The sequence below is a fragment of the Pyxidicoccus caerfyrddinensis genome, from assembly GCF_010894405.1.
Lineage (GTDB): Bacteria > Myxococcota > Myxococcia > Myxococcales > Myxococcaceae > Myxococcus > Myxococcus caerfyrddinensis.
Window position 1 is genome coordinate 454710 of sequence record NZ_JAAIYA010000002.1, and the last position, 57671, is coordinate 512380.

The 57671-nt window shown below is 71.8% G+C and carries 43 protein-coding genes (2 of these 43 cut by a window edge); 21 read left to right on the forward strand and 22 right to left on the reverse strand.

Features of this window, described 5'->3' with window-relative positions; all coding sequences use genetic code 11:
• Positions 1–2231, reverse strand: the 5' portion of a protein-coding gene (locus G4D86_RS05445; RefSeq protein WP_163990185.1) for a serine/threonine-protein kinase. Its footprint begins 1792 nt before the window's first position; only the first 2231 of its 4023 coding nucleotides appear in the window; the start codon lies at positions 2229–2231; the stop codon falls past the left edge of the window.
• Positions 2232–2380: 149 nt separating this feature from the next.
• The gene (locus G4D86_RS05450) at positions 2381–3892 is read right to left on the reverse strand and encodes a Do family serine endopeptidase (RefSeq protein ID WP_163990187.1); all 1512 of its coding nucleotides are present in this window, start codon (positions 3890–3892) and stop codon (positions 2381–2383) included.
• A 389-nt stretch (positions 3893–4281) separates the two neighbouring features.
• Between G4D86_RS05450 and G4D86_RS05455 the strand changes: the two genes are divergently transcribed.
• The 4 genes from G4D86_RS05455 to G4D86_RS05470 all read left to right on the forward strand — a co-directional run bounded on the left by G4D86_RS05455 (position 4282) and on the right by G4D86_RS05470 (position 9482).
• Positions 4282–4752: a response regulator gene (locus G4D86_RS05455; protein WP_163990838.1), complete on the forward strand. Its 471-nt coding sequence runs from the start codon at positions 4282–4284 to the stop codon at positions 4750–4752.
• A gap of 45 nt (positions 4753–4797) precedes the next feature.
• Positions 4798–5610: a glutaminyl-peptide cyclotransferase gene (locus G4D86_RS05460; protein WP_240360057.1), complete on the forward strand. Its 813-nt coding sequence runs from the start codon at positions 4798–4800 to the stop codon at positions 5608–5610.
• A gap of 84 nt (positions 5611–5694) precedes the next feature.
• Positions 5695–8244 (forward strand): bifunctional lysylphosphatidylglycerol flippase/synthetase MprF, encoded by a 2550-nt coding sequence (gene mprF / locus G4D86_RS05465; RefSeq protein WP_163990189.1) that lies wholly within the window; start codon positions 5695–5697, stop codon positions 8242–8244.
• Positions 8241–9482, forward strand: coding sequence for an AcvB/VirJ family lysyl-phosphatidylglycerol hydrolase (locus G4D86_RS05470; protein WP_163990191.1), 1242 nt, complete (start codon positions 8241–8243; stop codon positions 9480–9482). Before mprF ends, G4D86_RS05470 begins: the two co-directional genes overlap by 4 nt.
• A gap of 1 nt (position 9483) precedes the next feature.
• On the opposite strand, the gene G4D86_RS05475 is transcribed toward G4D86_RS05470, so the two are convergent.
• The 3 genes from G4D86_RS05475 to G4D86_RS05485 all read right to left on the reverse strand — a co-directional run bounded on the left by G4D86_RS05475 (position 9484) and on the right by G4D86_RS05485 (position 12642).
• Positions 9484–10851: a sigma-54-dependent transcriptional regulator gene (locus G4D86_RS05475; RefSeq protein WP_163990193.1), complete on the reverse strand. Its 1368-nt coding sequence runs from the start codon at positions 10849–10851 to the stop codon at positions 9484–9486.
• On the reverse strand, positions 10851–12314 hold the full coding sequence (locus G4D86_RS05480) for a sensor histidine kinase (protein WP_163990195.1): 1464 nt from the start codon (positions 12312–12314) through the stop codon (positions 10851–10853). Before G4D86_RS05480 ends, G4D86_RS05475 begins: the two co-directional genes overlap by 1 nt.
• Positions 12315–12420: 106 nt before the next feature.
• Positions 12421–12642 (reverse strand): hypothetical protein, encoded by a 222-nt coding sequence (locus tag G4D86_RS05485; RefSeq protein ID WP_163990197.1) that lies wholly within the window; start codon positions 12640–12642, stop codon positions 12421–12423.
• Between the two features lie 591 nt (positions 12643–13233).
• Here G4D86_RS05485 and G4D86_RS05490 point away from each other — a divergent pair.
• Positions 13234–14448, forward strand: a complete 1215-nt coding sequence (locus G4D86_RS05490; protein WP_163990199.1) for a hypothetical protein — start codon at positions 13234–13236, stop codon at positions 14446–14448.
• A gap of 14 nt (positions 14449–14462) precedes the next feature.
• On the forward strand, positions 14463–15611 hold the full coding sequence (locus G4D86_RS05495) for a tetratricopeptide repeat protein (RefSeq protein WP_163990201.1): 1149 nt from the start codon (positions 14463–14465) through the stop codon (positions 15609–15611).
• Positions 15612–15621: 10 nt separating this feature from the next.
• Here G4D86_RS05495 and G4D86_RS05500 read toward each other — a convergent pair whose 3' ends face one another.
• On the reverse strand, positions 15622–16173 hold the full coding sequence (locus G4D86_RS05500; protein WP_163990203.1) for a metal-dependent hydrolase: 552 nt from the start codon (positions 16171–16173) through the stop codon (positions 15622–15624).
• Between the two features lie 57 nt (positions 16174–16230).
• Positions 16231–16458 (reverse strand): hypothetical protein, encoded by a 228-nt coding sequence (locus G4D86_RS05505; protein ID WP_163990205.1) that lies wholly within the window; start codon positions 16456–16458, stop codon positions 16231–16233.
• Between the two features lie 253 nt (positions 16459–16711).
• On the opposite strand from G4D86_RS05505, the gene G4D86_RS05510 reads away from it, so the two are divergent.
• The 3 genes from G4D86_RS05510 (at position 16712) to G4D86_RS05520 (ending at position 20070) form a co-directional block, all read left to right on the forward strand.
• Complete coding sequence (locus G4D86_RS05510) at positions 16712–17161, forward strand: MarR family winged helix-turn-helix transcriptional regulator (RefSeq protein ID WP_240360083.1); 450 nt, start codon at positions 16712–16714, stop codon at positions 17159–17161.
• Positions 17162–17269: 108 nt separating this feature from the next.
• Positions 17270–18526 (forward strand): HlyD family secretion protein, encoded by a 1257-nt coding sequence (locus G4D86_RS05515; RefSeq protein ID WP_163990209.1) that lies wholly within the window; start codon positions 17270–17272, stop codon positions 18524–18526.
• A gap of 2 nt (positions 18527–18528) precedes the next feature.
• Positions 18529–20070 carry a DHA2 family efflux MFS transporter permease subunit gene (locus G4D86_RS05520; RefSeq protein ID WP_163990213.1) on the forward strand — a complete coding sequence of 514 codons (1542 nt, stop codon included), beginning with the start codon at positions 18529–18531 and terminating at the stop codon, positions 20068–20070.
• 76 nt (positions 20071–20146) lie between these two features.
• Here G4D86_RS05520 and G4D86_RS05525 read toward each other — a convergent pair whose 3' ends face one another.
• Positions 20147–20557, reverse strand: a complete 411-nt coding sequence (locus G4D86_RS05525; protein ID WP_163990216.1) for a VOC family protein — start codon at positions 20555–20557, stop codon at positions 20147–20149.
• 161 nt (positions 20558–20718) lie between these two features.
• Positions 20719–21798, reverse strand: a complete 1080-nt coding sequence (locus G4D86_RS05530; protein ID WP_163990218.1) for a polysaccharide lyase family 20 protein — start codon at positions 21796–21798, stop codon at positions 20719–20721.
• 500 nt (positions 21799–22298) lie between these two features.
• Here G4D86_RS05530 and G4D86_RS05535 point away from each other — a divergent pair, with 500 nt between their 5' ends.
• A complete protein-coding gene (locus tag G4D86_RS05535; protein WP_163990220.1) occupies positions 22299–25052 on the forward strand; it encodes a CHAT domain-containing protein in 2754 nt (917 codons plus the stop codon).
• Between the two features lie 27 nt (positions 25053–25079).
• Here G4D86_RS05535 and G4D86_RS05540 read toward each other — a convergent pair whose 3' ends face one another.
• Positions 25080–26090 carry a cupin-like domain-containing protein gene (locus G4D86_RS05540; protein WP_163990223.1) on the reverse strand — a complete coding sequence of 337 codons (1011 nt, stop codon included), beginning with the start codon at positions 26088–26090 and terminating at the stop codon, positions 25080–25082.
• A 147-nt stretch (positions 26091–26237) separates the two neighbouring features.
• Here G4D86_RS05540 and G4D86_RS05545 point away from each other — a divergent pair, with 147 nt between their 5' ends.
• The 4 genes from G4D86_RS05545 (at position 26238) to G4D86_RS05560 (ending at position 30358) form a co-directional block, all read left to right on the forward strand.
• Positions 26238–26438 (forward strand): hypothetical protein, encoded by a 201-nt coding sequence (locus tag G4D86_RS05545; RefSeq protein ID WP_163989412.1) that lies wholly within the window; start codon positions 26238–26240, stop codon positions 26436–26438.
• 132 nt (positions 26439–26570) lie between these two features.
• Positions 26571–27131, forward strand: a complete 561-nt coding sequence (locus G4D86_RS05550; protein ID WP_163990225.1) for an RNA polymerase sigma factor — start codon at positions 26571–26573, stop codon at positions 27129–27131.
• Positions 27128–28528: a zf-HC2 domain-containing protein gene (locus G4D86_RS05555; protein ID WP_163990227.1), complete on the forward strand. Its 1401-nt coding sequence runs from the start codon at positions 27128–27130 to the stop codon at positions 28526–28528. The genes G4D86_RS05550 and G4D86_RS05555 overlap by 4 nt, the downstream gene beginning before the upstream one ends.
• Before the next feature lie 183 nt (positions 28529–28711).
• Positions 28712–30358: an acetate--CoA ligase gene (locus tag G4D86_RS05560; protein ID WP_205519472.1), complete on the forward strand. Its 1647-nt coding sequence runs from the start codon at positions 28712–28714 to the stop codon at positions 30356–30358.
• 52 nt (positions 30359–30410) lie between these two features.
• On the opposite strand, the gene gndA is transcribed toward G4D86_RS05560, so the two are convergent.
• The 5 genes from gndA to G4D86_RS05585 form a co-directional block, all read right to left on the reverse strand.
• The gene (gene gndA, locus G4D86_RS05565) at positions 30411–31835 is read right to left on the reverse strand and encodes an NADP-dependent phosphogluconate dehydrogenase (RefSeq protein WP_163990229.1); all 1425 of its coding nucleotides are present in this window, start codon (positions 31833–31835) and stop codon (positions 30411–30413) included.
• 22 nt (positions 31836–31857) lie between these two features.
• Positions 31858–32529, reverse strand: a complete 672-nt coding sequence (gene pgl, locus G4D86_RS05570; protein ID WP_163990231.1) for a 6-phosphogluconolactonase — start codon at positions 32527–32529, stop codon at positions 31858–31860.
• A complete protein-coding gene (gene zwf / locus G4D86_RS05575; RefSeq protein WP_163990233.1) occupies positions 32526–34067 on the reverse strand; it encodes a glucose-6-phosphate dehydrogenase in 1542 nt (513 codons plus the stop codon). The genes pgl and zwf overlap by 4 nt, the downstream gene beginning before the upstream one ends.
• Before the next feature lie 205 nt (positions 34068–34272).
• Positions 34273–35172, reverse strand: a complete 900-nt coding sequence (locus tag G4D86_RS05580; protein WP_163990844.1) for an FkbM family methyltransferase — start codon at positions 35170–35172, stop codon at positions 34273–34275.
• Between the two features lie 61 nt (positions 35173–35233).
• Positions 35234–37051: a hypothetical protein gene (locus G4D86_RS05585; protein ID WP_163990235.1), complete on the reverse strand. Its 1818-nt coding sequence runs from the start codon at positions 37049–37051 to the stop codon at positions 35234–35236.
• 187 nt (positions 37052–37238) lie between these two features.
• On the opposite strand from G4D86_RS05585, the gene G4D86_RS05590 reads away from it, so the two are divergent.
• From G4D86_RS05590 to G4D86_RS05600, 3 genes are all read left to right on the forward strand, one after another.
• Positions 37239–37964 (forward strand): lysophospholipid acyltransferase family protein, encoded by a 726-nt coding sequence (locus tag G4D86_RS05590; protein WP_163990846.1) that lies wholly within the window; start codon positions 37239–37241, stop codon positions 37962–37964.
• Positions 37965–37995: 31 nt separating this feature from the next.
• Positions 37996–38778 (forward strand): PhzF family phenazine biosynthesis protein, encoded by a 783-nt coding sequence (locus G4D86_RS05595; protein WP_163990237.1) that lies wholly within the window; start codon positions 37996–37998, stop codon positions 38776–38778.
• A gap of 111 nt (positions 38779–38889) precedes the next feature.
• Positions 38890–41613: a PQQ-dependent sugar dehydrogenase gene (locus G4D86_RS05600; protein ID WP_163990239.1), complete on the forward strand. Its 2724-nt coding sequence runs from the start codon at positions 38890–38892 to the stop codon at positions 41611–41613.
• Between the two features lie 10 nt (positions 41614–41623).
• Here the strand turns inward: G4D86_RS05600 and G4D86_RS05605 are convergent, their stop codons facing one another.
• Both G4D86_RS05605 and G4D86_RS05610 read right to left on the reverse strand, forming a co-directional pair.
• On the reverse strand, positions 41624–42238 hold the full coding sequence (locus tag G4D86_RS05605) for a hypothetical protein (RefSeq protein ID WP_163990241.1): 615 nt from the start codon (positions 42236–42238) through the stop codon (positions 41624–41626).
• Between the two features lie 38 nt (positions 42239–42276).
• Positions 42277–42591 (reverse strand): hypothetical protein, encoded by a 315-nt coding sequence (locus G4D86_RS05610; RefSeq protein ID WP_163990244.1) that lies wholly within the window; start codon positions 42589–42591, stop codon positions 42277–42279.
• 235 nt (positions 42592–42826) lie between these two features.
• On the opposite strand from G4D86_RS05610, the gene G4D86_RS05615 reads away from it, so the two are divergent.
• Together G4D86_RS05615 and G4D86_RS05620 are read left to right on the forward strand one after the other, a co-directional pair.
• The gene (locus G4D86_RS05615) at positions 42827–44071 is read left to right on the forward strand and encodes an exonuclease SbcCD subunit D C-terminal domain-containing protein (RefSeq protein ID WP_163990246.1); all 1245 of its coding nucleotides are present in this window, start codon (positions 42827–42829) and stop codon (positions 44069–44071) included.
• Entirely contained in the window at positions 44068–47973 is a 3906-nt protein-coding gene (locus tag G4D86_RS05620) for an AAA family ATPase (protein ID WP_163990248.1), read from the forward strand. Before G4D86_RS05615 ends, G4D86_RS05620 begins: the two co-directional genes overlap by 4 nt.
• An 18-nt stretch (positions 47974–47991) precedes the next feature.
• Here the strand turns inward: G4D86_RS05620 and G4D86_RS05625 are convergent, their stop codons facing one another.
• Complete coding sequence (locus G4D86_RS05625) at positions 47992–48921, reverse strand: serine/threonine-protein kinase (RefSeq protein ID WP_163990250.1); 930 nt, start codon at positions 48919–48921, stop codon at positions 47992–47994.
• Between the two features lie 2 nt (positions 48922–48923).
• A complete protein-coding gene (locus G4D86_RS05630; protein WP_163990252.1) occupies positions 48924–49796 on the reverse strand; it encodes a TIGR02266 family protein in 873 nt (290 codons plus the stop codon).
• A 221-nt stretch (positions 49797–50017) separates the two neighbouring features.
• On the opposite strand from G4D86_RS05630, the gene cglD reads away from it, so the two are divergent.
• Positions 50018–53407 carry an adventurous gliding motility lipoprotein CglD gene (gene cglD, locus G4D86_RS05635; protein WP_163990254.1) on the forward strand — a complete coding sequence of 1130 codons (3390 nt, stop codon included), beginning with the start codon at positions 50018–50020 and terminating at the stop codon, positions 53405–53407.
• Positions 53408–53516: 109 nt separating this feature from the next.
• On the opposite strand, the gene G4D86_RS05640 is transcribed toward cglD, so the two are convergent.
• From G4D86_RS05640 to G4D86_RS05650, 3 genes are all read right to left on the reverse strand, one after another.
• On the reverse strand, positions 53517–55277 hold the full coding sequence (locus tag G4D86_RS05640; protein ID WP_163990256.1) for a M14 family zinc carboxypeptidase: 1761 nt from the start codon (positions 55275–55277) through the stop codon (positions 53517–53519).
• A gap of 31 nt (positions 55278–55308) precedes the next feature.
• Positions 55309–56244, reverse strand: a complete 936-nt coding sequence (locus tag G4D86_RS05645; RefSeq protein ID WP_163990259.1) for an MBL fold metallo-hydrolase — start codon at positions 56242–56244, stop codon at positions 55309–55311.
• Positions 56245–56328: 84 nt separating this feature from the next.
• Positions 56329–57213 (reverse strand): hypothetical protein, encoded by an 885-nt coding sequence (locus G4D86_RS05650; RefSeq protein ID WP_163990261.1) that lies wholly within the window; start codon positions 57211–57213, stop codon positions 56329–56331.
• 343 nt (positions 57214–57556) lie between these two features.
• Here G4D86_RS05650 and G4D86_RS05655 point away from each other — a divergent pair, with 343 nt between their 5' ends.
• A protein-coding gene (locus tag G4D86_RS05655) for a sensor histidine kinase (RefSeq protein ID WP_163990263.1) crosses the window boundary here: on the forward strand, positions 57557–57671 show its 5' portion. Its footprint extends 1346 nt past the window's final position; the window shows 115 of its 1461 coding nt (coding positions 1–115); the start codon lies at positions 57557–57559; its stop codon lies beyond the right edge, outside the window.

Sequence of the window (57671 nt, forward strand, 5' to 3'; positions counted from 1 at the left end):
CGCTCCACGATTCGCTCCACCGCCTGCGCGGGCACGTTCTCCACCGGCTTGAGCAGCATGCGGCACAGCTGCTGGGCCTGGTCGGCGCGCAGCGCGGGCAGCGACAGCGTGGCCTGCCGGGCGGCGCGGGTGCCCCACGTGGGGCGGCTCTTCTCGAAGCCCGGGCGCGCCAGCACGCACACCCACAGGGGGACGCTGGCCTCCGCGAGGCAGGCGTACTCCAGCGCGTCCAGCGCCGTCTCCTCGGCGAAGTGCGCGTCGTCGACGATGAGGCACAGCGGACGCTCGCGGGCGTTGGCGGCCAGCAACTCGCCCGCGGCGCGCATGGCCAGCGAGCGCAGCGCGCCGGGGGCCGCGGCCCAGCTCTGCAGCTCCGGCCCGCCCGGCGCGTACCAGCCCAGCGTGGCGGCCACGCCGGGCCACAGCTCCGTGCCCAGCGTGGGACCCAGGCGCTGCTGAATCGCCGCGTAGCCCTGCTCCTCCGAGTCCGTGTCGTCGTGCTCGAAGGCGCTCAGCGTGCCGCGCAGCAGCGTGCGCAGCGTGCCGTCCGGGTCGCCCTGCACCGGCTCGCGTGAGCGCGTGGAGTACACCCGCGTGTGCGGCAGGAGCGCTTGAAGGCGGCGGGCCAGCGTGGCGGCGAGGTGGCTCTTGCCGTGCCCCCGCTCGCTCAGCACGGTGACGAGGGTGGGCGCCGCCTCGCCCACCGCCGAGCGCGCGCTCTCCAGCAGCGAGGCCAACTCCCCCTCGCGGCCCACCAGCACCTCGCTGCCGAGCTGGAGGACGGTGATGTCCGGACGCGGCGCGGCTCCCGGAGGCGCGGGGCGCACCAGGCCGCGCAGGCCCGGCACCTCCATGCAGGGCACCTCCGGCACCGCTTCGGCGGCGGCCGGCGTCAGCAGCAGCCCGTGCGCGTCCGGCCCGGTGGGGTAGTGGTCCTCGCGCGAGAAGATGGCGCCCAGGTAGCGCGGCGCGCCGGTGGGACGGCGCTGCACGGTGACGGCGGACACGTCCACCAGCGCGCCCGGGGCCAGCCCGCGCTCGGCCAGCCCTTCGGCGGCGCGCATGGCCCGGCGCACCGGATTCTCCCCCACGTCCGGGTCGAACACGGCGGCGATGCGCGGCCCGTCCGTGAAGGCCATGTGGCCGCCGTAGGAGCCCAGCGCCTTCTGGAGGGACACCGGGTTGGCGCGCGAGGTGAGAAAGAGGACGGCGACGGAGCGGCGCACCTGGGCGGGGCGCGGCTCGCCGGGCGACACCGGCCGCTGCGAGGACGACTCGGAGGCGCGGTGCGCGTGCTCGAAGGCCCCGCGCAGCAGCGTGCCCAGCGCGGCGGCGTCCTCCGGGCGGCGCGCGCGCTCCTTGGCGAGACAGCGCAGCACCACCTCCTCGAGGGCGGGCGGCACGTGCGCGAAGTCCGACGGCGGCGGCGGCCGCAGGGACAGGTGGGCCTGGAGCACGTCCGGCGTGGCGCCGAAGAAGGGCGGCCGGCCGGTGAGCATCTCGTAGAGCAGCACGCCCAGCGCGTACACGTCCGTGCGCGCGTCCACGTCCAGGTTGCCCGCGCACTGCTCGGGCGCCATGTACTCGGCGGTGCCGGCGAAGCCGGACGTATCGCTCGGCGTGGACCCCACCGGCAGCGCGATGCCTTCCGTGGAGGTGCCGCGCACCAGCCCGAAGTCGAAGACGCGCATGCGGCCGGCCACCTCGTCCAGGAAGAGGTGCTCCGGCTTCAAGTCACAGTGGGCCAGCCCGCGCGCGTGGACGGCGGCCACCGTGTCCACCGCGGCCAGGGCGCGCGAGGCGAGCTCGTCCGCGGGCAGCGGCCCGGAGATATGCGCGAGGCGCTCGGCCAGCGTGGGCAGCGGCACGTACTCCATGGCGAGGAAGCGCGCGCCGCCCGGCAGCGTGCCGAACTCGTAGAGGGCGGGCACGGTGGGTGGGCCCAGCACCTTGAGCGCCTCGGATTCGCGGACGAGCTGCGCGCGGCCCAGCACGTTGCCGCTGCGCGCCACCTTGATGGCCACCTGCTTGCCGTCCGACTCACGCCACGCGCCCAGCAACACGCCGAAGCCCCCGTGCGCCACCACCCGCTCCACCTGGTAGCCCGGGATGACGGGCGGGGTGGCGGGCACGGCGGACGGCGCGGGGCCTCCCCCGGGAGGGGGTGGGCTCGGCGGGCACGGCGCGTGGGAACCCTCCCAGCGGCGACCGCATGTCTGGCAACGCGGCACGGGTGGCACTCTACGTCAGGTGCCATGCCGTTTCAGAATCGGGCGGACGGACGCGGGGTGACCCGGTGGGTCGTCCGCCACCACCACGCCCCCGGGCCTGGAAACCCTTCCCGTTTGTGCGGGGTTTGGCCCGGGGCGCGAAGGGTGCTTCAGCGCTCCGGCACTTCCACCGCGCGCAGCAGGGCGGTGTCGGAGTTGGGGGCACGCACGCGCAACAGCAGCGCCGCGCCGGGCTTCGCGGAGGCGAAGGACTGCACGACCTCCGCCGCGCTGGAGACCTTCTGGTCGCCCACCTGCGCGAGCACCATGCCGGGCACCAGGCCGCCCTTCTCCGCGGGGCTGCCGGGCTCCACCGCCATGATTTGCGGGCCGTTCTCCGTGTCCCGCAGCTGCACGCCGATGCGCTGGCGCTGGGACGCGGTGCCGTTGCGCGGCGCCACCTCCTCCTCGCCCTCCATGGCCGGACGCGTGCCCAGCGTCACCTCCAGCGTCTGCGGCTTGCCCTCACGCAACAGCTCCACCTTCACCTTGCTGTCGGGCTTGAGCTGGGCCACCGCGCGGGTGAGGGCGCCCGCCGAGTCCACCGGCTTGCCCTCCACGGAGGTGATGATGTCCTCCTCGCGCAGGCCGCCGCGGGCGCCCGGGCTGCCGCGGTTGACGCCGGCCACCACCGCGCCCTTCGTCGCCTGCACGCCCAGCGCCTTCGCGATGTCCGGCGTGAGGTCCTGCACGGACAGGCCCAGCCAGCCGCGCCGCACCGCGCCCGTCTCCTGGAGCTGCGACAGGAGGTTGCGGATGAGGTTGCTGGGCACCGCGAAGCCGATGCCGGTGGCGCCGCCGATGATGGCCGTGTTCATGCCCACCACCTCGCCCTTCATGTTGAAGAGCGGCCCGCCGGAGTTGCCGGGGTTGATGGCGGCGTCCGTCTGGAGGAAGTCGTCATACGGCCCCGCGTGGATGTCGCGCGCCCGGGCGGAGAGGATGCCGGCGCTCACGCTGGAGGCGAGGCCGAACGGGTTGCCGATGGCCATCACCGCGTCGCCCACGCGCAGCGCGTCCGAGTCACCCAGCGGCACGGAGGGCAGGTTGCCCGGCGCGCCCTTGAGCTTGATGAGCGCAATGTCGGTGAGCGGGTCCCTCCCGAGCACTTCGGCATCAAAGGCGCGGCCGTCATCCAGCTTCACGCGCACCACGTCCGCGTCCTCCACCACGTGGTTGTTGGTGAGGACGATGCCGCCCGCGTCGATGATGAAGCCGGAGCCCGCGCCCTGGCGCGCCGGCGTCTGGCCCTCGAAGCCACCCATGCCGGGCGGCAGGCCGAAGCGCTCCGCCATGCCCGGCGGCAGGCCCTGCATGCCGGACACGCGGCGGGGCCGCGCCGTCACCTCCACATTGACGACCGCGCCCTTCACCGCGTCTACCAGCGGCGCCAGCGAGGTGAGCGTGCCCGGCGCGCCGGATGCCGCAGGGCTGTAGAGCGCCTGCTGCACAGGCACGTTGGGCGAGGCAGCGGGCGTGGCGGACGCCTTCGCGGAGAGGGCGGCCGTGGGGGCCGCGGCGTTGGCGGTGCCCAGGGCCTGGCCGCAGGCCGCGCCGAACGTCGCGGCGGGAAGCAGGGCCAGGGCACCGAGGAGGCGGCGAGTAGGGAGCGAGCAGGGCATCGTTCGTTCTCCATGTGGGCCGGAGGGAGTCCGGCCGGGAAGGGGTGGAAATCTCGGTCCGGGCGCGGGGTGGACGCGATGACCGCGCGCGCGGCGTCCCCCGACTCCTCGCGCGCAGTCATTGGTGCCTGGGGGCCCATCATGCGAGTCCCCACGCCCGAACCGATGCCGCGAGTCATTGCAGGCCCCGGGCCAATCGCAGACAGGCCGTGTCTTCCTCTAGAGGCGCGGCGGCGAGGACCTCATGGGGCGGAATGGGGCGGGGCAAAGTGCCCCGGTCGGGGCATTTCTCCGCGGGCAACGTGCCCCGCTCCGAGGAAGCGGGCGTGGCATGGCGAATGCTCTGTCTGGCAGGCCCACCACGAATTCCCAAGGAGCTGACATTGATGATGGGGCCGGAAGACAACGTGAATGAGCCGGTGGCGCCGCGACAGCGGCCTGGCGCGACTCGGGAGTGGGCGGACGGACGCGGGGCGCCGCGCATCCTGGTGGCGGAGGACCAGGCGGAGATGCGCGTGCTGCTGCGGCGGGCGCTGACGCGCCGGGGCTATGAGGTGGTGGACGCGCCGGACGGGCCGCACCTGGTGCAGGCCATCGTGGACGGCCTGCTGGCGCCGCAGACGCTGGTGCCGGACCTCATCGTCACCGACGTGCGCATGCCCGGCTACTCCGGCCTGGAGGTGCTCGCCCGGCTGAGGCGCGAGGGGTGGACCACGCCGGTCATCCTCATCACCGCCTTTGGCGACGCGCAGCTCCATGAGGAGGCGAAGCAGCTGGGCGCGGCGTGCGTGCTCAACAAGCCCTTCGCCATGGAGGACCTCTGCGCCGCGGTGGAGGCGCTCGTTCCCCTGGAGCGCTGAGTCACTGGTCAACGCGGCCGGTGCCGCGCGATAAGGTGCGCACCCATGAAGCCCTCCCTGCGGAAGTCCTCCTGGCTGTTGCCGCTGTGCGCGCTGAGCGCGACATGCACGCCCGCCCACCGGCCCGTGTCGGAAGGCACGCAGGCGCAGGTGCCCCAGCGGCGAGTGGCGCGCATTGTCCGCGAGTATCCGCACTCCACGGACGCCTTCACCCAGGGGCTCGTGTTCCACCAGGGCCAGCTCTTCGAGAGCACCGGCCACGAGGGCACGCTGCGCCAGCTCTCCTTCGACTCCGCCGAGCCGGTGTGGATGGAGGAGCTGGGCGACATCTTCACGGAGGGCCTGGCCAGCGACGGCGAGCGCCTCTACCAGCTCACGTGGACGGAGGGGCTCCTCTTCACGTGGAGCGGCATGCCCCCCAGCCGCGAGCGCACCACGCGCTACGAGGGCGACGGCTGGGGCCTGTGCTACTGGGAGGGGAAGCTGGTGCGCAGTGACGGCAGCTCCACGCTGACCTTCCACGCGCTCGACGACTTCCGCCCGCTGGGCACCGTGGAGGTGACGCTGCAGGGCCAGCCCGTGGACCAGCTCAACGAGCTGGAGTGCGCCAACGGCGTCATCTACGCCAATGTCTGGCACACCTCGGACGTGCTCGAAATCGACCCGCACACCGGCAACGTGGTGGCCGTCATCGACGCGTCTGAATTGACGCGCGCGGTGGCGCCACAGCTGCGCAGCAACGAGGCGGTGCTCAATGGCATCGCCGTGGAGCCGGGCACGGGCCGCATGTTCATGACGGGCAAGCTGTGGCCGAAGCTCTTCGAGGTGCGCCTGGAGCCCGCGCCGGGCGAGAACTAGGCGCCGCCGCGAGGAGCCCCTGCCTGGCTGGCAGTGCCCGCCGGGCGTGGCATGCGCATGCTGGTGGGAGGGGAGGGCTTCTGCATGGACAGGCTGCGGCGCGTGGCCCTCGCCCTGCTGCCCCTGGTGCTGCTGGGCGTGGCGGCCTGGGTGCTGCACCGCGAGCTGGCGACGCTGCGTGGCGGGGAGGTGAAGGCGGGCCTGGCGGCCATTCCCCCGGGCCGCGTCCTGCTGGCGCTGCTCGTCACCGGCGCGAACTACCTCGCGCTGACGCTGTATGACGTGCTGTCGCTGCGGCACGTCGGCCGGAAGCTGCCGTACCGGCACGTGGGCTTCACGTCCTTCATCGGCTACGCCTTCGGCCACAACGTGGGCATGTCGTTCTTCAGCGGCGGCTCGGTGCGCTACCGGCTCTACTCCGCCCACGGCCTGTCCGCGCTGGACGTCGCGCAGGTGGCCACCTTCAACGCGCTCACCTTCTGGTCGGGGCTGCTGGCGGTGGCGGGCACGGCGCTGGTGGCTGGCCGCGGGGCGTCGGCGCTGCTGTCCCTCCCACCGGGCGCGGCGCGAGCGCTGGGGCTGGGCATGCTGGGCCTGCTGCTGGTGTACCTCGGGGCCTGCGCGTGGGTGCGCCGCCCGCTGCGGGTGCGCGACGTGGAGGTGACGCTGCCCACGCCCGCGCTGGCGGTGGCCCAGCTCGCGGTGTCGTGCCTGGACTGGGCGCTGGCGGCGCTGGTGCTGTGGGTGCTGCTGCCCGAGGGCGCGGGCGTGTCGCTGCCGGGACTGGTGGCGCTCTTCGCGCTGGCGCAGCTGGCGGGCATCGCCAGCCAGGTGCCCGGAGGCCTGGGCGTGTTCGAGTCCATCATCCTCGCGGCGCTGTCACCCGCCGTGCCGGCGCCCCTCGTGCTGGGCACGCTGCTCGTCTACCGCGTCGTCTACTACCTGCTGCCCTTCACCGTGGCGGTGCTGCTGCTGGCCCTCCACGAGGTGGGGCTGCACCGCGAGCGCCTGGGACGGGCGGCGCGCGTGACGCGGGACACCTTCGCGCCGGTGGTGCCGTGGATGGCGTCCGCGGCGGCCTTCATCGCGGGCGCGGTGCTGCTCTTCTCCGGCGCCACGCCCACGGTGCCCGAGCGACTGTCCTTCCTGAAGGACCTCGTCCCGCTGCCGCTGATGGAGGCGTCGCACCTGCTGGGCAGCCTGGCCGGCCTGGCGCTGCTGGTGCTGGCGCAGGGGCTCCAGCGCCGGCTGGACGGGGCCTACGTGCTGACCCAGGTGGCGCTGGTGGCGGGCGCGGTGTTCTCGCTCGTCAAGGGCGTGGACTACGAGGAGGCGGCGCTGCTCCTGGCGCTGGCCCTGGCGCTGGTGCCCTTCCGCGCGATGTTCTACCGGCGCGCATCGCTGCTCGAGGACGCCTTCAGCCCGGGGTGGCTGCTGGCCACGGGGGTGGTGGTGGCCGCGTCGGTGGGACTGGGGCTGCTCGCGTACCGGCATGTGGCCTACAGCCACGCGCTGTGGTGGCAGTTCACCTTCGGCGGGGACGCGCCGCGCTTCATGCGGGCCACGGTGGGCGTGCTGGGCGCGGGGCTGCTGTTCGGCGTGGCCGCGCTGCTGAGGCCTGCTTCCGCGCGTCCCCGGCCTCCGGACGCGGCGGCGCTGGCGCGCGTGCGGCCACTGGTGTCGCACTCGCCGGAGTCCGCGGCGTACCTGGCGCTGGTGGGGGACAAGTCGCTGCTCTTCAACACCGGGGGCTCGGCCTTCCTCATGTACGGCGTGTCCGGGCGGAGCTGGGTGTCCATGGGGGACCCGGTGGGGCCGGAGGGCGAGGCCACGGAGCTGGCGTGGCACTTCCAGGCGCTGGCGGACCGGCACGAGGGCCGGGCCTGCTTCTACCAGGTGTGCGCGAAGACGCTGCCCCGCTACCTGGACCTGGGACTGTCGCTGCTGAAGCTGGGCGAGGAGGCCACGGTGCCCCTGGCGGACTTCAGCCTGGAGGGCCCGGAGCGCAGGGGACTGCGCCATGCCGTGCACAAGCTGGAGCGCGAGGGCCTCACCTTCGAGGTGCTGCCGCGTGAGGCGGTGCCGGCGCTGCTGCCGGAGTTGAAGGCCATCTCCGACGCGTGGCTGGAGGAGAAGCACACGCGGGAGAAGGGCTTCAGCCTGGGCTACTTCTCGCCGCGCTACCTGGAGGAGGGGCCGGTGGCCGTGGTGCGCCGGGACGGAGTCCCGTGGGGATTCGCCAACGTGTGGGCGCCGGAGGTGAAGGACGAGCTGAGCCTGGACCTGATGCGCTACCGACCGGGCAGTCCGCACGGGGTGATGGACTTCCTCTTCGTGTCGCTGATGCTGTGGGGACGGCGGCAGGGCTATGGCCGCTTCAACCTGGGCATGGCGCCCTTCAGCGGCTTCGAGGCCCGGAGTCTGGCGCCGATGTGGAACCGGATGGGCGCGTTCCTCTTCCGGCACGGCGAGCACTTCTACAACTTCCAGGGGCTGCGCCAGTACAAGGAGAAGTTCAAGCCGGAGTGGGCGCCCCGCTTCCTCGCATCGCCCGGAGGGCTGTCACTGCCCCGGGTGCTGGCCAACGTCTCCGCGCTGGTGTCGCGAGGGCTGGGCGGGGTGGTGGTGCGATGAGACGCAGGGGACTCGTGGCGCTGGGGCTGTGGGTGCTCACGTGCGCCGCGGTGCCGTTGGATGCGGGCGCGGAGACCGCGCGCTTCGGTCGGCTGGGCACGGTGGTGGTGACACGCCCCAGGGCCCCGCCCTCGTCGGTGGCGCTGCTGCTGTCGGACGCGCCGCCAGGGAGCGGGCGCGGCGCGGAGCTGGCGTCGGCGCTGGCGGAGCACGGCGCGCTGGTGCTGGGCGTGGACGCGCGGGCGTACTTGCGCGCGCTGGAGCGCGAGTCCGGCTGTGCATACCCGGCGGGCGACCTGGAGGCACTGAGCCAGGGCTTCCAGCAACACGCGGGCCTGCCCGAGTACCTCCACCCGACGCTCGTAGGCGTGGGAGCCGGCGCGGAGTTGGCGGATGCAACGCTGGCCCAGGCTCCCGCTGGGACGTTCACCGGCGCGGTGGGCATGGACGTGCACCCGGCGAAGTCCCTGCCGGTCACCTTCTGCGCCGGGCCTGGGCGCGAGCACGGGAGCACCTCGGGCCAGCAGTTGGTGCCGGCGCGCACCCTGACTCAATTGCTGTCCGCCTATGACGCGGCCTCCGTGCCCGCGCCTCTGCCTCCCACGGCCTCGGATGCGGTGAAGGACCTGCCGCTGGTGGAGGTGCCCGCAAAGACGCAGGGCAGTGACACGCTGGCGTTCCTCGTCACGGGCGACGGTGGCATGGCGGCGCTGGACCGGGCCCTGGCCACTTCCTTCTCGGACGCGGGCATTCCCGTGGTGGCGCTCGACTCGCTTCGCTACTTCTGGAAGCGGCGCACGCCGGAGGAGACAGCGTCGGACGTGGCGCGCGCGCTGCGGCACTACCTGCCCGAGTGGGGCCGGCAGCGTGTGCTGCTGGTGGGGTACTCGCGCGGCGCGGACCTCGTACCGGCCATCGCGGCCCGCCTGCCGCCGGAGCTGCGCGAGCGGCTGCGACTGGTGGCCCTCATCGCTCCAGGACAAGAGGCGGAGTTCGAGGTGCACGTCACCGACCTCTTCGGCATCGGCAAGCACCCCAGCCTTCCCGTCCTCCCCGACGTGGAGGCGCTCGGCGACACGCCCCTGCTGTGCATCTACGGCGCGAAGGAGGCTTCGGAGAGCCTGTGCCCGAAGCTGGCTCCCATGCCCGGCCGGCGCGTGGTGGCACGAAAGGGCGGCCACCACTTCGACGGGGACTTCGAGGCCCTCGCGCGACTCGTCCTCCAGTCGCTCCCCTGACTCAGGGCTTCTTCGCCTCGTCGTCGCGCTCCAGCTTCCGGTAGAGCGTCTTGCGGTCCACGCCGAGCACGCGCGCGGCCAGCGTGCGGCTGCCACCCACCGCCTCCAGCACGCGGTGGATGTAGCGCCGCTCCAGTTCCTCCAGGGTCACCAGCTCCGACGGGTCCGTGTTCTCAGGCACCGCCTTCGGCTGGCTGTAGTTGCGCACGCGCTCGGGCAAATCATCCACGGTGAGCTGCTCGAAGGAGGTGAGCGCCACCGCGCGCTCGATGCAGTTCTGCAGCTCGCGCACGTTGCCCGGCCAGCCGTAGCCGAGCAGCCGCTGCGCCGCCGCCGGGGACAGGCCCTCCACGCGCTTGCCGGTGCGCGCGGCGAACTGCTCGATGAAGCGCTGGGACAGGGCCAGCACGTCGTTGCCGCGCGCGCGCAGCGGCGGCAGTTCGATGCCGATGACGTTGAGCCGGTAGTAGAGGTCCTCGCGGAAGCGGCCTTCCTCCACCGCCAGCTCGAGGTCCCGGTTGGTGGCCGCGACGATGCGCGCGTCGAAGGGCACCTCCGTGTCTCCGCCCACCGGGCGCACCACGCGCTCTTGAAGCGCGCGCAGCAGCTTGGGCTGGAGCGTGAGGGGCAGCTCGCCCACTTCATCCAGGAAGAGGGTGCCGCCGTGGGCCTGGACGAAGAGGCCGGTGCGCGCGGCCTTGGCGTCGGTGAAGGCGCCCTTGGCGTGGCCGAACAGCTCACTCTCCAGCAGCGCCTCCGGCATGGCCGCGCAGTTGAGGGCCACGAAGGGTCCGTCCTTGCGGCGTCCCCGCGTGTGCACGGCGCGCGCGGCCACCTCCTTGCCGGTGCCGCTCTCGCCGGTAATCAGCACCGTGGAGTCCAGGTCCGCCACGCGGTCGATGAGCGCGTAGGCCTGCTTCATGGCCAGGCTCTCGCCCACCAGCGCGCCGCCGTCGTCGCGCCGGCCCAATTCCTGCCGCAGCCGGCGCACCTCCTCGCGCAGGGCGCGGTGCTGCACCGCGCGCTCCAGCACCAGCACCAGCGCGTCCACGTCGATGGGCTTGGTGACGAAGTCGTAGGCGCCCGCGCGGATGGCGGCCACCGCCGTCTCCAGGCTACCGAAGGCCGTCACCACCACCACCGGGATGTCCGGGCGGTTGAGGGCGATGCGCTCACACAGCGCGAGCCCGTCCATGCCGGGCATGCGCAAATCGGTGAGCACCACGTCGAAGTCCTCGGCGGCCAGCTTCGCCAGCGCCTCGTCCGCGGAGGGCATCGCCACCGGCGTGAAGCCCCGGCGCGTGAGGCCCTTCTCCAACATGGCGCGCATCTCGCGCTCGTCCTCGACGACCAGGACGCGGCCCGGCATCAGTGCTCTCCTCGTGGCAGGTAGATGGAGAAGCAGCTACCGCGTCCGGGCTCGCTGCGCACGCCAATCCAGCCTCCATGGTCTCTCACCAGACCGTAGGAGACGGACAGGCCCAGGCCCGTGCCCTCGCCCACGTCCTTGGTGGTGAAGAAGGGCTCGAAGACGTGGGGCAGCACGTCCGCGGGGATGCCGTCGCCCTGGTCCTCCACGTCCAGCCGCACGTAGTCGGACTCGGCGCCGCCCTCCGCGGCCGGCGGTGTGGCGCGGACCTCCTCGGCGCGCACGTGGACGGTGCCCGGGCGCTTCATGGCCTGCAGCGCGTTCATCACCAGGTTCGTGAGCACCTGCTGCACCTGCCCTCCGTCCACCTCCAGCGCCAGCCCCGAGGGCACCTGGGCCTCCAGCGCCACGCTGCGCTTGGACGCCATGGGCCGCAACAGGCTGAGCGAGCGCTCCACCAGACCGTGCACGTCCTCCGGCGCGCGGTGGGGCGCGCGGCGCCGGGCGAAGTCCAGGAGCTGGCGGATGATGCCCGTCATGTGGTGGGCCTGCTGCGAGATGATTTGCGCGCACTCGGCGACTTCCTCGCCCTCGGCCTCGCCGCTGGAAATCATCTTCGCGCGGCCCATGACGACGTTGAGCGGCGTGCCCAGCTCGTGCGCCACGCCCGAGGCCAGCTTGCCCACGGTGGTGAGCCGGTCCGCGTGCCGCAGGTGCTCCACCGCGGACAGCCGCGCGGCCGTCTCCGAGGCGAGGCGCGCGCGTGTCTCCTCCAGCTGCTCGCCCATGCGATTCATCGCGCTGGCCAGCGCCGTCAATTCGTCGCCGCGCTTCTGGGGGAGCTGCACGCGGGCGGTGAGGTCGCCCTGGCCGATGCGGTGCGCGAGCTTCACCAGCCGGTCCACGGGCTCGCCCACGAGGCGCCGGCCCATGGCCATGGCGGCCACGAAGAAGGCGGCCGTAATCGCGGCGGTGGCGGCGATGGTGCCCACGACGACGGTGCGCACGTGCTGCTGCTGGTCGCCCAGGGACTCGGTGATTTCAATCGCCCCCAGCCGCTGGTTGTTGATGATGACCGGCGTGTACGAGTGCAGCAGGCCCGGCTCCGGGCTCGGGTCCACCATGGAGCCGTCCTGCCCCGCGCGCAGCGTGGCCAGCAGGCGCGGCGGGAAGCCGTCCAGCGGCGGGGTGCCGGGGCCACCGTCGAGCCACACCCAGCGCAGGTGCACCTGCTCCTGGAAGCGGTTGGACTGGTGGAGGAGGGTGAGGGCCTCCCGCTCACCGGCGAGCTGCCACGCCTTGCCAATGGCGCCGGCGAGCGTGTGGCCGAGCAGGCGGTGGTCGTGCTGCATGTCCAGCGCGGAGCGCTCCAGCTCGCGGCGCACCTGGATGTACTGCAGGCCGGAGATGACGGCGACAGCGAGCAGGACGAGGGCCAGGGTGAACTTGCGAGCGAGTCTCACGGGCGGTCTTGAAGAGGCTTCCCCGGTCCGTGGGCGAGGGGGTGGAGCTCACGGACCGGAGGTGGGTACTCACAACGTACCGCGAGTGCTGCAAGGAAAGCGGCGGTTAGTTGCCGCTGCCGGAGCCCTCGGCAGGCGCCGGGGCAGGCTTGGTGGAGGGGGTGGCGGCGTGCGCCTTGGCCTTCTTGCCCTTGGTGGCGGGCTTCGCCGGGGCAGCGGCGGCGGGCTTCTGACCGTCGGTGGTGGCGGCCTTCGGCGGGGCCGCGAAGGCTCCCAGCGACGCAAGGGAAAGTCCGAGGCCAGCAACGAGGGACAGGGTGCGCTTCATGAGGTCTCACTCCGGTGCGCCGCGCGGGGTTTCGCGCGGCTGACCCGGGCAAGAGCATCGGCCGTGCCAGCCTCCTGCGAAGGGCGCATCCCTCGGGAAGCGGCGGCGGCCCGGGGCGGCCGGCCCCGTTCGCGTGGGGCACATCGCCCCATCGGGGGCAGGATGCCCCGGCGTGGCGGGGCAGAATGGTTTCTCTCCCGGCGCCGCGTCGGTGCCGTGAGGCGCTGGCAGCCATGCAGTCCGCTCGGCGCCGCGTCGGTGCCGTGAGGCGCGGGCGCCCATGCAGTCCGCAAGGCGCCGCGCCGGTGCCGTGAGGCGCGGGCGCCCATGCAGTCTGCTTGAGGTGCAACTGTCGCTCCGTTCACCGCGTGGGTGACTCGCGGGGAGGGGCGGCGGGGTGGGGCGCGCTGCCCCCGGGGACGGGCGCAGCGTCGGGCAGTGCGTCGTCTCGCGCGAGCGCGTCCTCTCACGGACATCCGCGACCCGGGAGCGCGCGGCGGCGCGTGACGGCTCACGCAAGATGCGCGCGTCGCTACACGGCCGCGCCCGACGGGATTCACCTCGGACGGCGCGGCGGGGGGTGAAGCGCTCGTGAAAAGGAATCCACGTTGGTGGCTGGCCGCGGGGCTGACCTGCATCGTGCTCGCCACGGGCTGCACGTGTGGAACCGAGGAGGCGAAGGAGGATGCCGGCCCGGCCACGGGCGGCAGCGGTGCGCCTCCTCCTCCCCTGGTCGAGGTCACGAAGGACATTGGAGGCCAGCCGGTGACGCTGGCGCTCACCGAGGTCTTCACCCGGCGCGAGGGCACGACGGCGCGCACGTCCTTCGTCACGCGCGAGGAGACGGTGGCCCACGCGCGGGTGGAGGGCGGCGAGCCGGGACTGGCGGACCGCATCCGCTGGACGGTGAAGCCGGTGGGGGCGCAGTCCGGGCCCGCGCTGCCCGCGGCGGCGACGGGCCCCGAATTGGTCTTCAAGGGCACCTCGGCGCTGCCGAAGACGGGCAGTAGAGACCCCAACCCTCCGCTGGAGTACGAGGTGTCGGCCTCGCTGGTGGTGGACGGTGTGACGCTGGAGGCGAAGCTGCCGGCCACCACCTTCATCCGCCAGGAGGAGGCGGACATCCTCCGGCAGGAGTACGTGGACTACGGCACGAAGTTCCAGCCGACGCTGACGAGCGTGAGCACGCCGGGGCGCACCACGCTCAACCGGGGCAACTACTCCATCATCGTCGAGGAGAAGCCGGGCGAGCTGGAGAAGCTGCTCCGCGACGTGGAGGCGGAGGTCAACCGCCTCCTCAACGACGACGTGCAGGTGGTGCCGGTGGGGACGCGGGCGGCCAGTCCCTCCTCCACCGTGGTGTCGCCGGGACAGGCCGTGCTGATGCTGGGCGCGCTGGGGGACACCGAGCCGAAGGGAGACGACGTGTGCGTGGGCGCGCGCGTCAACGGCGGCTGCGCGGGCGTCATCCGCGCCGGGCCCAACGGCATCGCCGACACGCCCGCGAACAACCGCGCCACCCGGGTGAGCCTGGAGAGCATCATCACCAGCGCGTTCCGCAACCCGCAGCGCAACAAGTTCATCGGCTCGGGGAGCATCGACAGCCGGCACACGCGGGGGCTCGCGTTGGACCTGGACCCGCGCATGCTGTCCATTCCGGGCAAGGACGGGCGGCAGCTCATGTGCGTGGTGGAGCTGGCCGGCATCCGCGTCGCGGGTGAGCCCAACAGCTTCACCGAGAACGGGCCGATAACATTTCTCGACTGCAACGACCCGGCCGCGGACCACGTCCACGTGCAGCGGTGACGAAGGAGCCTTCCATGACTGCGTTCCCCTCATGCGCCGCGCGCGCGTGGCTGGTGCTGCTCGTGCCGCTGCTGTCCCACGCGCAGGTCCTGCCTCCTCCGGAGAAGCCGGCCGTGGCGCCGCCTTCGCCTCCGTCGGCCGCGCCCACGCCATCGGTGGCGGCGCCCGCGGCGCTGTCGTCCGAGGCGACGGAGGGCATCCGCCTGGTGCAGGAGAAATGCGCTTCGGACGGCTTCGACCGGGCGGGCTGCGAGAAGGCCGTGAAGCTGTTGCAGGAGGCGGAGCGCAAGGACCCGGACAACAACGACGTGCAGCTCGCGCTCGCGCAGGCGTACTGGAACACGTCCTACCGCGAGTCCCCGCAGGCGCGCTCGCGCGGCGAGCTGAAGCAGCGCGCGCTCGGCATCTACCAGAAGCTGGTGGACCGGGGCACGAAGGACGCGCGGCCCTACTGGGAGCTGAGCCTGCGCCAGAAGGCCGAGACGGCGCGGGTATCGCTGCTCAAGCGCGTGGTGTCGCTCAATCCGTTCCACCCGCAGGCGAACAAGGACCTCGCGCAGGCGGAGCTGTCCGCGGGGGACGTGGATGCGGCGGAGAAGAGCTACGCGAAGCACCTGGAGGTGAGCCCGTACCGCGACTCGCAGGATGCGGTGGACCACCTGAACTTCGCGAAGCGGCTGCAGCGCGCGGGCCGGCCGGAGGCGGCGTCGCGGCTGACGGAGAAGGTGTCGAAGCTCATCCAGGGCGAGCGTCGCGGCACGCGCTGCGAAATCTGGCGCTCGGTGGACTCGAAGCTGTACCAGTCGAAGAGCGACGTGATGCAGAAGGTGAAGTCGCTGCTTCCGTACTGCACCAAGACGGAAGACCTGGAGCGCGCGTCGGACCTGGAGCGCGAGGGCCGGGTGGACGAGGCGATTGACGCGGCGAAGCGCCAGGTGGCGGAGAACCCGCGGCCGGAGGGCTCGTACGTGCTGCTGGAGCGGCTCTACCAGCGCAAGGGCCAGCCGGCGCAGGCGGCGGACGTGGCCGTGAAGCAATTGGAGCAGGAGCAGGACGTGACGGAGCGCTGCGAGCGCTTCCGCGCCCTGGCGCCCGCCACGGTGCGCGCCATGCCCAAGGACCGCGTGGAGGCGCTGCGCCGCGAGTGCAAGCAGCCGCAGTGAGCGCGCCGGCTCAAGCCGCCGGAGGCGTGGGGCCCGGGGAGTCCACCTCCCCGAGGAACCGGCGCCGCAGCGTGCGCGTCACCTCCGCGTCCCAGCGCGGCGAGAACACCTCCACCACCGTGCGCCGGAAGTGCAGCGCGCACGCCAGGCACGCCAGCGTGGCCGCGAGACCGATGATGCTGTTCTGCCACGAGGCCAGGTCCCACTGCCCGTCCCAGAACCACTCGCGCATGCTGTTCGGCCACCAGTAGTGGATGGGCCACCCGGGCCCGCTGCCCGCGAGGTCGCAGACGATGTGGAGGTGGAAGGCCAGCAGCGACAGGCCCGCCACCCACGCCCGCTGCCGCGCCAACGCGGTGCACACCGCCATGGTGACGAGCGCGCCCACGTACCCGTGGAAGAGGACGTGGTGGTAGCGCTCGTACCAGTCCTTGCCTCCGAGCAGGCTGAGCCCGTCCAGGTCCGGAGCCAGCCCGGCGCAGACGACGAGGATGCGGTCCCTGCGCTCGCGCAGGCCCTGGGCGGCGAGCCACGCGAGCTCGCCATGGACGATGGGATTCATGCCCGCGAGCGTACGCCGCCAGCCGGCACGCGCGCCCCCAGGTCCGGCCCCACCCCGTCAGACGGGCGCGCGCCGCGGCGTGCCCAGCAGCTCCAGCGTGCGCGCCGCCACGTCCGCCAGCGTGGACGCGCACGGCAGGCAGCCTCCACCGCAGCACGCGGGCCACTCGCCCTCCGGGTCCCTGAGGAGCGGGTAGACGCAGCCCCGGAGCGAGTCCGGCAGCCCGGATTCCTCACAGGCGCGCCGCAACGCCGCCTGCACCGTGGGGTCCTTCACATCCATCACAGAGCCTTCCTAACGACACGGGCCCGGCCCATCCCGCATGCCTCCCAGTAGGAAGGCAGCCGGGGGCTCTTCACCCTGCCTGGACGGCCCGGCCGCCCCAGGAGAAGCGCTCTCAACTTCGGGTTGCGAATTTAGTTAGGTCCCTTATTGTATGGCCACTGTGGCTACACGAACCGCCCCCTTCCTGTCGCTCCCTCCGGTGCCCCGCTACGAGCGGCTGAAGCGGCTGGCGGAGCGCTTCCCGCAGCTCGACATGAGCGCCATCCAGACGTGCATCGCGATGCTGCACCTGTCGCACGAGCTGACGGGGGCCTACGACGCGCACCTGGCGCGGCACGGGCTGTCCATGGGTCGCTTCGTCGTGCTGATCCGCCTCTTCTCCACCGAGGAGGTGGAGGACGGGCGGGGCCTCACCCCGGCCGAACTGGCGGAGAGCTCGTGCGTCAGCCGGGCGACCATGACGGGCCTGCTCGACACCCTGGAGAAGGACGACCTCATCTCCCGCCAGGACCACCCCGAGGACCGCCGGATGTACACGGTGAAGCTCACCGCCAAGGCGCGCAAGCTCCTCGACGGCATGCTGCCGGACCACTACCGCCGCATCTCCGCCCTCATGGCCCCTCTCAGCGAGGCCGAGCGGACAACCCTCCAGGAGCTGATGACCAAGGTCAGCTCGGGCATCCCCGCCCTCCGGGACCCCTGAAGCCCCTCCCACACCCCTGATTCCTTCCGTCCGGCCCCGTCGGATGCATCCGTCGAGCTGGATGGTTAGCCACCAAACCATCTGTCACCACAGCACCCGAGCCTTGCCATGAGCACCCAGACCGCGAATCTCGAGAAGGACATCCCCAGCATCGAACCCAAGGCCCCCGCCGCCGTCGCGGCGAAGCCGGCCGCCCCGCGCTCGTCGCGGGCGAAGAAGGTGCTGCCGGCGCTCCTGGCCGTGGCGCTGGTGGGCGGCGGCGCGCGCGCGGCGCTGACGTACGGCCACGAGGCCACCGACGACGCCCAGGTGGAGGGCCGCATCGCCAACGTGGCGCCGCGCATCTCCGGCCAGGTGGCGAAGGTGCTGGTGGGCGACAACCAGCCGGTGAAGGCCGGCGACGTGCTGGTGGAGCTGGACGCCACGGACCTGAACGCGAAGCTGGACGTGGCGCGCGCGGACGTGCTCAGCGCGGAGGCCGGCTTCGCCAGCGCCCAGGCGCAGCTCGCCCTCACCGAGACGAACGCCGGCGCCAACCTGCGCCAGGCGCGCGGCGGCGTGGTGCAGGCTTCCAGCGGCATCAGCTCGTCCAAGGCGGCGCTGGACCAGGCGCGCGGGGACGTGCAGTCCGCCGAGGCCCGCTTCAAGCTGGCCGAGGCGGACTTCAACCGCGTGAAGACGCTCAAGACGGAGGGCGCCGTCACCCAGGCGGACCTGGACGCGCGGCAGGCCGGGTATGACCAGGCGAAGGCCAACCTGGACGTGGCGCGCGCGCGGCTGACGTCCACGGAGGCCGGCGTGCAGGGCTCGTCCGGCGGCCTGGAGGCGGCGCAGGGCAAGCTGGCCGCGGCGGAGACGGTGGCCGTGCAGGTGCAGGCGGCCCAGGCGGCGGTGAAGCTGTCCGAGGCGAAGCTGAAGCAGGCCCAGGCGGCGCTGAAGCTGGCGGAGCTGGCCGTGTCCTATACGCAGGTGCGCGCGCCGGTGGACGGCGTGGTGAGCCGCCGCACGGTGGAGGTGGGCCAGGTGGTGGACCCCGCGCGTCCGCTGATGGCGCTGGTGCCGCAGAACGACGTCTGGGTGGTGGCCAACTTCAAGGAGGACCAGGTCGGGGAGATGAAGCCCGGCCAGGAAGTGGAGCTCACGGTGGACGCCTTCGGCGGCCGCGAGTTCAAGGGCCACGTGGACAGCCTGGCCGGCGCCAGCGGCGCGCGCTTCGCGTTGCTGCCCCCGGACAACGCCTCCGGCAACTTCGTGAAGGTGGTGCAGCGCATCCCCGTGCTCATCCGCTTCGACGGTGAGCTGAAGGACGCGGGGCTGCGGCCGGGCATGAGCGCTGAAGTGACGGTGAATACGAGGGGCCACTAGTCGTGCAGAGCGACGCCATCACCGGCTCCAAGGCCGGTATCACCATCGCCGCCATGGCCGCGGCGCTGATGTCCGTGCTGGACATCTCCATCGTCAACGTGGCGCTCAGTGACATCCGCGCCAGCTTCGGCACGCCGCTGGACCAGATTGCGTGGGTGTCCACCGGCTACATGATGGCGAACGTGGTGGTCATCCCGATGACGGGCTGGCTGCAGCGGCGCTTCGGCTACCGGCGCTACTTCACCGCCTCCATCCTGATGTTCACCGCGGCCAGCGTGCTGTGCGGCCTGTCGTGGAACCTGCCGTCGCTCGTGGTCTTCCGCATCCTCCAGGGCATCGGCGGCGGCGCCATCATCCCCACCTCGCAGGCCATCCTCTTCGCCCGCTACCCGCGCGAGGAGCACGGCATGGCGGGTGCGCTCTTCGGCCTGGGCGCCGTGACGGGGCCGCTGCTCGGGCCCACGGTGGGCGGCATGCTCATCGAGGCGGCGAGCTGGCACTGGATCTTCCTCATCAACCTGCCGGTGGGCCTGTTCGCGGCCTGGATGGCGTGGCGCCACATCGACCAGCCGGCCTTCGCGCCCACCCAGGACAAGGTGGACCGGTATGGCATCGCCCTCCTGGCGGTGGGCATGGCCTCGCTCCAGTTCGTGCTGGAGGAGGGCAACCGCGAGGACTGGTTCGACAGCCGCAAAATCACGCTGCTCGCGGTGGTGGCGGGGGTGGCGCTCATCACCTTCATCGTCCACGAGTTGGAGACACCCCAGCCGGTGGTGGACCTGCGCGTGTTCGCCAACCGCTCGTACACGGCGGCCACGGGCATCAACTTCATCGTCGGCACGGCGCTGTTCGCGGGCTCGTTCCTCTTCAGCCTCTACTGCGGCACGGTGATGCGCTACTCGGCGCTCGACATCGGCCTCATCTTCCTCAAGGGCAGCGTCATCCAGCTGTTCCTGATGCCGCTCATCGGCCGCTTCGGCGGGAAGGTGGATGGGCGGATGCTGGTGGGGCTGGGCATCATCGGCATGTGCCTGTCGCTGTGGACCAACGGCCACCTGTCCAGCACCGCGGACGAGGCCACGCTCATCCTGCCCGTGTTCATCCGCGCCTGCTCATTGGGCATGGTGTTCGTGCCGCTGTCGGTGATGGCGCTCAGTGATTTGCGGCCGGACCAGCGCGGGAACGCGGCGGGCCTCTACAACCTGACGCGTGAGCTGGGCGGCTCTATTGGCACGGCGTGGATGAGCAGCGCGCTCAGCCGGACGACCAAGGTGAACTTCACCGCGCTGACGTCGCACGTGGACGCCTACAGCCAGGTGACGCAGGAGCAGGTCGCCGCCATCCGGGGCGCGGTGGGCTCACGCGTGGCGGACCCGCTGGGCGCCGCCTACAGCATCCTCAGCCAGCGCATCAACGGCCAGGCGCTGGTGCGCGCGTTCAACGCCAACTTCACGGTGCTGACCGCCATCTTCGCCCTGTCGCTGGTGCTGGTGTTCATGCTCAAGAAGCCCGCTGCCGGCGTGAAGGTGGAAGGCGCGCACTGACGCGCGGCTGACACCCGGGTGCCCCTGACGGGCCCGTCCTCTTCCGGGGGACGGGCCCGTTGCTTTTCCGAGCGGGCTACGGCTGCGGCTGGACGTGCTTGGGGTCCATCCAGAAGATTTCCCAGTGGTGGCCGTCGAGGTCCTGGAAGCTGCGCTGGTACATGAAGCCGTAGTCCGTGGGCTCCTTCGTCTTCGTGGCGCCGGCCTTCAGGGCCTTGTCCACGAGCGTGTCCACGGCGGCCCGGTTGTCCGCGGAGAGGGCGATGATGGACCCGACGACCTTGGACGTGTCCGCGATCTCCTTGGTGACGAAGGTCTTGAAGAAGTCCTTCACCAGCAGCATCGCGTAGATGTTCTCGCTGATGACCATGCAGGTGCCGCTCTCGTTGGTGAACTGGGCATTGAACGTGTAGCCGAGCTGCTTGAAGAACTCGACGGAGCGGCTGAGGGACTGCACGGGCAGGTTCACGAAGATGCTGGTCGCCATGGCTTCAAGTCTCCTGTGTGGGTTCCAACCCTGCGACGAACGGCGTCGCGGGAGATCGACATGGCTTTTTGGCTTCTTTTTCCCGGCCCCGGAAAAAAGAAGGCGGACCCATCCTCGAAGGATGGACCCGCCGGGTGCTTCAGGAAGGCTGGCCGCTGCGGTCAGCGCCGCGAGCGGGCGGCCGCGGGGGCGTGCTTCCGCCGGCGGCCGAGCATCGCGAAGGCGGCGAGCAGGCCGGCGGCCGCCACGATGGGGACGCCTCCCGTGCCGGTGGCCGAGGCACCGCAGCCCTGGGGCGCCGTGCCGGGCACGCGCGAGCCGTCCGCGGGCGTGCCGCTGCCCAGGTCATCACCGGGCAGCGCGCCCAGGCCGGGCTGCTGGGTGTCGGGGGTGGGCGTCTGCACCACGGGGGCCTCGGGCTCCTCCTCCGCCGGGGACTCCGGCGCGGGGCTGGGGTCCGGCAGCGTCACCACCGGCGGCGTCTCCGGCGTCGGCTCGGGCGTGGGCTCAGGCGTCGGCGCGGGGGCGGGGGCGGGCGGCATCACGTCCTCCAGCTTGGAGGCCATGGTGAAGCCGTCGTGGTACACGAAGGCCTCCGGGCTGATGGAGTCGTCGCGGTACAGGCCGAGCTTGAGGTAGTTGAACTCGCTGCCGTACTGCGTGGCGGCGAAGGTCTTCGGCACCGCCACCTTGCCGTTGTGCCACATCTGCACGTAGCCGACCTTCTTGTTGGAGGACCACTTCACCTCCAGCACGAAGTCGTGCCACGTGCCGCGGTCCAGCGGCGCCTGCCACAGCACGGTGCCGGTGGCTCCGCCCACGCGCATGTTCATCTGCTCGCCGTTCACGAAGAACTCGAGCGGGGGCGAGCCGCAGCAGCCTTCCTGGTGCCACTGGGCGAAGACCTGCCACGTGTTGGAGCTGGGGTAGCTCTTCGGGAACTGGGTGCTCCACTTGTAGAACCACGTGGAGCCCGTCTTCTCCTGGCTGATGTAGAGCAGCTCGTTGCGGTTGCCGCTCGCGCCGATGGGGTCATCCCCCTGGCGGACGATGGCCTTCAGCGCATAGCGGCCCTCGCGCACGACGTCCGACACGATCTGGAGCCGGCTGTTGGCGACGGCCTGGGAGCGCGTCCACTGTGAAATGTTTCCCGTTTCGAAGTCGCCCTTCCACGCCACGTCCGCGGAAGCGAGCATTGGCAGTAGGGACAACAGGGCGACATGGCGAAGGAGATGCGGCAAGCGAGGTCCTTTCGTCTCGGGTTGGCGCAATGGGACAGCCGGGCCGCCTTCCCGCTTCCCGCCAACGCCCGTCTGCCAACCCCCAGAAAGCCCTCCGCTCGTGCCCCGCCTCGGCGAGCGACCTGCCCGGCAAGCCGACCCATAAGCCTTCCCCTCAACACTGCGGATGCAGTGATTCCAAAGGGATGCGCGCACGGCGTCATTCAAGGATTCCGGCCCACATCGTCTCTAGTGAAGGTTGGTTGGTTTCCGACCTGGCCACGGGGCCCAGCGCGGCCCGTCCGTAGGGGAAGGTGTTTCGCGAGGGCCTCGAAAAGCCCCTGGGAAATGCGGGAACCCGACAGGCTCATGTCCGTGCATACGGGGATTCCGTGGGTTGAGGAACGTCGAGACGCCCCGCGGCATGGGGGGATGCCCGGCGGCGCAGTCGGCGGCAAGGGGATGTTGGTGTAGAACCCGATAGGTGGGCGCTGCTTGGGGGTGGCGCCCGAGGGGGCAGTATGTTGAAGCCGGCGTACGACAAGCTCTTGGTCCTGGCGCTGGCGACGCCCGTGCTCGTATTGACTGTCCTGCTCGCACGGAGCCCCTCCAAGGGAGACGGCGGAGGCGTCACGCCCCAGTTCTGGGCCGAGCGGCGGGCGGCGGCGCGCATCGAGGCCCGGCTCACCCACCCCGAGGCGGACAAGTACCGGCCGCGCGTCTCTTCCGGCGGCTGCCCCGTGCCCCCGGAGCCCATCCCCCTGAAGGAGCTGGCGAAGCTGGAGGAGGTGGGGGACTGGGGCGGTATCGCCGCGGCCTATGCCCTCCAGGGCGAGTGGAACCAGGCGGCCTCCTTCCTGGAGCGCATGCCCGCCTCTCCGAACCGGGACAGCGACCTGGCGGCCGTCCACCTGGCGAGGGGGGCACACGAGCAGGCCCTGCGGCTGCTGGACGCGGTGCTCGCCGCCCAGCCGAAGCACGCGCAGGCGCTGTGGAACCGCGCGCTGGTGCTCCAGGAGATGGGGCTCACCATGAAGGCGGCGGAGACCTACGAGCAGGTGGCCACGCTGAACGAGCAGGGCTGGGGCCGCGAGGCCCATGCCCACGCCCTCTCCCTGCGCGAGGAGACGCTGGAGCGCGCCCGGAAGTGGAAGGGCGCCCGCGACGCCACCCTGGCGTTGATGGAGGACACCGGAGCCCCGCTGCCGCTCGAGGAGGCCCGCCAGCAGCCGGGCGTGGTGCGGCAGAGCTTCTATGACGTGGTCCGCTCGGCTCAGTCGAAGGACCGCGCGCTGGCGCTGCTCCCGCTCGCGCAGGAACTGGACCGGCTGCAGGGGGGCTCCACGCTGGGGGACTACGTGCGGAAGGTGGCGACGCGGGACTTCACCCGCCGCGCCCCGCTGGCGAAGGGCTACGCGGAGCTGGTGCGCACCCAGGGCCCGGTTCCGCAGGCGCTGCTGGAGACGCTGCGCGCCTCCAGCGAGGACGACCTCTTCGCGGGGGCCATGCTGCGCACCCGCGGCGGCGCGATGGGGTACGTGACGGACGCGGTGGAGCGCGGCAAGCGCCAGCAGGACCCCTGGTTCAACTTCTACCTGGAGCGCGAGCAGGCCCGGAAGGAGACGGCGGACGGCGAGTGGTGGAAGGCCGAGCAGCGGCTCTTCAGCGCCCTGCAGCGCTGCCGCGAGGGCGCCTTCAGCGCGGGCTGCGTGGAGCTGGAGCTGCGCCTGGGCATCCTCTACACCGACCTGCGGCGCCTCACCGAGGCCGAGCAGCACGCCCGCACCGGGTGGACGTGGGCGCGCCAGCTGCGGGAGTGGGAGCTGGAGCTGACCGCGCTGGAGAGCCTGACCCACATCGCGAGAGATCGCGGCGACTTCTCGAGCGCCCGGGCCTACGTGGAGGAGTGGTCCTCGCGAGGCGGTCGGAAGAACACCTGCTACTGGCCGCGGGTCAACCTGGCGCACATCCAATTCCTGGACATGAAGTCGGAGGACGCGCGCCGCACGCTGGAGAGCGCTTCCTCGTGTCCCAACGCGCCGCTGGACTTCATGTTCGCCGCCACCTTCTCGGAGCTGTCCCGCGTCCGCCCGACCCCGGGGGACGCGGAGCAGCTGCGCAAGGTGCTCGCCGCCCCCTGGGCCACCAACCCCATCCCGGGCGACGCCATCAACGCGCGCTACATCGAGGGCCGCTTCGCGCTGGACCGCGAGCGCGAGCAGGGACAGGCCCTGCTCAAGCGCGCCATCAATGAGGCGGAGAAGCTCCCGCGCGCGGACACGCAGGCGCGCGATGCGTGGACGCTGAGCTACTCCTCGCTCGTCACCGACGCGGGGCGCACGGGCGACTGGGCCCGGGCGCTGGAGCTGATGGCCGCGCAGCTGGGCACCTCCGTGCCGGCGCGGTGCGCGCTGGCGGTGGCGGTGCACTACGAGCGCGGGGTGGTGGTGGCCCGCGGGCCCCAGGGCGAGGTGGTGGGGCACTATGACGGTGCGCGCCAGGAGCCCTTCTCCCGCAGCCCCACGTCCTCGCTCGTCCCGGAGCAGATGCGGCAGGCGCTGCGGGGCTGCGAGCGGGTGGACGTGCTCGCCTGGGCCCCCGTCTTCGGCCGCACGGACCTGCTGCCGCCGGACATGGCCTGGAGCTTCCGCATGGGGAAGACGGCCCAGCCGCGCACCGCGTCGAGCGGGCGCCGGCTCGTCGTCTCCAGCGTGGAGGCCCCCTCGCTTTTGCAACTGCCCCGGCTGCCCGCGTGGACGCCTTCGCCAGAGCCCGAGCCCACGCCGCTGGAGCTGCTGTCCGGCTCGGAGGCGACGCCCTCGCGCGTGCTGTCGCGCATGTCGGACGCCACCGAAATCGAGATTCACGCGCACGGCATCAGCGACCCCGCCCTGTCGGACGCGTCGCTGGTGGTGCTGTCGCCGGAGGGCAACGGGCGCTACGCGCTCACCGCGGACGTCGTCCGGCAGCAGAAGCTGGCGGGCTCGCCCCTCGTCTTCCTCGCCGCGTGCAGCGCGGGGCGCCTGGCCTCCACCACCACCAACGAGCCCTTCAGCCTGCCGGCCGCCTTCATCGACGCGGGCGCGCGGGCGGTGCTCGCGTCCACCGTGGACATCCCGGACGCCGCGGGCCGCTTCTTCGACGGGGTGCGCCAGCGCATCCGCGCCGGCTCCGCGCCCGCCGTGGCCCTGCGCGACGAGCGGCAGAAGTGGCTGGCCCGCGACTCGCGCAACGCCTGGACGCAGTCCGTGCTGTTGGTGGAGACGTCCGAGTAGCGCGGCGGGCCTCTTTCCGCCGCCGGCTCAGCGGGGCGTGGGCAGGTACGTGTTCCCCTTGGGCACCCGGAAGTGGTGGAACGTCACCGAGGCGCTCACGTCCAGCGCGCGCACCCAGTGCCACCAGCCCACGGGGATGAAGACCAGGTCCCCCGGCTCCAGCACCGCCTCCACCACGTCCGCCTCCGCGTAGAGGGGGAAGCGCTCCGGGTCCGGGCGCTCCGCGTCCACCTGGCTGAAGGTGCCGAAGCGCGGGTACATCAGGTGCCGCTGGAAGGAGGGGATGAGCTTCACGTGCTTGCGCCCCATCACCTGCGCCAGCAGCACGTTCATGTTGTCGTGGTGCAGCGGGGTGACGGTGCCCGCCGGGCCCAGCAGCAGCGTCATCATGTCCGGGCGCAATTCCGGGTCGATGATGCCCCGAGGCGCGCGCACGTCCTCTCGCAGGGCGCCAAAGCCCTCCCGCGCCCAGTTCTCGTTGCGCGGCACCATGTAGTAGTCGTTCGTCTCGCCCCCCGTCTCAATCATCCGCAGGTAGTCCTGGAAGCGCATGCTGGAGCGGTGCTTCTCGTACTCGGGGGCATGGTCCGGGTTGGCGTTGCGCCCCATCATCACCTCCACCTCCACGTCCCCCGCGCGCTCGGCCAGGTACGCCAGCGTCCAGCGCCCCAGGGCGGGCCAGTCCTCCATGAGCCCGCGCAGCACCACCGGGCGGTGCCCGAAGTAGTAGCGCGCGAAGAACTCCTCCGGGGCCAGGCCCTCGCGCCGCTCCAGCGTCCGGTGCCCGCCTGCCTGCCGGTGCAGCGCGCTGTAGGTGTCCATGATGGACTCCAGCCAGCCATGCCGGCGTCCCACACGCAGGGCCGCCTGGTAGTAGGGATGCGCCAGGACCGCGGCCACCTCCTCGCGCGCCACGTCTTCCGCCACGCCCGCACCTGTCAGGGCCTGTACCGCCTCATCGTGACTCACCCCCAGGGCCAGGTTCTCCACCAACCACGACTGCCACTCCGGTGACAGCCGCGAATTTTCCCTGCTCATTTAGAACTCCCTGGAATCCTGGTGTCAGTCCGACCCGGGGCTACTCACGAAATCGCAACCAGCATGGTAAGGAATGCGACCGTTTGCGTTTTACATACATCAGCAACTTGTCCGTGCTGCCTGTAGCCAGCACGAGGAGCGAGCGCCATGACGCCCGGTGCCAATGAAACGAAGAAGAGCCCTTCCCTTGCGGCGATTGCTGGGGAGCCCGAAGTGGAGCCCAACGTGAAGAACAACTACGTGGACTGCGCCACCAACGTGGACGTCCAGCGCCAGCGCCGGCCCCTGCCGCCGCCGGCCACGCCGCCCCTGAAGGACTCCAGCGGCGACGCGGCCCGGAACGGCTGATCCTCCTGCCCGGTAAGGGTTTTTTTACCCTCCCGGGCATTTTACTGTCTGGCGGCCGCTTTTTTCTTCTCAAGGATTGGGCGGCCGCGCGTCTTTGGTGGGAAACCACCAGCTGCGCAAGCGTGGGGCATCATGGCAAACCTCTTCAACCGGGAGCGGCGGCGCTTCGAAGCGTTCATCCGCCAGCATCGTCCGGGCCTTCTGGGCCTGGCACGCCGGTTGTGCGCGCGCTCGAGCCTGGAACCGGAAGACCTGGTCCAGGAGACCTTCGAGCGGGCGATGCCGGAGTTCGAGCACCTGAAGGACAGGACGGACTCGGCGGCGGCGGCCTGGCTCTGCACCACCATGACGAATCGCTTCCTGGACTACTGCCGCCGACAGCGGACGGAGACCCGGGGGCTGCCTCACCTGGCGCTGGTTCAGGACGCGGCGTTGTCGCCGGATGACTCCCAGGAGAACTGGGAGCTGGTGAACACCGACGAGTTCCAGAAGGCCATCGAGCGACTGAAGCCGCACCTGCGTGACGCCTACCGGCTCCACGCGGAGGGCAAGCGCTACACGGCCATCGCCGAGCATTTCAACGTTCCCGTAGGCACGGTGGGCAGCTGGCTCACCCTGGCTCGCAGGGACCTGAAGGAACTGCTGCTGCCCCAGGTGGCGGTAGCCCGGGAGCAGGGGGCAACGAGCTCATGAACACGCCATGCACCAAGCTGCACCTCTTCGTGGATGGGGAGCTGTCCCCCACCGAGGCGGACGCCTTCCGTCAGCACCTGACGCGCTGCGAGGAGTGCGAGGTCGGCCTGAGGGACTTGCTCCAGCTGGAGCTCCTGGCCTCGCGGGCCCTGGCGGGCACCGGGGCCGAGCAGGACGACAGCCAGAAGGTGACGCCGCTGCGCCCGTGGATGCAGCGGGCCTACAGGGCGGCGGTGCCGGTGGCGCTGGCGGCGGGCCTTGCGGCGGTGGGGGTGTACCGCCTCCAGGCGGAGCCGCGGATGCCCTCCGAGGTCTTCCTGGCCAGCGCGGACACGCGGACGCTGGCGGCGCGGCTGAGCCATCCGAGCGCGGACCGCTTCCGGCGCTTCGAGCCCATGCGCGGTACGAGCACCTCCTCGGAGGCGCTGCCGCTGCGGCCGCTGGCGGAGCTGGAGGAGCGGCAGGACTTCCGCGGCATCGCTTCGGCGTACGCGCTGCGCGGGGACTGGCAGCAGGCGGAGGCCTTCCTGGCCCGCGCTCCCGAGTCCGCGGACAAGGACAATGACCGCGCGGTGGTGGCCCTGAGCCGGCAGCGGTGGGAAGAGGCGCTGGAGCTGCTGGGCGGCGCGCTGCGCCAGGAGCCCAAGCACCCGCAGGCGCTGTGGAACCGCGGCCTGGCGCTGCAGGGGCGCGGGCTCTGGGAGCAGGCGGAGGCGTCCTTCCGCGAGGCGGCCGAGGTGCCGGGGCAGGACGCGGGATGGGCGGAAGAGGCTCTGTCCCGGGCGAACGAGCTGAAGGAGCAGCGGGAGACCGAGGGCGCGCGGTGGCGCAATCAGGTGAAGGAGTCGTGGCAGCAGCTGGCCGCGGGCAAGGCGGACGTGAAGCAGCTGGCGCAGCAGCCGGCGGTGGCCCGCGCGGCGCTCTACGAGTCCGTGCGCACTGCCACCACGTCGGCCCAGGTGGAGGCGCTGCTGCCGCTGGCGGAGGAGCTGGACCGCGTGGGCGGTGGCGCCGTGCTGCAGGACTACGTCCGGGACATGGCGGCGCGGGACTTCAGCGCGCGTGCTCCGCTGGCCCGCGAGTACGCGAAGCTGGTGGCCGAGGGGAAGACGTCGCCGGGCATGCTGGAGACGCTGCGCCGCTCGAAGGAGTGGGACCTGTACTTCGGCGCGCTCGTGTACACGGGCGAGGCGCGCAAGGACGCCGAGGCGCTCAAGGCGCTCCAGCGGTTCTCCCACGGCTCCAGGGACCCGTGGCTGACCCTGGTGGTGGATCGCGAGCGCGCCTGGAGCGAGGCCCAGGCGGGCCGCACCGACGCCGCCGAGCGACTCCTGCTGGCCACGCTGCGCAGCTGCGAGGCGTACGACAAGCTCTTCCACTGCGCCGAAATCAACTGACGCGCGGCCTCCGGTGACGGAGGCAGGTGGACGTCTCGAGAGGCCGGCCCTTCGCGGGGTCGGCCTCTTCGCTTTTGGGGCCCGCGCGTGTCGTCCACCGGGCGAAGGCGGCCCGGAAGGCGAGGCCGGCTGGAGAGGCGCGTGGCAGGCTTCGGGGTACGTCTTCACCCAGGAGTGACTCACATGCCCCCATCCGCCCCGCTCAACCTGCGTGACTACGAGGCCACCCGCCGTGACTTCCGGTGGGAGCGGCCCGAGCACTTCAACTTCGCGGCGGACGTGGTGGACCGGCATGCGCGCGAGCGGCCGGACGCGCTCGCGCTCTTGTGGTCCAACGAGGCGGGGCGCGAGCAGCGCTTCACGTGGGAGGACGTGCGGCGGCACTCGCTGCATGCCGCGCGCTTCCTGACCGGCCTGGGCCTGCACAAGGGCGACAGGGCCTTCATCATCATGCCGCGCGTGCCGGAGTGGTGGTTCCTGGTGCTGGGCTGCATCCGCGCCGGCATCGTCTTCATGCCCGGCACGCCCATGCTCACCGTCAAGGACATCCGCTACCGGCTGGTGGCCGCGGACGCCAACGCCGTCATCGCCGACGTGAGCTGCCTGGACCGCTTCGAGGGGCTCGTCGGCACGGGCCGGGTGGAGACCTGGGTGGCGGTGGGGGAGGGCGCGCCCTCGCCGTGGGTGCGCTACACGCCGGGGGCGGCGGGCTCGGGCGCGCACGGGGAGGGCTTCGCGCCCACGCGTGCGGACGACGCGATGCTCATCTACTTCACGTCCGGCACCACCGGCATGCCGAAGATGGTGCTGCACACGCACGCCAGCTACGGGCTGGGGCATGTGATTACCGGGCGGTACTGGCTGGACCTCACGCCGGACGACAGGCACCTGACGCTGAGCGACACCGGCTGGGCGAAGTGCGCGTGGGGAAAGCTCTTCGGGCCGTGGAGCCAGGGCGCGTGCAACGTCGTCTACGACTTCCGCGGCCGCTTCGAGCCCGCGAAGCTGCTGAAGGTGCTGGAGGCGCAGAAGGTGACCACGTTCTGCGCGCCGCCCACCGCGTGGCGGGCGCTGGTGCTGCAGGACTTGAAGGGCTTCGACTTGTCCTCGCTGCGGCACACGGTGAGCGCGGGCGAGCCGCTCAACCCCGAGGTCATCGACACGTGGAAGGAGGCCACGGGCCTGCACATCCGCGAGGGCTACGGGCAGACGGAGACGGTGGTGGTGGTGGGCATGTTCCCCTCGGTGGAGCCGCGCGTGGGCTCCATGGGCAAGCCGTCACCGGGCTTCACGGTGGGCGTCATCGACGACGCGGGTCGCGAGGTGGCGGACGGGCAGGAGGGCGACATCGCCGTGCGCGTGGCGCCGGAGCGGCCGGTGGGCCTGTTCCACGGCTACCTCAACGACGAGGGCGCCAACGCGGCCTGCCGCCGGGGCGACTGGTACGTGACGGGGGACAGGGCGGTGCGGGACGCGGACGGCTACTTCTGGTTCGTGGGCCGCTCGGATGACGTCATCAAGACGTCCGGGTACCGCGTGGGCCCCTTCGAGGTGGAGTCCGCGCTGCTGGAGCACGCCGCGGTGGCGGAGTCCGCCGTCATCGGCGTGCCGGACGACAAGATTGGCCAGCGCATCAAGGCCTACGTGGTGCTGGCGCCGGGGCACACCGCTTCGCAGGAGCTGGCGAAGGAGCTCCAGGAGCACGTGAAGCACACGACGGCGCCGTACAAGTACCCGCGCGAAATCGAGTTCGTCACCGAGCTGCCGAAGACGGTGAGCGGGAAGATTCGCCGCGCGGAGCTGCGGGCCACGCCGCCGAAGTCCGGGTGAGCCGATGGCACCGTCGGGGGCGGGACTCCTTCGCCCGCCCCCGACGGCGTCTCTACTTGTTCCACTCCGTGTGGACGAAGCCGGCCTCGGGCCTGTCGCGGCGCTGGTACGTGTGCGCGCCGAAGGCGTCGCGCTGGGCCTGCGTGAGGTTCTGCGGCAATTCCGGGCTGCGGTAGCTGTCCATGTACGCCAGCGACGCGCTGAACACCGGCACGGGGATGCCCGCCTTCGCGGCCACACCCACCAGCCTGCGCCACGCGGGCCCCATCTTCTCCAGCACGGGAGCGAAGGCGTCCGACACCATGAGGTTGGGCAGGGTCGGCTGCTTCTCGAAGGACTCGCGCAGCGGCGTCAGCAGCTTCGCGCGGATGATGCAGCCGCCCCGCCAGATGCGCGCCATCTCCGCCAGGGAGATGTTCCACTTGTACTCGGTGGACGCCGCCTGGATGAGCCGCATGCCCTGCGCGTACGTCACCACCCGCGCCGCGTAGAGCGCGTCATGCGCCCACTGCGCGAGCTGCGCCTTCTCTTCCGAGGACAGCGTCTCGGACGGGCCCTTCAGCTTCGCGCTCGCCGCCACTCGCTCGTCCTTCATGGAGGACAGGTTGCGCGCGTCGAGGGCCGAAGCGATGGAGGGCACCGGCACGCCCAAATCCAGCGCCACCTGCACCGTCCACTTGCCCGTGCCCTTCTGGCCCGCCTTGTCCAGCACCAGGTCCACCAGCGGCTTGCCCGTCTCCGCGTCCTTCTTGCGCAGCACCTGGATGCTGGTCTCCAGCAGGAAGGACTCGGCGATGCCCTGGTTCCACTTGGAGAACAGGTCCGCCACCGCCTCCGCGCTCAGGCCCAGTCCGCGGCGCAGCACGTCGTACGTCTCCGCGAGCAGCTGCATGTCCGCGTATTCGATGCCGTTGTGCACCATCTTCACGAAGTGACCGGCGCCGTCCGGCCCCACGTGGGTGACGCACAGGCCCGCCTCCGTGCGCGCGGCGATGGCCTCCAGCACGGGGCGCACCAGCGCGTACGCCTCCGGCGGGCCTCCCGGCATGATGGACGGGCCGTGGCGTGCGCCCTCCTCACCGCCCGACACGCCGATGCCCAGGAAGTGCAGCCCCTTCGTCTTGCACAACTCCTCGCGGCGGCGCGTGTCGAGGAACCAGGAGTTGCCCGCGTCCATGATGACGTCGCCCGGCGACAGCAGCGGGAAGAGCCGCTCCATCATCTGGTCCACCGCCGCGCCCGCCGTCACCATCAGCAGCACCCGGCGCGGGCGCTCCAGCCGCTGGACGAACTCCTCCAGCGACGCGGTGCCCTTCAGCTCCTCGTGGCCGTACTTCTTGTGCATCTCGTCGATGCGCTCGGTGTGGCGGTCCCACGCCGTCACCCGGAAGCCGTGGTCCGCGATGTTGAGGGCGAGGGCCGCCCCCATGACTCCCATGCCCGCCACGCCGAACTGCGCGCCCGCTGTGTCACTCATGGTTCCTCCAGAAGTCTGCCGCTCACCGTCCGGCGGCGGCCGGATCCAGCATCCACTGCGTATTCGTCACCCGCGCCGCCGGCAGGGACACGTCGCCCGCCAGTGCCCGGCGTACTGCGTCCGCCTTGCCCGCGCCCGCCACCAGGTTGAGCACGGCGCGCGCCGAAAGCAGCACCGGCAAGGTCAGCGTCATCCGCCACGGCGGCGGCTTGGGGCCCACCACCGCCAGCACCCGCCGCTTCTGCTCTTCCAGCGCCGGGTGGCCGGGGAAGAGGCTGGCCGTGTGCCCGTCCGGCCCCATGCCGAGCAGTACGACATCCAGCACCGGCGGGAGCGTGGCCTCGTACTCGCGCGCGGCGGTGTCGCGGTCCTCGCGCTCACCCTGCATGCGGAACACCTGGGAGGAGGGCAGCCGCAGCGGCTTGAGCAGCGTGTCCTCCACCATGCGGTAGTTGCTGTCCGCGTGGTCCGGAGGCACGAAGCGCTCGTCCACGAAGAAGATGTCCACCCGCTCCCACGGGAGCTTTGCCTCCGCGAGCGCCCGGTATGCGGGGCCCGGCGTGCCGCCGCCGGACAGGGCGAGGCTCGCGCGCGGGCGCGCGGCGAGCGCCTCCCGGAGCGAGCGCTCCATCCACGCGGCGGCCTCCCGCGCGAGCGACTCGGAGGGGACGACCTGCGGCGGGGCGAAGCTCATAGCCGCGTCCAGCTCCGGCCGTTGCGGGCCAGCAGGGCGGCGGCGGCGTCCGGGCCGGACGAGCCGGGTGCGTACGTCTGCACCTCGCCGCCCTCGCCGGACTCCAGCGCCCGGAGGATGGGCGTCACGTAGCTCCACGCCTGCTCCACGCTGTCCTGCCGCGCGAAGAGGGTGGCGTTGCCGCGCATGCAGTCCAGCAGCAGCCGCTCGTACGCCTCCGGCACCGGCTTGTCGAAGCTCTCCGCGTAGTTGAAGTCCATGGTGACGCCCGCGATGCTCACGTCCTCACCGGGCACCTTGGACTCGAAGGACAGGGCGATGCCCTCCTTGGGCTGGATGCGCAGGGTGAGCACGTTGGGCTGCAGGCGCTGGCACGTGGCGCCCTCGCCGGCGAAGAGGCCCACCGGCACCGACTTGAAGTGGATGGACACCTCCGTCAGGCGCGCCTTCAGGTTCTTCCCCGCGCGCAGGAAGAAGGGCACGCCCTGCCAGCGCCACGAGTCCACGTTCATCTTCATGGCCACGTACGTGGGCGTGCGCGAGTCGGGCTTCACGCCCTTCTCCTTGCGGTAGCCCTCGTACTGGCCGGCCACCACCGCCTGGGCGACGTCGCGGCCCTCCAGCGGGCGCAGGGCGCGGAACACCTTGTTCTTCTCGTCGCGGATGTCCTCCGCGCCGAAGGACACCGGCGGCTCCATGGCGCACAGCGCGAGCACCTGGAGCAGGTGGTTCTGCACCATGTCCCGGATGACGCCCGTCTCGTCGTAGAAGCCGCCGCGGCCCTCCACGCCAATCTTCTCCGCCGCGGTGATTTCCACATGGTCGATGTGGTTGCGGTTCCACAGCGGCTCGAAGATGGCGTTGGCGAAGCGGAAGACGAGGATGTTCTGCACCGTCTCCTTGCCCAGGTAGTGGTCGATGCGGAACACCTGCTTCTCGTCCAGCACCGCCGACAGCTGACGGTTCAGCTCGCGCGCGCTCTCCAGGTCGTGCCCGAAGGGCTTCTCAATCACCAGCCGCCGCCAGGACTTCTGGTGGGGCTGCTCCTGCCTGGGCAGCAGGCCGGCCTGGGAGAGGCCGTGGAGGATTTGGGGGAAGGTGGAGGCCGGCGTGGCCATGTAATAGAGCTGGTTGCCGTCGGTGCCGTGGCTCTTGGAGACCTGCTCCAGCTTCTCCTTCAGGCGGGCGAAGGAGGCCGGGTCGTCGTAGGCGCCGGAGACGACCTCCAGCCGCGGGGCGAAGCGCTTCCAGGTGGCCTCGTCCAGCGGCTGCGTGCGCGCGAACTTCTGGAGGCCCTCCTTCACGTGCTCGCGGAAGGCGTCTCCCTCCAGCTTGGAGCGGCTGTACGCGACGATGGCGAAGTGGTCCGGCAGGAGGTTGGCGCGGGCCAGCTCGAACAGCGCGGGGAACAGCTTGCGCTCGGCGAGGTCTCCCGTGGCTCCGAAGATGACCACCGTGCACGGGTCCGGACGGCCCGCGCGCACCACCGGGTCTCCTTCACGGGGATGGGTCTCGATGTGCAGCCCCTGCGCGTCCATGTCGCTGCCTCCTCCGGATTCGACTGGGGCGGGCACCTTCGCCGCCTTCCTCGCCGCCGGGCAAGATGAGAGTGCGCGCAATGACGGGGGCGTGACGTCCGCTCCGACCGGGGAGTGACCTGGAGGTCAGTCCCCACGTGCGCTTTCCGCCCACTGCTAACGGGCGGACCGTGCGGGCGCCAGCGGGACGTTCAAATGTCGCCGTTCACGGCAGGCAGAGCAGCTGGTACCGCAGGGTGTCGAGCTGCTTCACCTCGGACAGCTCCACGCGGCACTGGCGCTCGATGCTGTCGAAGGGGGACAGGCGGTTGAGCACGCGGCGCACATGTCCCTGCCGGGCCTTGAAGTCGTCCGGCGACACGTAGGCGCGGATGTTCCGGTAGTGGCCTTCGAGCAGCTCGCAGACGCGGCGCGGGTCTCCTCGGGGAAATTCCCCGCGGCCGTGCACCTCGATGTAGAGGATGGGCTTGTCGCGCCGGGCCAGCACGTCCTTCATGCCGGTGAGCACGTCCAGCTCGAAGCCCTCCACGTCAATCTTCACGAAGTCCACGCGCGGCACGCCGTGCTTCGCGATGAAACCGTCCAGCGTGACGACGGGGACGGAGATGCCGGGCGCGCCGTCCTCGGGGACATGGCCGTTGAGGCCCGGGGCGAACGTCAGCATGCCCTCCTGGGAGCCCACCGCCGCCTGCACCGCGTGGCAGTTGTCCAGGCCGTTGCGGCGCAGGTTGGCGTCCAGCTCCGCGAAGTTGTCCGGCTCGGGCTCGAAGCTGTGCAGCTGCCCGTCCGGGCCGATGCGGCTGCGCAGGTACAGGGACAGGTAGCCGATGTTGGCGCCCACGTCGAAGGCCACCATGCCCGGCCGCACGTGCGGGGCGATGAGCACCAGGTCCGACAGGAACTTCTCGCCCTGGAGGTACAGCAGCATGTGCGTGGTGCTGCGGTGCGCCTGCAGCGCGATGTCGTAGCCGAACAGCTGGCGTTCGACTTCCAGCGGCTGCTGCCCGTTGAGCCCCAGCAGCAGGCGCGCCGTGCGCAGCTGGCTGAACGGGAAGAAGCTGTGGGCAATGCGGGCGGCCTGGAGGGCCGGCTTGAGCGGGAGCATGGGGTTCACTCGGGGTTCCAGGGCACCGCGCATTGTACGGGCAATAATGTGTGGCCGGCGGTCATTCGCCCGGCTGCCGTGGGAACACGCGGGCGCGCAGCGCCTCCGTCCTCCGGCGCCGGTGTGCGTCGCCCCTGTCGAGCAGCGTGGCCAGCGAGTAGTGGCGCAGCGCGGGGACCAGCTTCCCCTCGTGCTCCAGCGCCGCGCCGCGCTCCTCGGCCAGGTCCGCGAGCTTCTCCCGCGTGTCACCGTCCGGCAGCGCGCTCCACGGCTTGTAGGCGAAGACGCAGCGCCAGCGCTTCAGGCCCCGCTCCGCCTCACCCTCCTGGATGTCCTGCTCGAACAGGCGGGCGAGCCCCTCCCGGTCCGGTGCCAGGGCCGCGTCCTTGCCGCCGGGACAGCGCGGGTCCTCCCTGTCGGTGAGGCCCACGAGCTGCCAGTGGTCGCTGCCCAGGGGGCGGAACTGCGACATCAGCGTCTGGAACCCGCGCAGGTGCCCGCTGGGCCCGTGCGCGTCCAGCAACACGGGTGGCCCCTCCGAGACGAGGTAGTCCTCCAGCGCCGGGTAGTTGCCCGCGTGGTGCGCCAGCGCGTAGTCCGCCAGCCCCGCCACGTCGATGATCTCCGCGTGGCGCATCACCATCGCCTGGCCGCCCAGGTCCGGGTACCCCACCAGCGGCCGCGCCTGCCCGAGCCTTTCCGCCAGGTCCCGCACGTGGCGGAAGCGCTCCGCGATGAAGTCGTACGGCAGCTCCGGCGAGGCCTTGATGCGCGGCGCGCGCAGCACCGATGCCTGCATGGCCGGCACGCCGAGGAAGAGCACGCCCAGCCCCGCCACGGCCACCACGCCCCGCGCCGGCCACGTCCACCGCGCGCCGCGCCCGCGGAGCCAGTCGGCCCTCGCGCGCAGGCCGGACAGGCCCGCGGCCACGCACACGCCCAGCAGCGGCACCAGCGGCGCGAGGAAGCGCCACTCGCGCATCCAGTCACCGGAGCGCCACGCGAAGTACCCGCCGCTGACGAGGAAGAGCGCCGCGAGCGCCGCCGTCCTCGCGCGCGCGGCGCCTCCCAGAAGGCCCAGCACCACGCCCACCGCGGCGAGCTGGCAGAGCCGTTCGTGCTCCGCGAGGTAGTTGCGCACGTAGCCGGGCCCGTCGAACTGCCAGAGCCGCTTGGCGTAGTACGTGTTGGGCAGCAGGTCCGCGAAGTACACCCAGCGCACCAGGAGCCACCCGCCCACCAGGAAGAGCAGCCACAGCGCGATGCCCAGCGCCTGCCGCCCCGTCCAGCGCCGCTCCAGCGCGCGGTGCACGAGCCAGAGCCCGCCGGCCGCGGCGGTGTAGAGGATGCCCTCCGGACGCGTGAGGCACAGCAGGCCCAGCGCCAGGCCCGTGCTCGCGCCCACTCCGGTGCGCAGCTCGCGCAGCAGCAGCACTCCGGCCGCGGCGAGGAGGAAGGCCTGGAGGCCGGTCTCCATGCCGCTCGAAATCCAGGACGCGTACGTGGCGCTGGTGGCGGCCACCCACGGCGCGGCGGCGTCTTCCAGGCGCGGGGCGCGGTGCTCCGACACGGGGCCCCACAGCGCGAAGAGGGGCAGCGCCAGCAGGCCGAAGACGATGCCCAGCGTGTGCGCGTACGTGTCCGGCGGCAGGCTCAGCGGGTGGCTCAGCCCCAGCAGCAGCGTCCAGAGCGGATTGGAGAAGCCCTCCACCGGCTGCGACGCCGGGGTGACGCGCAGGCCTCCGCCGCTGAAGAAGGTGTGGCCGTAAGCGATGGAGATGGCCGCGTCGTCCACGATGGGCACGGCCAGGTAGCCGCAGAGATAGGCCAGCGCCGTCACCGCCGCGAGGACGAGGCCGGCCGTCAGCCACGTCTCCACGCCGGAGCCAGGCCGGGTGGGGAGAAGGCCAGTGGCCGAGGGTGAGGGGAGACCCATGTATGTGTGCGTCTATGCCAGGAACCGAGGGGTTTCCAGTACGACTGCTGCCGGGCAGGCGTCCTCCGGCGGGGCGGGGAGGCCCTGGGGCGCCGGGGGGCCGGAAGATGCTATGCCCTGGCCCCTCGCCATGAAGTACGCCGTCACGCTCTGGTTCTGGCTCGTCTTCGCGCTGACCGCCCCGGTGCTCTTCACGCTGGGGGCGCTGCTGCTGCTCGTCACGTACCCCTTCGACAGGGACCGCCGGCTGCTGCACTCGCTGGTGTGCCGCTGGTGCCATGGACTGTGGCTGCACCTGTCCCCGGGCTGGCGCACGCGCGTGGAGGGCCGCGAGCTGCTGCCGCGCGGGCCGTGCGTGCTGGTGGTGAATCACCAGTCCGCCGTGGACATCCTGGCCGTCATGGGCCTGCGCTACCCGTACAAGTTCGTGGCCAAGGCGTCGCTGTTCTCCCTGCCGCTGGTGGGGTGGATGATGTCGCTGCTGGCCTACGTCCCCATCGTCCGCGGCTCCTCCACCGCCCTGCACCAGCTGATGGACCCGTGCCGGAAGTGGCTGCGCCGGGGCATGCCGGTGCTCATCTTCCCGGAGGGCACCTACTCCTCCGGAGGCCAGCTGCTGCCCTTCAAGCGCGGCGCGTTCCAACTGGCGCTGGAGGAGCACGTGCCGGTGGTGCCGGTGGTGGTGGAGGGCACGCCGGAGCTGCTGGACGGCGATGGCCCCTGGATGCGCCCGCGCGCCTCCATCCGCGTGCGGGTGCTGCCGCCGCTGGCGCCCGAGACGTTCGGCCCCGACCCGGTGGAGCTGGCCTCACGCGTGCGCTCGCTGTACGAGCAGACCCTGTCCGCCACCGGCTGAGCCGGCGAGGCGGTGAATGAAAGGAAGCCTCATGCGCCTGCCCCTCTTCCAGGTGGATGCCTTCTCCTCCCGCGTCTTCGGTGGCAACCCCGCCGCGGTGTGTCCGCTGGACGCATGGCTTCCGGACGCGGAGCTGCAGGCCATCGCATTGGAGAACAACCTCTCCGAGACGGCCTTCTTCGTCCGCGAGGCCGGCGGCCTCCGGCTGCGCTGGTTCACCCCCACGCAGGAGGTGGACCTGTGCGGCCACGCCACGCTCGCGGCGGCGTGGGTGCTCTTCCACCGCTTGGAGGCGGGGCTGGAGCGCGTGGAGTTCGCCTCCCGCTCCGGTCCGCTGGTGGTGACGCGGGAGGCGGACGGGTGGCTGGCCATGGACTTCCCCTCGCGGCCGCCCACGCCGTGCCCGGTGCCCGCCGGGCTGGTGGAGGCGCTGGGGGCGGCGCCTCGCGAGACGTTCGCTTCGAGAGACCTCGTGGCCGTGTTCGACTCGGAGGCGCAGGTGCGCGCGCTGCGGCCGGACCTGGCAAAGCTGGCGACGCTGGACACCTTCGCGGTGGTGCCGACGGCGCCGGGGAAGGACGTGGACTTCGTGTCGCGCTTCTTCGCGCCGCGCGCGGGCGTGCCGGAGGACCCGGTGACGGGCTCCGCGCACTGCTCGCTGGTGCCGTACTGGGCGAAGCGGCTGGGCAAGTCCGCGCTCTCCGCCCGGCAGGTGTCCGCGCGCGGGGGTGAGCTGCGCTGCGAGGAGCGAGGCTCTCGCGTGCGCATCTCCGGTCAGGCCGCGCTGTACCTGGAGGGCTTCATCACCTGGTGAGGCGTTGTGCTGGCAATCGGGTTGTAAAAAGCCGGCGTGGGTGCGGCACAACGTGCACGCGGACAGATGACGGACTGAAGCCGCGCTGCACGTGCGTTAGCTTCGTCGGTCATGCGTACCCCCCTCATGACGTCGCTGTTGCTCCTGCTTTGGTGTTCCCCCTCATGGGCAGCCGCGGTACCTGCCGGCTTCACGGAGACGGCCTACACGTCCAGCGCGCTGTCACCCGCCACGGGCATGGCGTGGGCGCCGGATGGCTCGGGCCGCCTGTTCATCATCCTGAAGAATGGCGTGGTGCGGACGGTGGCGATGAAGGACGGCGCCCTCGAAACGCAGTCGGGGACGAACACACCCGTCTCGCGCGTGTTCGCGACGGAGACCGTCTACACCACCAACGAGTGCGGTCTCATCGGCATCGCGTTCGACCCGAACTACGTGGTCAACCGGTACGTCTACTTCTTCGTCACCGTCTCCGACTCCGAGCAGCGCATCGTCCGCTACACGGATGCCAATGGCGTGGGCACCGCGCGCACGGAGGTCGTCACGAAGCTGCCCACCGCCGGGCAGAACCATGACGGCGGAGGCCTGGGCTTCGGCCCGGACGGGAAGCTCTACTGGTCCATCGGTGACCTGGGCAACGGCACCGGTGTGGATGCCGACCTGACGTCGCTCGCGGCGAAGGTGGGCCGCGCCAACCTGGACGGCACGCCCGTCAACGACAACCCCTTCAACGACGGCGTGGGCCCCAACAACGAGTACATCTGGGCGCGCGGCTTCCGCAATCCCTTCACGCTCACCTTCCAGCCGTCCACCGGGAAGCTGTGGAGCAACACCGTGGGCACGGGCTACGAGCAGGTCTTCGTGGTGAGCAGTAGAGACCACGCCGGCTACAACGACTACGAGAACAACCAGCCCACCACCAACGGGTACATCCAACCCGTCATCAAGTACCGCACCAACAACATCGACACGCGCAACCTGACCGCGGCCGGGGCGGTGCGCAGCGGGGGCGTCACGACCTTCACCACCACCGGGGCGCACGGCTTCCGCAAGGGCGAGAAGCTCACCCTCGCGGGCGTGGGCAACGCGAGCTTCAACGGCACCTTCTACGTCGCCAGCGCGCCCGCCGCGCCCGACGCCACCACCTTCACCGTGGCCCAGCCGGGGCAGCCGGATGCGACCAGCGGAGGCGGCACCGCGACGACGCAGGCGCTGGGCGGCTCTCTCACCGGCGGCACCTTCTATGACGCCACGCTCTTTCCCCCGGAGTACCGCGGCAACTTCTTCTTCGGCGACTACAACTCCGGGCAGGTGACGCGCGCCACGCTGGCCGCGGACAACTCAGTGGCCACGGTGGACGAGTGGGGCACGGGCTTCTCGTCGAACGTGGACCTGTCGGTGGGGCCGGACGGAGCGCTGTATGCGCTCGGGTACACCAACGGCACCGTGCGCCGCATCGTCCCGTCCGCGCCCGGGCAGAAGCTGGTGGTGTCCGGGCTCAACCTGCGTGTGGTGGAGGGAGGGCGCACCGCCTTCACCGTGCGCCTGGCCCAGGCCCCCACCGCGGACGTCACGGTGCAGGTGACGCGGGCCATGGGGGGCTCGGAGGACCTGAGCGTCGCCAGCGGCGAGTCGCTCACCTTCTCCCAGACGGACTGGAGCGTGCCCCGCGTGGTGACGCTCGCGGCGGTGGAGGATGCGGACGCCGTGGAGGACGTCGCCACCTTCACGGTGACGGCGGCGGGGCTGGGAGAGGAGGCGGTGGTGGTCACCACCATCGACAACAACGCCCCGAGGCTGGTGCTGTCCTCCTCGCAGGTGTCCGTCCCGGAGAACGGCACCGCCACCTTCGACGTGTCGCTGTCCAAGCAGCCCTCGGGCACCGTCTCCGTCACCGTGGCCTCCACGCAGGGCGACGCGGACATCACGGTGCAGGACGGGGCCTCGCTCGCCTTCACGTCCGGGAACTGGAACACGCCCAGGACTGTCACCTTGCGGGCCGCGTCGGACGCGGATGGGCTGGCCGGGGTCGCCACCATCACCGTGGCCGCGCCGGGGCTGGATGCGCGCTCGGTGGTGGCCACCGAGGTGGATGACGATCCGCTGGCCCCCGTCATCACCTCCACGCCCATCACCACCGCCGTGGTGGGCAACCCCTACCGCTACGACGTGGAGGCGGAGGCCCGGCCGGCCCCGACGTACTCGCTGGTGGGCACGGTGCCGGAGGGGATGACCGTCGACGTGGCCACCGGCCTCATTTCCTGGACGCCCACGGCGGCGGGCCCGGTGGATGTCCTCGTGCGGGTGAGCAACGGCGAGGCGCCGGACGCGGAGCAGGCCTTCCGCATCACCGTGAAGCCCGATGAAGCACCGCGCGCCGTCCTCACGCGCCCCGTGGAGGGAGAGCGCGTGTCCGGCACCACGAACGAGTTCTTTGGCGACTGCGTGGACGACGTGGGCTGCACGCGCGCCGAGTTCTACGTGGACGACGTGCTGCAATACACGGACACGCGCTCGGACAACCACTTCCACTTCGGCGGCGAGCACAACCGCTGGGACACCACGGCGCTGACGCCGGGCGGCCACCGCGTCCGCTTCGTCGTGGTGGACACCGCCGGGAATCAGTCCGATGTCCAGGTGATGGTGTGCGCCGGTGACGTGAGCTGCGAGCAGTCCCAGCCGGACGGGGGGACGGGTGCGCCGGACGCGGGGACGGGTGGGCCCATGCCGGAGGACGACAGCGGCTGCGGCTGCGGTGCGGCTCCGGTGGCGCCGCTCGCGTGGCTGGCGCTGGGTGCGCTGGCGCTGCGGCGGAGGCGGGCGCGCGGGGGCTGAGCCGCCTCGCTCAGACCGACGTTCGACCGGGAAGCTGCTGGCGCGCGGTGTACAGCGCGTTGGCCAGCCCGAGCGCTGGAAGTACCCCGGCTTCCAGCGCCTCGAGCGTCTCGGGGAAGCCGCGAAGCTCCGCCTCCAGCATCCCCGCCACGATGGAGAAGCTCGCGTAGCTCGCGCGCAGCTCCAGCAGGTGGCGGGCCACCTCCGGGGCGCGGAGCAGTGCGCGCACCTCGGGGGAGATGCGCTTCAAGTCGAGCGCCGCGTCGCCGACCTCCTCGCCCTTCCCGCCGAACAGCTCGAGGAACGTGTCCTCGAGGCTCTCGGGCTCCAGCAGCAGGCTGCGGCCCAGCACGTCGCCCAGGTCCAATCGCAGCACCGCCGCGGTGTGCCGGTGCTTGCCGCCCTCGCGCTGCTCCGTGAGCAGGGAGAGCTGCCGTCCATGGTGGAGCCCCTGCACTTCCAGGGCGCCCTTGGTCTCGGTGAAGGTCCACTCGTGCCGGGCCGCGAGGGCCTTCCAGGCTTCGTGCCGGCTCTTGCGCGAGCGCAGGATGGCGAAGCCCATCAGCGCGAGGACGGCCGCGATGATGAGGATGGGCAGCAGGGACGACAGCGACGGGCTGGACATGTCCCGGAATCATCTCCGACATGTCCATCTCCGGCCAGTCACCCCCGGCGTCGGGCCTCGTCGCCCAGCTCCAACCGCGCCACCGTCACCTCGTAGCGGTACCTGCCTCCGCAGCGGGCCTCCGTGTGCACCGAGAACGGCCGGCCGTGAGAGGCCCCCTGGACCAGCAGGCTGGGCGCCTCCATGGGGAAGAAGCGCGGGGTCGCGGTGAGGCTCCAGCCGTGCCGCTCCGCGAGCCCGCTCCAGGCCGCGTGCCGCCGCTGGAGCAATTGCTTCTGGACGTAGAAGCCGCCCACCACCATGACGGTGACGCCAACGAGCAGGAAGAAGGCGGCCAGGAGTTCGCCGGACATGGCGTGTGAGCATCTCCGCACCGGGTGGCGGTGGCCAACCACCTCCGCGCGTGGGGTGGGAGGGGAGGACCCGCCAGGGGAGTCGGCTTCGTAACTGCGCGGACTTCCAGGAACTTGCGCGCATGTCAGAGCGAGCGAGTAAGGGAGCAAGCGCCTGCCGCTTGGAGCGGGTGGCTTCCCCAGGGGAGGCTGCCCGCGGCCCGAGCGCCGCGGGGCGAGGGAGGGTGGACGCGGGATGCGCCTGTTGCACACGTCGGACTGGCACCTGGGGCACACGCTGTACGACGTCTCGCGGGAGGCGGAGCACTCGGCCTTCCTCGACTGGCTGCTGGACACGCTGGAGACGCACGCAGTCGATGCGCTGCTGGTGGCCGGCGACATCTTCGATACCGCCAACCCCGGCGCGGACGCGCAGGCGGCCTGGTACCACTTCGTCGCGCGCGCCCGCAGGCGGCTGCCCCGGCTGGATGTGGTCGTCATCGGCGGCAACCACGACTCGGCCGCGCGGCTGGACGCGCCGGACCCGCTGTTCGCCGCGCTCGGCGTGCGCGTGGTGGGCGGACTTCCGCGTGCGCGCGGGGAGCTGGAATTGGAGCGGCTGCTGGTGCCACTGCACGACGCGAAGGGGCGCGTGGGTGCGTGGGTGGCGGCGGTGCCCTACCTGCGGCCCGCGGACCTGCCGCCCGTGCCGGTGGAGGCGGGAGACCGCCTGGTGGAGGGTGTGCGCGCGGTGTACGGCGAGGTGCTGGCCGCGGCGCGGCGCAGGCGTCAGTCCGGACAGGCGCTGGTGGCCATGGGCCACTGCTACATGACGGGCACGGAGCTGTCCGCGCTCAGCGAGCGGAAGATTCTCGGTGGCAACCAGCACGCGCTGCCGGTGGACCTGTTCTCGGAGGACGTGGCGTACGCGGCGCTGGGGCATTTGCACAAGGCGCAGCGGGTGGGCGGTCGCGAGGGCGTGCGCTACAGCGGCTCGCCGCTCCCGCTGTCGCTGTCGGAGGCGGGCTACCGGCACCAGGTGTTGCTGGTGGATTTGAAGGGTGACGCGCTGGAGGGCGTGCGGCCGCTGACAGTGCCCCGCACCACGGACATGGTGCGCGTGCCCGCGCGGGAGGCGGTGCCGCTGGAGGAGGTGGTGTCGCTGCTGGAGGCGCTGCCGGCGCGCGAGGAGGGCTCGCCGGAGTGGACGCGGCCCTACCTGGAGGTCTGCGTGGCGCTGCCGAGGCCGGAGCCGTCGCTGCGGCACAAGGTGGAAAAGGTGCTGGAGGGCAAGGCGGTGCGGCTGGTGAAGCTGACCCCGGCGTACACGGGTACCGGCGGCGCATTGGCCGAAGCGCAGCCGGGCCTGTCCCTGAAGGAGCGCACGCCCGAGGACGTCTTCCGCGCGCGCTACGCGAGGGACTTCCAGGAGCCGCCGTCCCCGGTGCTGCTGGAGGCCTTCCACACGCTGCTGGCCGAGGTGCAGGAGGAGACGTCATGAAGATCCTGGCCATCCGCGGCTCCAACCTGACGAGCTTCGCGGGCGACTTCGCCCTCGAATTGGACCAGCCGCCATTGGACAGGCTGGGCCTGTTCGCGATTACCGGTGCCACGGGCGCCGGGAAGAGCACGCTGCTGGATGCGATGTGCTTGGCGCTGTTCGACCGCACGCCCCGGCTGGGTGGGCGTGGCGGCGCGCCGGTGGGCCGGGCGGATGAAGAGGAGGAGGCGCGGCTGTCGGCGTACGACGTGCGCGGCATGCTGCGGCGCGGGGCGGGCGAGGGCTATGCCGAGGTGGACTTCCAGGGGAAGGACGGGAAGCGCTACCGGGCGCGCTGGTCGGTGTGGCGCGCGCGCAGCCGCGCGGAGGGGCGCTTCCGGCCGCAGGAGATGACGCTGACGGAGGTGGCCAGCGCGCAGCAGTTCGGCCGCACCAAGAGCGAGGTGCTGGCCGCGATTCAGGAGCGGCTGGGGCTGTCGTTCGACCAGTTCCGCCGCTCGGCGCTGCTGGCGCAGGGCGAGTTCGCGGCCTTCCTCAAGGCGGATGCCAGCGAGCGCGCGGAGCTGCTGGAGCGGATGACGGGCACGGAGGTGTACAGCCGGCTGTCCGTCGCCGCGCACGAGAAGAACCGGGCGGAGCAGGAGGAGCTGACGCGGCGGGCGCAGGGGCTGGCGGCGATTGCGCTCATGTCCGAAGCGGACCGCGAGGCGGCGCAGGCGCGGCTCGGCGAGGAGGCCGGGGCGCGGACGGCGGCGGAGGCGCAGCTGGAGGCGGCGGAGGGGGCGGCGGCCTGGCACTCGGAGCGGGCGGGGCTCTTGGGGGCGGAGCTGGCGTCGGAGACGAAGGCGGTGGAGGCCGCGCAGTCGCTGGAGGAGGCGGCACCCCGCGCGGCACGGCTGGAGGAGGTGCGCGCGGCGGAGTCCTTCCGGGGCACCGTGGCGGCGGCGGAGGGCGCGGAGCGGCGGTGGACGGAGGCGGAGGCCGCGCAGGTGGCCCGGGCCTCGGAGGCCGAGAAGGCGCTGGCGGAGTCGGCGGCCCGCAGGGTGGTGCTGCTGGACGCGGAGCGGGCGAGGACGGGGGCGCACGACGCGGAAGAGGCGGCGAGGCCGGCGATAGAGGCAGCGGCGGCGCTGGATGCAAGGCTGGCCGTGGTGGCGCGGGAGGCGGAGGAGGCGCGCAGGCGCGCGGAGACTTCGCGGGGGGCGGCGGGGACGGCGAAGGCGGAATTGGAGTCGGTGCTGGCCCGCGAGGCGGCGGCGCGCGCGGAGGGTGAGAGCGCGCGCAAGTGGCTGACGGAGAAGGCGCACTGGGTGGCCCTGACGGGCGAGTGGCCCCGCTGGCAGCGTGAGCTGGAGCGCTACGAGTCGGCGCTGGGCGAAGGGCGGAAGGGGCGCGAGGACGCCGGGCGGTTGCGCGGTGACGTGGACCGGCTGCGCGGTGACGTGACGCTGCGGCGGGAAGAGAAGGCCGCGGCCGCCGAGGCGGAGGAGATGGCGCAGGCGGCGGCCACGCACGCGGAGGCCGCGGAGGGTGGAGAGGCGGGCTCGGCACGGCGTGCGCTGCGCGAGGCGCTGCTGGCGCGGCAGGACGTGCTGCGGGCGCTGGAGGTGGCGCGGGAGGGGCTGACCTCGGACGGGGCGGAGGTGCGCGCCGCCGAGGGCGAAGCCACGAAGGCGAAGGCGGAGGCGGAGGCCGCAGAGGGTGCGGCTCGGGAGGCGGCGACGCGGCGAGCGGAGCGCGAGGCGGCGCTGAAGGAGGCGCGGCGGGCACTGTCGATGGCGCAGGCGACGCAGAGCTATGCGTCCCACCGCACCCTGCTGCGCGAAGGTGAGGCGTGCCCGCTGTGCGGTGCCACCGAGCATCCGTATGCCCGTGAGGTGTCTGCGTTGGACGGGTTGGTGGCGGAGTCCACGGCGCGCGTGGAGACGCTGGAGACGGAGCGGGCCGAGGCCAGTCGCGCCGAGGTGGCGGCCAGTGCGAAGGGCGCGGCGGCCAGTGCTCGCGCGGGACAGGCGAATGCTCGCCGTGAGACCGCGGCGGCCCGGTGCGCGGAGCATCGCGCGGCGTGGGACGGGGCGCGTGAGAAGTGGCTGCGCTCGGTGTCGGGTGCGTCGATGGCGTTCGGGCCGCGCGGCGGCACGGCGTTGTCAGACGTGCGCGAGGCGCCTGGGGCATCGCTGGCGTCCGGACCAGGAGAGGGCGCGGCGTTCTCGGGGCCTGCGCGCGACGCGTCCCAGCCCCCCGACGTCGGTGACGCGTCGGAGGCCGGCGCCTGGCTGCGAGCGGCGCGTGCCGAGGTGCACGAGCGGCTCGCTTCGCTCAAGGCCGAGGAGGAGGCCGCGGAGGGCCTTGCCCGCGCGGCACGCGAGGCCCGGGCCGCGCTGGAGACGCAGCGCATGCGGCGCGAGGCGGCGGCGGAGATGCTCCGGCGCGCCGAGGAGCTGCTCACCCGGGCGGAGGGCACGCTCAACGAGCTGCTGGCCCGCGTGGAGGCGGCCGAGGCCATCCGACGGCAGGTGCTCGCGGACGTGGCCCCCGTCTTCGCCCAGGACGAGGGCTGGGAGGCGAAGCTGGAGGCGGACCCGGCCACCTTCCGGGGCAACTGCGCGAAGCGCGTGGCCCTGTGGAAGACGAAGGAAGAGGCCCGACTGAAGGCGGAGGCCCGCGAGGCCGAGGAGCAGAAGCACCGCGCTCGCGCCCAGGGACTCGTGGACGTCAGCACCCAACACGCCGAGGAGCACGCGAAGCTCGCCGCGCTCAAGGAGGAGGAGCGGAGCGAAGTGGCCCGCGCCCGCGCGGCGCTGCTGGACGGTCGCTCCACCGAGGACGTGCGTGCGGAGTTGCGCGCCCGGCTGGACGCCGCGGTGGAGTCCTTCGAGCGCGCCCGCAGTGCCGCGGACGCCGCGAAGCAGGCGGAGCGCGTGGCCGCCGCCCGCGCCGAGGACGCCGTGCGCGTGCGCACCGAGGCCGTCGAGGCGAGGGAGGCCGCACGCGCCGCCCTGGTGGAACAACTCTCCGCCCGTGGCACCACCCTGGAGGCGGTGAAGTCGCTCCTGGCCCACGACGCCGCGTGGTGCGAGGCGGAGGCACGGGCCCTGTCGGCGCTGCGCGAGGCGCTCGCCCAGGCGCGCGCGGTGCTGGCCGAGCGACGGGAGCGGCGCACTCGGCACGAGGAGTCCGGCCCCCCATCCCTGTCCGAGTCCGAGGCCGTCTCCGCCCGCGAGCGGCTGCGCGCCGACGTGGAGGCCCGCCGCCGCGCCGAGGCCACGCTGCGTGCCCGCCTGGAGTCCGACGACGCGGCCCGTGCGCGGCACGGCACGGAGGCCGCGGCCCTGGAGGAGCGTCGGCGCGACGCGGAGGTGTGGAAGGCGCTGGGTGACCTCATCGGCTCGCATGACGGCAGGCGCTTGAAGGTGTTCGCCCAGAGCCTCACGCTGGACGCGCTGCTGCTGCACGCCAACGCGCACCTGCGGGAATTGGCGCGGCGCTACCGGCTGATGCGCGTGCCGGGGCACGACCTGGACCTGCAGGTGGTGGACGGGGACATGGGCGACGAGGTGCGCAGCGTGGCCAGCCTCTCCGGTGGAGAGAGCTTCCTGGTGTCGCTGGCGCTCGCGCTGGGGCTCGCCTCGCTGTCGTCCGAGACGACGCAGGTGGAGACCCTCTTCATCGACGAGGGCTTCGGCACGCTGGACCCGGAGACGCTGGAGGTGGCCCTGGCCACGCTGGACGCGCTCCAGGCCACGGGCCGGCAGGTGGGCATCATCTCCCACGTCAGCGGGCTGGCCGAGCGCATCGGCATCCAGGTGCGCGTGGTGAAGCAGGGCGGAGGCCGCAGCCGACTGGTGGTGGAGGGAGACCCGGGCATGGTGCCGCCCTCGGTGGGCCAGCAGGTGGCGTGAGGCGCGGGGCCTGTCGCCTCAGCCTTCCGTGCCCATCAGCCCGCGCACCACGGCGGCCACGGCCAGCGGCGTGGCCACGCGGTCGTCGCACAGCGGCGCGAGCGCCCGGGCGAACTGCTCCGCGGACTTGAAGCGCTGCGCGGGGTGGGGCGCCAGCGCGCGGTCCAGCACCAGCGCCAGCGCGTCGGACACCTCCGGCACCAGCTGGCGGATGGGCGTCACCCGGCCCCCGCGGATGGAGGACTCCACCTCGTCACCCGGGCCGGAGGGGAAGGGGGACTCCAGCGACAGCAACTCGTACAGCAGCACCGCCGCAGCCCACAGGTCCACCGCCACGGACACGTCGCCCGCAATCAGCTCCGGCGAGCGGTAGTGCTGCTTGCCCAGGCGCCGCGCATCCAGCGCCAGGCCCGCGCGCGAGCGGGCCACGCCGAAGTCCGCCAGCTTCACCTCGCCCGTGCGCGACAGCAGCACGTTGTGCGGGGACACGTCACAGTGCACCACGCCCAGCGGTCGCCCCGTGGTGCTGGTGGCATGGTGCGCGTGCGCGAGCGCCTCCAGCACCTGCCGGACGATGAGCACGGAGATGTCGATGGGCAATTCAATCCGGCGGCGCCGGCACTGCGCCAGCACGCGGCCGAGGTCCGGCCCCTCCACCAGCTCCATCGCCAGGTAGCCGCCGTCCCGCAGCTCGCCGTACTCCACGAAGCCGACGATGTGCGGATGGTGCAGGCACCTCGCCAGCTCCGCCTCGTGGAGGAGCTGCTCGCGAGCCTCGGCGTCATGCGCGCGCTCGGGGCGCACCCGCTTGACGGCCACCCGCTCTCCGGCCCGGGGCCCCTGTTGCATCCGCGCGAGGAACACCTCCGCCATGCCCCCGCGTCCCAGCCGCGACAGCAGCTCGAAGCGGCCACAGTCTCGCGGCCAGGTCTCCGACGTGCCGTCCATCGTCAGCCCGTGCCGCCGACCAGGCTCGCCAGGTACCCGTCCAGCGTCTGGGAGAAGGTGGCGTCGTCGCTGAGGAACGCGAGCCCCACGCCACCGGTGTACGGGTCATCCACCACGTGCACCACCACCGCGTCGCCCTGCAGCCGGTTCCCGTTGGGCAGCTTCACGTCCACGGTGACGACGCTGTCGGGCTGCGGCCGGTGCGCGGTGCGCACGAAGAGGCCGCCGTTGGAGATGTTGAGCGCGTGCTCGCGCACGAAGTCCAGCTCGGTGCGGAACTCCAGCTCCAGCTTCACCGCGAAGCGCCGCCCTCGCCGCTGCGGGCTGTCCCGGTGCGCGGTGGGCACCTGGTGCGAGGGAGCAATCGCCCGAGGCTGCGGGGCCGAGGGCTCCGGCGCGCTCGTGGCGGCACGCGCGGGCGGAGCCTCCGGAACGGGCCGGGGCGCCGGAACGGGCCGGGGCGCGTCCATGGGGTTGGCGGGCGGCGCGGACGGACGGGCGCCACCCGCGGCCAGCTTGCTCACGTGCTGCTGCAGGGCGTGCGCGGCGGCGGCGCGCTGCTCGCCTGGGTACGCGGTGCCACCGCCGAACGTGGCACCGCGGAAGGCATCGCGCTCGGCCTTCGGCATGCGCCACAGCTCCACGAAGGTGCCGCCGCTGCGCTTCGCCTCCTCGGCCAGCTTCTCCACCGCGGCGCGCGGGTAGCCGGGCGCCTCCACCTTCAGCTCGAGGCCCGCCTCCTCCGCGCGCAGCGCCACCACGAGCTGCAGCGATTGGGCAGTGGACAGCAGCGTGCCCAGCCCCTCCACCCAGGCCGCGACACGCTCCGGCAGGGCCGAGCCATTCCACAATGCCGCAAGACCGAAGACGGGCACGGGCCCGACGATAGCCGAGCCCTCCCACCTCGCGAACCCTGATCGCTCACAGTCTCGTCGCAATCTGCTCATGTGGCTGCATGGGAAGCGACCGGGCGCTGACCCTCTCTTGCCCTAAAGGGAATACAGGCTGGCAGGACGCGAATGGCATTCTAAAATCGATGTCTGCTTCGACCCATCCCTCCCCCCACTTGGTGTCGAAGCAACTGGAGTCAAAGACGATGCGTACCCCTCTCAGACAACTCGTCACCTGTGCGCTGCTGGCGGCTTCGCTGCTGGCGGCTTGCGGTGGTGGCGATGACCCCACGGATGACCCCAAGCCCGTCGTGGACGCGGGCCCGGGCGATGAGACTGACGCGGGCCCCCTGCCCACGAACGAAGATGCTGGAATCGAGCCGGACCCGGACCCGGACCCGGGTCGGGTGCCCACGGATGCGGGCGACGAGAGCAACCCCACGAAGGACTCGGACTGTGACGGCCTGGCGGACTCCGAGGAGTTCGCCAACGTGTACCCCGGCGGGCTGAAGACGGACCCGGGCCTGCGCGACACCGACAGCGACGGCATCCGAGACGGCGTGGAGGTGGGCCGCACCACCACCCTCAACACGGGCTGCCCCTTCCGCGCGGACGCGGACCCGGACACCCGCACCTCGCCGGTGAAAGCGGACACGGACGGTGACGGCCTGGCGGACGGGCTGGAGGACACCAACCGCAACGGCGCGCGCGAGCAGGGCGAGACGGACCCGAACGCGCTCGACTCGGACGGTGACGGGCTGAAGGACGGCGACGAGGACACCAACCACAGCGGCACGGTGAGCGCGGGCGAGACGGACCCGCGCAAGCGGGACACGGACGACGACGGCCTGCCGGACGGCCTCGAGAAGCAGGTGGGCACGGACCCGCTCAAGCCGGACACCGACGGCGACTCGTGCAAGGACGGCGACGAGGACAAGGACCACGACGGCGTGAAGGACACCGGTGAGTCGGACCCGAAGGTGTCTGACTGCGCCGCCTCCGTGCCGGACGCGGACTTCGACGGCATCCCCGACGCGGTGGAGACCACCACCGGCACCAACAAGAACAACGCAGACACCGACGGTGACGGCACGCCCGACGGTGTGGAGGACGAGAACCGCAACGGCCGCGTGGACGCGAACGAGACGGACCCGCGCCTGACGGACACCGACTGCGACGGCCTGCAGGACGGCCCCGGCAAGGGCGGCTTCCTGGGCGAGGACCCCAACAACAACGGCCGCGTGGACGCGAACGAGACGGACCCCACCAACCCGGACACGGACGGCGACGGCCTGCGCGACGGCCTGGAGCGCGGCGTGGCGACGGCGGCGGCCCCCCGCACCAACTGCGGTTACTCCGGCGACGCGAACACCACCACCACGACTTCGCCGCTGAATCCCGACGCGGACGGCGACGGCATCCAGGACGGCGCGGAGGACGCCAACCAGAACGGCCAGGTGGACCCGGGCGAGCTGGACCCGCGCAACCCCAATGACGGCGCGGATACCACGCCCGCGGGTCAGGCGTGCAAGACGACCAACCTGCGCACCGTCACCTTCAAGGAGGACTCGGGTGGCGACCTGCGGCTGGCGCTGCCCAGCACCTTCACGGACGCCAACCTCGTGAATCTCACGGTGGGTGGCAGCTCGGTGGGCCTCATCGGCTGGGACGCCACGAAGAATGTGACGCTGATTGCATACAAGCGTGGCCAGGTGGGCACCGCCGCGGACCCCACCGCGGACGAGGCGGGCATCCGCACGGCGTCCTTCAACGCCGCCACGCGCGACTACACGCAGACCTTCACCACCTGGGACGGCTTCCAGGCGCTGGCCGCGCGCTACTCGCAGGCGGGCACCACGGACCTGAAGGCCTTCACCAACACCCTGGCGCGCTCGCTGGTACCCGGCAGCGCCGGAGCGCTGGCGGGGACGGCCGGAATCACGGGCCCGTTCAAGATGCAGGCGCAGTACGTGCACCGCTCCAACCAGAGCGTGGTGGTGGTGTTGGCGATTACGCCGGCGGCCGAGTACACGGAGGCGAAGAGCCTCTTCACGCTGTCGGACACGGCGGGCGGCACGGCGCTGGCGCAGTTCGGCGACGCGGACGCGGTGCAGTGCGAGAAGTTCACGGCCAGCCAGGCGGTGGTGGACTTCCTCTTCGTGGTGGACGACAGCGGCTCCATGGCGACGTCGCAGCAGTCGCTGGCGGACGCGGCCACGGCGGTGGCGCAGAAGCTGGGCAACGCGACGCTCGACTGGCGCCTGGCCATGGTGACGACGAGCTACACGGCGTCCAACGAGCCCAACTCCGCCCTGCTGCGCGGCTTCACCCGCAACGTGAACCAGTTCCGGGCGTGGCTCACGCAGAGCAGCACCTGCGGCAGCAACGGCCAGTGCACCACCGTCACCATCCCCGCGGGGGGTGAGGCCACCACGTGTACGAGCAAGAACCAGTGCTGGGTGAACATCGACGGCACCGGCACGGAGCGCTCGCTGGACTCCGCGCGCAAGGCCATCAATGACCTGAAGGCGGCCGGCGGCACCGCGGACACCCGCATCCGTCCGGGCGCCAAGGTGGTGGTGGTCATCCTCACGGATACGCGGGACCAGTCCTCCAACCCCGTGACCACGTTCTCGCAGTACTTCCTCGACACGGGCTCGGTGGCGGGTGAGAGCAACAACCCGGTGGACCAGCCCATCCAGGTGCACGGCATCATCTGCCCGCCGGACGGGCCGCGCTGCTGGACGGATGCGAATGACCCGAACAACTACGAGGAGAACGCCAACCCGCGGCACCTGGACATCATCCAGGCCACGGGCGGTGTGTACGGGAGCATCCGCGACGCGGCCTCCATCACCACCACCATCAACGCCATCGTCGACAGCGTCATCGCCTCGGTGGGCTACAAGACGCTGAAGCCGCCCATCGGCGCCTCGCTGAGGGTGGCGGTGGCGGAAGTCACGGACGCGGTCACCTGCCCGAGCGCTGCCGACCTGCCGCGCAGCAAGACCCACGGCTTCGACGTGGACGGCATCAGCCGGGCGGTGTCCTTCTACGGCGCCTGTCGTCCGAAGGTGGCGGGCACCACGCAGGCGGCGGTGTCCTACCGGTACTGGAGCGACCGTACGACGAACCCCAACGGCGTGCCGCCCCCGTGCAAGTCGGACCCGTACTACGACGCCAACGAGGCGGACTCGTGCCGGGGCAAGCTCGCGTGCAACCGCGCCACGGACCGGTGCGACTGCCCGGCCGACTGCGGCGGCGGTGGAGCGCCGGGCCAGGTGTGCAACACGGACCCGGCGGTGTGCGCCTTCGCCTGCACGGCGGACTGCGGCGGGACGTGCGGCACGTATGAGACGTGCAGCCAGTCTGCCTGCGCCTGCACCTGCGCGCCGGACGCCACCTGCGCGGAGGGCTACGACTTCGACCCGAACCTGTGCGCCTGCGCGTGCAACACGGCGGGGTTGAACTGCGATGCGCAGCACCAGCCGGATGCGAACTCGTGCTCGTGCGCGTGCAAGGCGGACTGCGGTGGCTGCGGGCGCCGTGAGGTGTGCAACCCGAGCACCTGCACGTGTGACCCCATCCTCGGCTGAGGTGGACCGTCACTCCGGGCCCCTCGTCACCTGAGGGGCTTGGGGCAGGCCTGAAGTGAATGGACGCCCCGCGAGCCACATGGTTCGCGGGGCGTCTGTGTTTGGGGCGCTACTTCGAGGCCGCCAGCCCGGCGGGGGCCGCCTGCGTGCGCAGGATGGGGTAGACGCGCAGCTGGACGTCGCGGGCGGGGTGGCGCTCGTAGAAGAAGCGCAGGCGGGCGCGCGGGTCCTTCGCGAAGCCAGGGTCCTTCATCTTCGCGTCCCACTCGGCCTTCACCGCGGCGTCTTTCAGTTGCTCACGGGCGAAGGGCTCGAGCACGTAGTCCTCGATGTATTCCTTCTGCTCGAAGTGGGTATTGAAGAGGCCCCACGACACCAGCGAGTCCGGCGCCGTGGGCTCCAGCAGGTGGGCGACCAGCTCGATGCCCGGCTGCGCCACCGGGACGTACAGCGTGCCCGCGGGCAGCGTGCGGGTGCCCTTCTCCCAGGCGCCCTTCACGGTGAGCGTCTGGTGGCCCTCGACGGACTGGGCGCCCCACTTCACGTCGGTGGCGCGGAACAACTCAGTCTCAGCGGAGGGCACCTCGTGCGTGAGGCGCTGGAAGCGCAGGCCGTGGGTGGCGAGCTTCTGCGCCACCATGGCCGCGTGGGCGGGCGGCACCAGGTAGCCGCCCGAGGGCAGCGACGCGGTGAGGGCCGGACGGATTTCGTCGAAGTACGGCACGTTCCACACCTGCGGCTTCGTGACGTCGTAGCGAATCCACGTCTGGCCGGACACGTCGGATGGGGCGCGCTCGTACGCGTAGCCCCGGAAGGCGATGGGGTGGCTCTTCTCCGTGTTCTGCCAGGCGAGCACCACCTCGCGCACCTTGCCGGACTCCGCCTCCGTGTCCGCCGCCTTCGCCGCCGCGCGCAGGGCCGCGCCGTCCCGGGCCACGAGGCGCAGCAGGCCCGCCACCGCGTCGCGCGTGGCCTTCACGCGCTCCGCATACGGCTTCCACGAGTGCGTCTCCACCAGCACGCCGAAGCGGTGGTGGATGGACCAGTAGACGTGGCTGAAGCGGGGCGGGGCCACGCCGTAGGCGAAGCCGGACGCCGGGTCATCGTCCTGGCGGAAGGACGGGTAGAACTCCATGGGCTGGTGGCCCTGGGACTCCATCTCCGTGAAGAGCTCCTGGCGCAGCTTCACGCCGAGCTCCCGCAGCGGCGCCGGGCCGGACTTCTGCGGCTCCAGGCCCACGGACACGTCGGGTTCGAACTGGGCGCCGTCGGTGACGTGCAGGTCCGCGTAGACGAGCGGGTCCCACGCGTGCAGGTACTTCAGGAGCGCCACCATCTCCGGCGCGTCGGCCTTCACGTAGTCGCGGTTGAGGTTGAGGTTCTGCGCGGTGACGCGCCAGCCCATCTCCTCGGGGCCCACCTGGTTGGGGCGGTGGTTCTTCCCGAAGCGCTCGTGGCCGTCCACGTTGAAGACGGGGACGAAGACGGCGGTGACGCCCTTGAGCACGCCGGGCAGCGCGGTGCCGTTGAGCATGTCGCGCAGCAGCCAGAAGCCGGCGTCCTTGCCGTCGATTTCACCCGCGTGGATGCCGCCCTGGAAGAAGACGACGGGGCGGCCCTTCTTCACGGCGGCGGCGGGGGTGAGGGTGCCGTCCGCGCTGGCGACGAGCGCGAGCATCGGCCGGCCCTCCGGCGTGGTGCCGAGCGTGTCGCAGCGGGCCTTGCCGGGGAAGGCCCTGGGGAAGGCGCGGCAGAGGGACTCCACCTCGGAGTAGCGGCCGGTGCGCGTCCAGCCGCTCTGCTCGGAGACGGTGGTGAGAGGCGGTGGGGCCTGGGTGAGGGCCAGGGCGACGAGGGTGGGCAGGAGCATGTCCTCCCCACAGCACAGGCCCCGGTGGGTTTCAACCGTTGCGCACGGTGAGGGTGCCACCCACGGGGAGGACGTGGACGCGCTCACGCGGCCAGCCGCGGCGGGTCCACTCCGTGTCCAGACGGCGGGGCGGCTCGTCGAGCGGCTCGTCGGTGAGCTTGAAGGTGCCCCAGTGCATGGCGAGGAAGCGCGTGGCGCCGAGGTCCTCGAAGGCCTGCGCGGCCTCCTCCGGGTTCATGTGCTGGCGGCTCATGAACCAGGCCGGGTCATACGCGCCAATGGGCAGCAGCGCGGCGTCGAGCCCGGGGAAGCGGCGGCCGATTTCCTTGAAGCCGTCGAAGTACGCGGTGTCGCCAGAGTGGAAGACGCGGGCGCTGGAGCCCTCGATGACGAAGCCGCCCCAGAGCATGTCGTTGACGTCGTTGAGGCCGCGTCGGCTCCAGTGCTGCGAGGGGACGAAGTGCACGGTGACGGGGCCCAGCTTCGTGGACTGCCACCAGTCCAGCTCGGTGACGGGCAGATTGGAGCCCTTGAAGACGGGCGTGTGCCCGAGCCCGGTGACGATGGGGACGCCGACCTGCTTCAGCGTGGGCAGGTCCAGGTGGTCGTAGTGGTTGTGCGACACGAGGCTGGCGGTGATGGGGGGCAGCTTCTCCACGGGGACGCCGGGCGGGACGTTGCGGTGGATGACGACGTTGATGGCGTCGCGCAGCACCGGGTCCACGAGGAGGGAGAGGCCGTCGAGCTGCACGAGCCAGCTCGCGTGGCCGAGCCAGGTGAGGCGGGCGCCCTCGCCTGGGGCCGGGGGCGTTGCGAGGAGGGCGAGGTCGGGCTCCACGCGGGGGACGGGCGCGCGGTCCGGGGACTTGCGGCGGCGGCCGGTGAGCTTGTCGCCCACGGCCCACTTGAGGACGCGGTCGAAGGACTGGGGACCGCTGCCGTCGAGGTTCTTGAACCGCAAGGCCATGGACTGTTCCTCCGCTCCGGGGATGGTGCCTGCCCCTGTCATGCTCGTGAGGGGCGCGGTGCGCAAGGGGGAGGACGGAGTGTGTTACCAGTCCGGGAGGCAGACCCACGGCCGCGTGGGTCGGGCCTTCTTGCAGCGGTAGCCTTCCGCGCAGGTGTTGGGGCCGTTCGGCTCGCACGGGGGCTGGCAGGCCCAGTTGTCGCAGATGAGGCCGGGAGGACAGGAGGTCCGGTCCTTGCGGCAGTATTGCGCGCATTGCATCCACACGGTGGCCGGGTACTCCGTTTCGTGGTCCAGCTCGCACTTCTGATTCTCGGGACACGGGGTCGTCTGGCAGTTGGTGCCGTAGACCTTCTCGCAGGAGGAGGCGCCCTCTTCGTAGTGGATGCACTCCTGGCCTTCGGGGCACCCGGACTTCTCGCAGGTCGGCAGGCAGAGTGGGCCGAGTCTGGTGTCCGTACAGGCGTAGTGCTTCGGACAGGAGTTCGGGTCGTCCTGGTTACACGTGCGGGCGCAGAACCCCGCTTGTCCACCACAGATGAGCCCGGGACCACATGCATCGTGCAGGTCCTTCCCAATCTCGACGCACAGCTCCCCCTCCTTGCGAATACCGATTGGGACGCAGATACGTACCAGCGGGCCTTCGCCGAAGGTTGTCAGCGCTCGACATACCTCCCCATCACCGCATTGCATGTCCGTCAGGCACTGGCTGTCAGAGCAGTAGTTGGCCTTGGCCCGGGCATCCGAAAGACAGCCCATGGGGAATTCGCAGTCCGAGTCGCGCTTGCAGTTGCGGTGATAGCTCTGCAGCCGCAGTCGCTCTTCGCTGCGAAGTACCGGTGCAACCCTTCGCCCGTGCTCCAGTTGCTGCTCTGGCATTCCAAGCCGGAGAGCGCTGCCCAGGAGGATCACCATGGGGAGAGGGAACAGCAGGGCGACACAGGCGCCGACGGCCGTGCGCCAGCTCATTCCCCGCACCTCCGGAGGCACTCTTCGCTGTCCTCCTTGCCGTTCTCGCAAAACATCGCGTGCTCCGCTTCTGAACACTCCCTGTTGGGGATGTTCTCCAGCGCATCCCTGTGAGCGGCCTTGTCGGCAAGGCCTCCCGGCCTGTGCACCTCGGGACATCCGAGCACGGCAAGAGACAGCGAACAGACCCACGTGGCCGGCCAGCGCATCGGCGTTCCCCCAGGCAGAGGAAGCAGCCTGACGAGCCTACCGGGGGCCCTCCCCAGCCCGTACCCACCCCGCGGGGCATCTCCGCGCCGCACAGTGAGCAGCCCGGGCCTCACTCCCCTATATAGAGGGCGAGATGCTCTCCCCCTCCGGCTCCACCACTCGCAAGCTGCTCCTGGCCTTCGGCGCGCTGGTGGCGCTGTTCACGGCCGCGTCCGGCTTCGCGCTCGCCCGGCTGACGGACATCCACG

What these genes read in the sequence shown, in the direction of transcription:
- G4D86_RS05450 (WP_163990187.1), bottom strand. Translation starts at nt 3,892, where the DNA reads ATGCCCTGCTCGCTCCCTACTCGCCGCCTCCTCGGTGCCCTGGCCCTG.
- G4D86_RS05535 (WP_163990220.1), top strand. Translation starts at nt 22,299, where the DNA reads ATGTTGAAGCCGGCGTACGACAAGCTCTTGGTCCTGGCGCTGGCGACG.
- G4D86_RS05555 (WP_163990227.1), top strand. Translation starts at nt 27,128, where the DNA reads ATGAACACGCCATGCACCAAGCTGCACCTCTTCGTGGATGGGGAGCTG.
- G4D86_RS05500 (WP_163990203.1), bottom strand. Translation starts at nt 16,173, where the DNA reads ATGAATCCCATCGTCCATGGCGAGCTCGCGTGGCTCGCCGCCCAGGGC.
- G4D86_RS05525 (WP_163990216.1), bottom strand. Translation starts at nt 20,557, where the DNA reads ATGGCGACCAGCATCTTCGTGAACCTGCCCGTGCAGTCCCTCAGCCGC.
- zwf (WP_163990233.1), bottom strand. Translation starts at nt 34,067, where the DNA reads ATGGACGCGCAGGGGCTGCACATCGAGACCCATCCCCGTGAAGGAGAC.
- G4D86_RS05645 (WP_163990259.1), bottom strand. Translation starts at nt 56,244, where the DNA reads ATGGCCTTGCGGTTCAAGAACCTCGACGGCAGCGGTCCCCAGTCCTTC.
- G4D86_RS05590 (WP_163990846.1), top strand. Translation starts at nt 37,239, where the DNA reads ATGAAGTACGCCGTCACGCTCTGGTTCTGGCTCGTCTTCGCGCTGACC.
- G4D86_RS05560 (WP_205519472.1), top strand. Translation starts at nt 28,712, where the DNA reads ATGCCCCCATCCGCCCCGCTCAACCTGCGTGACTACGAGGCCACCCGC.
- mprF (WP_163990189.1), top strand. Translation starts at nt 5,695, where the DNA reads ATGGACAGGCTGCGGCGCGTGGCCCTCGCCCTGCTGCCCCTGGTGCTG.
- G4D86_RS05515 (WP_163990209.1), top strand. Translation starts at nt 17,270, where the DNA reads ATGAGCACCCAGACCGCGAATCTCGAGAAGGACATCCCCAGCATCGAA.
- G4D86_RS05640 (WP_163990256.1), bottom strand. Translation starts at nt 55,277, where the DNA reads ATGCTCCTGCCCACCCTCGTCGCCCTGGCCCTCACCCAGGCCCCACCG.
- G4D86_RS05595 (WP_163990237.1), top strand. Translation starts at nt 37,996, where the DNA reads ATGCGCCTGCCCCTCTTCCAGGTGGATGCCTTCTCCTCCCGCGTCTTC.
- G4D86_RS05605 (WP_163990241.1), bottom strand. Translation starts at nt 42,238, where the DNA reads ATGTCCAGCCCGTCGCTGTCGTCCCTGCTGCCCATCCTCATCATCGCG.
- G4D86_RS05475 (WP_163990193.1), bottom strand. Translation starts at nt 10,851, where the DNA reads ATGCCGGGCCGCGTCCTGGTCGTCGAGGACGAGCGCGAGATGCGCGCC.
- G4D86_RS05545 (WP_163989412.1), top strand. Translation starts at nt 26,238, where the DNA reads ATGACGCCCGGTGCCAATGAAACGAAGAAGAGCCCTTCCCTTGCGGCG.
- G4D86_RS05495 (WP_163990201.1), top strand. Translation starts at nt 14,463, where the DNA reads ATGACTGCGTTCCCCTCATGCGCCGCGCGCGCGTGGCTGGTGCTGCTC.
- G4D86_RS05550 (WP_163990225.1), top strand. Translation starts at nt 26,571, where the DNA reads ATGGCAAACCTCTTCAACCGGGAGCGGCGGCGCTTCGAAGCGTTCATC.
- G4D86_RS05650 (WP_163990261.1), bottom strand. Translation starts at nt 57,213, where the DNA reads ATGAGCTGGCGCACGGCCGTCGGCGCCTGTGTCGCCCTGCTGTTCCCT.
- G4D86_RS05460 (WP_240360057.1), top strand. Translation starts at nt 4,798, where the DNA reads ATGAAGCCCTCCCTGCGGAAGTCCTCCTGGCTGTTGCCGCTGTGCGCG.
- G4D86_RS05615 (WP_163990246.1), top strand. Translation starts at nt 42,827, where the DNA reads ATGCGCCTGTTGCACACGTCGGACTGGCACCTGGGGCACACGCTGTAC.
- G4D86_RS05540 (WP_163990223.1), bottom strand. Translation starts at nt 26,090, where the DNA reads ATGAGCAGGGAAAATTCGCGGCTGTCACCGGAGTGGCAGTCGTGGTTG.
- G4D86_RS05455 (WP_163990838.1), top strand. Translation starts at nt 4,282, where the DNA reads ATGGGGCCGGAAGACAACGTGAATGAGCCGGTGGCGCCGCGACAGCGG.
- G4D86_RS05625 (WP_163990250.1), bottom strand. Translation starts at nt 48,921, where the DNA reads ATGGACGGCACGTCGGAGACCTGGCCGCGAGACTGTGGCCGCTTCGAG.
- G4D86_RS05620 (WP_163990248.1), top strand. Translation starts at nt 44,068, where the DNA reads ATGAAGATCCTGGCCATCCGCGGCTCCAACCTGACGAGCTTCGCGGGC.
- pgl (WP_163990231.1), bottom strand. Translation starts at nt 32,529, where the DNA reads ATGAGCTTCGCCCCGCCGCAGGTCGTCCCCTCCGAGTCGCTCGCGCGG.
- G4D86_RS05600 (WP_163990239.1), top strand. Translation starts at nt 38,890, where the DNA reads ATGCGTACCCCCCTCATGACGTCGCTGTTGCTCCTGCTTTGGTGTTCC.
- G4D86_RS05610 (WP_163990244.1), bottom strand. Translation starts at nt 42,591, where the DNA reads ATGTCCGGCGAACTCCTGGCCGCCTTCTTCCTGCTCGTTGGCGTCACC.
- gndA (WP_163990229.1), bottom strand. Translation starts at nt 31,835, where the DNA reads ATGAGTGACACAGCGGGCGCGCAGTTCGGCGTGGCGGGCATGGGAGTC.
- G4D86_RS05510 (WP_240360083.1), top strand. Translation starts at nt 16,712, where the DNA reads ATGAGCGCCATCCAGACGTGCATCGCGATGCTGCACCTGTCGCACGAG.
- G4D86_RS05470 (WP_163990191.1), top strand. Translation starts at nt 8,241, where the DNA reads ATGAGACGCAGGGGACTCGTGGCGCTGGGGCTGTGGGTGCTCACGTGC.
- G4D86_RS05580 (WP_163990844.1), bottom strand. Translation starts at nt 35,172, where the DNA reads ATGCTCCCGCTCAAGCCGGCCCTCCAGGCCGCCCGCATTGCCCACAGC.
- G4D86_RS05485 (WP_163990197.1), bottom strand. Translation starts at nt 12,642, where the DNA reads ATGAAGCGCACCCTGTCCCTCGTTGCTGGCCTCGGACTTTCCCTTGCG.
- cglD (WP_163990254.1), top strand. Translation starts at nt 50,018, where the DNA reads ATGCGTACCCCTCTCAGACAACTCGTCACCTGTGCGCTGCTGGCGGCT.